General features: G+C 41.2%; 63 protein-coding genes, 3 pseudogenes, 1 riboswitch and 1 other annotated feature (2 of these 68 only partly in view). Of the genes and pseudogenes, 20 read left to right on the top strand and 46 right to left on the bottom strand.

What is annotated here, in order from left to right:
- The 4 genes and pseudogenes from MKY18_RS05880 to MKY18_RS05865 all read left to right on the top strand — a co-directional run.
- A pseudogene (locus MKY18_RS05880) lies at window positions 1-283 on the top strand (esterase family protein); it begins 457 nt to the left of the window's first position.
- 52 nt (window positions 284-335) lie between these two features.
- Window positions 336-851 (top strand): YjcG family protein, encoded by a 516-nt coding sequence (locus MKY18_RS05875; RefSeq protein WP_106030372.1) that lies wholly within the window; start codon window positions 336-338, stop codon window positions 849-851.
- A 6-nt stretch (window positions 852-857) separates the two neighbouring features.
- A pseudogene (locus tag MKY18_RS05870) lies at window positions 858-1291 on the top strand (GNAT family N-acetyltransferase).
- A gap of 123 nt (window positions 1292-1414) precedes the next feature.
- Window positions 1415-2564: pseudogene (locus MKY18_RS05865) on the top strand (IS3 family transposase).
- A gap of 97 nt (window positions 2565-2661) precedes the next feature.
- On the opposite strand, the gene MKY18_RS05860 reads toward MKY18_RS05865, so the two are convergent.
- The gene (locus MKY18_RS05860; RefSeq protein WP_003210759.1) at window positions 2662-2919 is read right to left on the bottom strand and encodes a hypothetical protein; all 258 of its coding nucleotides are present in this window, start codon (window positions 2917-2919) and stop codon (window positions 2662-2664) included.
- A gap of 126 nt (window positions 2920-3045) precedes the next feature.
- On the opposite strand from MKY18_RS05860, the gene MKY18_RS05855 reads away from it, so the two are divergent.
- Entirely contained in the window at window positions 3046-5358 is a 2313-nt protein-coding gene (locus MKY18_RS05855; protein ID WP_342497776.1) for an ATP-dependent helicase, read from the top strand.
- Between the two features lie 16 nt (window positions 5359-5374).
- Here the strand turns inward: MKY18_RS05855 and MKY18_RS05850 are convergent, their stop codons facing one another.
- The 5 genes from MKY18_RS05850 to MKY18_RS05830 all read right to left on the bottom strand — a co-directional run bounded on the left by MKY18_RS05850 (window position 5375) and on the right by MKY18_RS05830 (window position 6851).
- Entirely contained in the window at window positions 5375-5632 is a 258-nt protein-coding gene (locus MKY18_RS05850) for a stage VI sporulation protein F (RefSeq protein ID WP_003212292.1), read from the bottom strand.
- Between the two features lie 138 nt (window positions 5633-5770).
- Window positions 5771-5908: a YjcZ family sporulation protein gene (locus MKY18_RS05845; RefSeq protein WP_003212017.1), complete on the bottom strand. Its 138-nt coding sequence runs from the start codon at window positions 5906-5908 to the stop codon at window positions 5771-5773.
- Window positions 5909-5992: 84 nt separating this feature from the next.
- The gene (locus MKY18_RS05840) at window positions 5993-6214 is read right to left on the bottom strand and encodes a hypothetical protein (RefSeq protein WP_044140426.1); all 222 of its coding nucleotides are present in this window, start codon (window positions 6212-6214) and stop codon (window positions 5993-5995) included.
- An 86-nt stretch (window positions 6215-6300) separates the two neighbouring features.
- A complete protein-coding gene (locus tag MKY18_RS05835; protein ID WP_258395192.1) occupies window positions 6301-6429 on the bottom strand; it encodes a hypothetical protein in 129 nt (42 codons plus the stop codon).
- 71 nt (window positions 6430-6500) lie between these two features.
- Entirely contained in the window at window positions 6501-6851 is a 351-nt protein-coding gene (locus MKY18_RS05830) for a DUF1360 domain-containing protein (protein WP_126741363.1), read from the bottom strand.
- A gap of 177 nt (window positions 6852-7028) precedes the next feature.
- Between MKY18_RS05830 and MKY18_RS05825 the strand changes: the two genes are divergently transcribed.
- The 5 genes from MKY18_RS05825 to MKY18_RS05805 all read left to right on the top strand — a co-directional run bounded on the left by MKY18_RS05825 (window position 7029) and on the right by MKY18_RS05805 (window position 9653).
- Window positions 7029-7415: a spore coat protein gene (locus tag MKY18_RS05825; protein ID WP_044140425.1), complete on the top strand. Its 387-nt coding sequence runs from the start codon at window positions 7029-7031 to the stop codon at window positions 7413-7415.
- A gap of 44 nt (window positions 7416-7459) precedes the next feature.
- On the top strand, window positions 7460-7795 hold the full coding sequence (locus MKY18_RS05820) for a hypothetical protein (protein WP_044140424.1): 336 nt from the start codon (window positions 7460-7462) through the stop codon (window positions 7793-7795).
- Between the two features lie 88 nt (window positions 7796-7883).
- Window positions 7884-8366, top strand: coding sequence for a spore coat protein (locus MKY18_RS05815; RefSeq protein ID WP_044140423.1), 483 nt, complete (start codon window positions 7884-7886; stop codon window positions 8364-8366).
- 146 nt (window positions 8367-8512) lie between these two features.
- The gene (locus MKY18_RS05810; RefSeq protein ID WP_003211658.1) at window positions 8513-9004 is read left to right on the top strand and encodes a CotY/CotZ family spore coat protein; all 492 of its coding nucleotides are present in this window, start codon (window positions 8513-8515) and stop codon (window positions 9002-9004) included.
- Window positions 9005-9209: 205 nt separating this feature from the next.
- The gene (locus MKY18_RS05805; protein ID WP_044140422.1) at window positions 9210-9653 is read left to right on the top strand and encodes a CotY/CotZ family spore coat protein; all 444 of its coding nucleotides are present in this window, start codon (window positions 9210-9212) and stop codon (window positions 9651-9653) included.
- Window positions 9654-9688: 35 nt separating this feature from the next.
- Here MKY18_RS05805 and MKY18_RS05800 read toward each other — a convergent pair whose 3' ends face one another.
- The 10 genes from MKY18_RS05800 to MKY18_RS05755 form a co-directional block, all read right to left on the bottom strand.
- The gene (locus tag MKY18_RS05800) at window positions 9689-10303 is read right to left on the bottom strand and encodes a spore coat CotO family protein (RefSeq protein ID WP_185107539.1); all 615 of its coding nucleotides are present in this window, start codon (window positions 10301-10303) and stop codon (window positions 9689-9691) included.
- A 113-nt stretch (window positions 10304-10416) separates the two neighbouring features.
- Window positions 10417-11193 (bottom strand): enoyl-ACP reductase FabI, encoded by a 777-nt coding sequence (gene fabI, locus MKY18_RS05795; RefSeq protein ID WP_003211867.1) that lies wholly within the window; start codon window positions 11191-11193, stop codon window positions 10417-10419.
- Between the two features lie 150 nt (window positions 11194-11343).
- On the bottom strand, window positions 11344-12150 hold the full coding sequence (gene thiD / locus MKY18_RS05790) for a bifunctional hydroxymethylpyrimidine kinase/phosphomethylpyrimidine kinase (protein ID WP_185107541.1): 807 nt from the start codon (window positions 12148-12150) through the stop codon (window positions 11344-11346).
- A 16-nt stretch (window positions 12151-12166) separates the two neighbouring features.
- Window positions 12167-13180 (bottom strand): thiazole biosynthesis adenylyltransferase ThiF, encoded by a 1014-nt coding sequence (locus tag MKY18_RS05785; protein WP_106067211.1) that lies wholly within the window; start codon window positions 13178-13180, stop codon window positions 12167-12169.
- Window positions 13177-13944 carry a thiazole synthase gene (locus MKY18_RS05780; RefSeq protein ID WP_185107543.1) on the bottom strand — a complete coding sequence of 256 codons (768 nt, stop codon included), beginning with the start codon at window positions 13942-13944 and terminating at the stop codon, window positions 13177-13179. Before MKY18_RS05780 ends, MKY18_RS05785 begins: the two co-directional genes overlap by 4 nt.
- 4 nt (window positions 13945-13948) lie before the next feature.
- Complete coding sequence (thiS, locus tag MKY18_RS05775; protein WP_044139614.1) at window positions 13949-14152, bottom strand: sulfur carrier protein ThiS; 204 nt, start codon at window positions 14150-14152, stop codon at window positions 13949-13951.
- Window positions 14149-15261 (bottom strand): glycine oxidase ThiO, encoded by a 1113-nt coding sequence (gene thiO, locus MKY18_RS05770; RefSeq protein WP_185107545.1) that lies wholly within the window; start codon window positions 15259-15261, stop codon window positions 14149-14151. The genes thiS and thiO overlap by 4 nt, the downstream gene beginning before the upstream one ends.
- Window positions 15245-15862 (bottom strand): thiazole tautomerase TenI, encoded by a 618-nt coding sequence (gene tenI, locus MKY18_RS05765; RefSeq protein WP_044139616.1) that lies wholly within the window; start codon window positions 15860-15862, stop codon window positions 15245-15247. The genes thiO and tenI overlap by 17 nt, the downstream gene beginning before the upstream one ends.
- A complete protein-coding gene (gene tenA, locus MKY18_RS05760) occupies window positions 15837-16547 on the bottom strand; it encodes a thiaminase II (protein ID WP_044139617.1) in 711 nt (236 codons plus the stop codon). The genes tenI and tenA overlap by 26 nt, the downstream gene beginning before the upstream one ends.
- Window positions 16548-16625: 78 nt before the next feature.
- A riboswitch (TPP riboswitch) is annotated at window positions 16626-16735 on the bottom strand.
- 59 nt (window positions 16736-16794) lie between these two features.
- The gene (locus MKY18_RS05755; protein WP_113768424.1) at window positions 16795-18636 is read right to left on the bottom strand and encodes a monovalent cation:proton antiporter family protein; all 1842 of its coding nucleotides are present in this window, start codon (window positions 18634-18636) and stop codon (window positions 16795-16797) included.
- Window positions 18637-18798: 162 nt separating this feature from the next.
- Between MKY18_RS05755 and prpE the strand changes: the two genes are divergently transcribed.
- Entirely contained in the window at window positions 18799-19542 is a 744-nt protein-coding gene (prpE, locus tag MKY18_RS05750) for a bis(5'-nucleosyl)-tetraphosphatase PrpE (RefSeq protein ID WP_113768423.1), read from the top strand.
- Window positions 19543-19584: 42 nt separating this feature from the next.
- Here the strand turns inward: prpE and MKY18_RS05745 are convergent, their stop codons facing one another.
- The 4 genes from MKY18_RS05745 to MKY18_RS05730 all read right to left on the bottom strand — a co-directional run bounded on the left by MKY18_RS05745 (window position 19585) and on the right by MKY18_RS05730 (window position 22390).
- A complete protein-coding gene (locus MKY18_RS05745) occupies window positions 19585-20451 on the bottom strand; it encodes an RluA family pseudouridine synthase (RefSeq protein WP_044139620.1) in 867 nt (288 codons plus the stop codon).
- A 44-nt stretch (window positions 20452-20495) separates the two neighbouring features.
- Complete coding sequence (locus tag MKY18_RS05740; RefSeq protein ID WP_003211364.1) at window positions 20496-21296, bottom strand: NAD kinase; 801 nt, start codon at window positions 21294-21296, stop codon at window positions 20496-20498.
- A 65-nt stretch (window positions 21297-21361) separates the two neighbouring features.
- Window positions 21362-21991 carry a GTP pyrophosphokinase family protein gene (locus MKY18_RS05735; protein WP_044139621.1) on the bottom strand — a complete coding sequence of 210 codons (630 nt, stop codon included), beginning with the start codon at window positions 21989-21991 and terminating at the stop codon, window positions 21362-21364.
- Between the two features lie 33 nt (window positions 21992-22024).
- Window positions 22025-22390, bottom strand: coding sequence for a hypothetical protein (locus tag MKY18_RS05730; protein ID WP_044139623.1), 366 nt, complete (start codon window positions 22388-22390; stop codon window positions 22025-22027).
- A 236-nt stretch (window positions 22391-22626) separates the two neighbouring features.
- Here MKY18_RS05730 and MKY18_RS05725 point away from each other — a divergent pair, with 236 nt between their 5' ends.
- The 5 genes from MKY18_RS05725 (at window position 22627) to MKY18_RS05705 (ending at window position 26046) form a co-directional block, all read left to right on the top strand.
- Window positions 22627-23202, top strand: coding sequence for a CYTH domain-containing protein (locus MKY18_RS05725; RefSeq protein WP_044139624.1), 576 nt, complete (start codon window positions 22627-22629; stop codon window positions 23200-23202).
- 25 nt (window positions 23203-23227) lie between these two features.
- The gene (locus tag MKY18_RS05720; RefSeq protein WP_003212377.1) at window positions 23228-23995 is read left to right on the top strand and encodes a lytic transglycosylase domain-containing protein; all 768 of its coding nucleotides are present in this window, start codon (window positions 23228-23230) and stop codon (window positions 23993-23995) included.
- 274 nt (window positions 23996-24269) lie between these two features.
- Window positions 24270-24668, top strand: coding sequence for a thiol management oxidoreductase (locus MKY18_RS05715; protein WP_008355333.1), 399 nt, complete (start codon window positions 24270-24272; stop codon window positions 24666-24668).
- On the top strand, window positions 24665-25576 hold the full coding sequence (locus MKY18_RS05710; RefSeq protein ID WP_044139627.1) for a ClpXP adapter SpxH family protein: 912 nt from the start codon (window positions 24665-24667) through the stop codon (window positions 25574-25576). Before MKY18_RS05715 ends, MKY18_RS05710 begins: the two co-directional genes overlap by 4 nt.
- A gap of 296 nt (window positions 25577-25872) precedes the next feature.
- The gene (locus MKY18_RS05705; protein ID WP_044139629.1) at window positions 25873-26046 is read left to right on the top strand and encodes a hypothetical protein; all 174 of its coding nucleotides are present in this window, start codon (window positions 25873-25875) and stop codon (window positions 26044-26046) included.
- Between the two features lie 258 nt (window positions 26047-26304).
- On the opposite strand, the gene pepF is transcribed toward MKY18_RS05705, so the two are convergent.
- The 4 genes from pepF to mecA all read right to left on the bottom strand — a co-directional run bounded on the left by pepF (window position 26305) and on the right by mecA (window position 31940).
- Window positions 26305-28131, bottom strand: coding sequence for an oligoendopeptidase F (gene pepF, locus MKY18_RS05700; protein WP_282959899.1), 1827 nt, complete (start codon window positions 28129-28131; stop codon window positions 26305-26307).
- Between the two features lie 214 nt (window positions 28132-28345).
- Window positions 28346-29506 carry a competence protein CoiA family protein gene (locus MKY18_RS05695; RefSeq protein WP_283924321.1) on the bottom strand — a complete coding sequence of 387 codons (1161 nt, stop codon included), beginning with the start codon at window positions 29504-29506 and terminating at the stop codon, window positions 28346-28348.
- Window positions 29507-29668: 162 nt separating this feature from the next.
- Window positions 29669-31189: a cardiolipin synthase gene (gene cls, locus MKY18_RS05690; RefSeq protein ID WP_003212118.1), complete on the bottom strand. Its 1521-nt coding sequence runs from the start codon at window positions 31187-31189 to the stop codon at window positions 29669-29671.
- 85 nt (window positions 31190-31274) lie between these two features.
- The gene (gene mecA / locus MKY18_RS05685; protein WP_012009573.1) at window positions 31275-31940 is read right to left on the bottom strand and encodes an adaptor protein MecA; all 666 of its coding nucleotides are present in this window, start codon (window positions 31938-31940) and stop codon (window positions 31275-31277) included.
- Window positions 31941-32202: 262 nt separating this feature from the next.
- On the opposite strand from mecA, the gene MKY18_RS05680 reads away from it, so the two are divergent.
- Window positions 32203-32868, top strand: a complete 666-nt coding sequence (locus MKY18_RS05680; RefSeq protein ID WP_044139636.1) for a TerC family protein — start codon at window positions 32203-32205, stop codon at window positions 32866-32868.
- A gap of 40 nt (window positions 32869-32908) precedes the next feature.
- On the opposite strand, the gene spxA is transcribed toward MKY18_RS05680, so the two are convergent.
- From spxA to MKY18_RS05640, 8 genes are all read right to left on the bottom strand, one after another.
- Window positions 32909-33304: a transcriptional regulator SpxA gene (gene spxA, locus MKY18_RS05675; protein WP_003211421.1), complete on the bottom strand. Its 396-nt coding sequence runs from the start codon at window positions 33302-33304 to the stop codon at window positions 32909-32911.
- Window positions 33305-33497: 193 nt separating this feature from the next.
- A complete protein-coding gene (locus MKY18_RS05670) occupies window positions 33498-34076 on the bottom strand; it encodes a GNAT family N-acetyltransferase (RefSeq protein ID WP_065098855.1) in 579 nt (192 codons plus the stop codon).
- Between the two features lie 136 nt (window positions 34077-34212).
- Entirely contained in the window at window positions 34213-34500 is a 288-nt protein-coding gene (locus MKY18_RS05665) for a hypothetical protein (protein ID WP_341027504.1), read from the bottom strand.
- A gap of 105 nt (window positions 34501-34605) precedes the next feature.
- Window positions 34606-35526: an ATP-binding cassette domain-containing protein gene (locus MKY18_RS05660; protein WP_044139933.1), complete on the bottom strand. Its 921-nt coding sequence runs from the start codon at window positions 35524-35526 to the stop codon at window positions 34606-34608.
- Window position 35527: 1 nt separating this feature from the next.
- The gene (locus MKY18_RS05655) at window positions 35528-36616 is read right to left on the bottom strand and encodes an ABC transporter ATP-binding protein (protein ID WP_095117782.1); all 1089 of its coding nucleotides are present in this window, start codon (window positions 36614-36616) and stop codon (window positions 35528-35530) included.
- 3 nt (window positions 36617-36619) lie between these two features.
- Entirely contained in the window at window positions 36620-37537 is a 918-nt protein-coding gene (locus tag MKY18_RS05650; RefSeq protein ID WP_003211545.1) for an ABC transporter permease, read from the bottom strand.
- A gap of 3 nt (window positions 37538-37540) precedes the next feature.
- Entirely contained in the window at window positions 37541-38485 is a 945-nt protein-coding gene (locus MKY18_RS05645; protein ID WP_044139932.1) for an ABC transporter permease, read from the bottom strand.
- A gap of 116 nt (window positions 38486-38601) precedes the next feature.
- Window positions 38602-40239 (bottom strand): peptide ABC transporter substrate-binding protein, encoded by a 1638-nt coding sequence (locus tag MKY18_RS05640; RefSeq protein ID WP_003211080.1) that lies wholly within the window; start codon window positions 40237-40239, stop codon window positions 38602-38604.
- Window positions 40240-40720: 481 nt separating this feature from the next.
- Window positions 40721-40939, top strand: a binding site (T-box leader).
- A gap of 53 nt (window positions 40940-40992) precedes the next feature.
- Between MKY18_RS05640 and trpS the strand changes: the two genes are divergently transcribed.
- Window positions 40993-41988 carry a tryptophan--tRNA ligase gene (gene trpS, locus MKY18_RS05635; RefSeq protein ID WP_265208984.1) on the top strand — a complete coding sequence of 332 codons (996 nt, stop codon included), beginning with the start codon at window positions 40993-40995 and terminating at the stop codon, window positions 41986-41988.
- A 35-nt stretch (window positions 41989-42023) separates the two neighbouring features.
- Here trpS and MKY18_RS05630 read toward each other — a convergent pair whose 3' ends face one another.
- The 9 genes from MKY18_RS05630 to MKY18_RS05590 form a co-directional block, all read right to left on the bottom strand.
- Window positions 42024-42776: a YjbA family protein gene (locus tag MKY18_RS05630; RefSeq protein WP_044139930.1), complete on the bottom strand. Its 753-nt coding sequence runs from the start codon at window positions 42774-42776 to the stop codon at window positions 42024-42026.
- A 156-nt stretch (window positions 42777-42932) separates the two neighbouring features.
- Window positions 42933-43832, bottom strand: a complete 900-nt coding sequence (gene opp4C / locus MKY18_RS05625) for an oligopeptide ABC transporter permease (protein WP_106064987.1) — start codon at window positions 43830-43832, stop codon at window positions 42933-42935.
- A 33-nt stretch (window positions 43833-43865) separates the two neighbouring features.
- Window positions 43866-44816 carry an ABC transporter permease gene (locus tag MKY18_RS05620; RefSeq protein WP_044139928.1) on the bottom strand — a complete coding sequence of 317 codons (951 nt, stop codon included), beginning with the start codon at window positions 44814-44816 and terminating at the stop codon, window positions 43866-43868.
- A gap of 131 nt (window positions 44817-44947) precedes the next feature.
- Window positions 44948-46582, bottom strand: a complete 1635-nt coding sequence (locus MKY18_RS05615) for a peptide-binding protein (protein WP_065098858.1) — start codon at window positions 46580-46582, stop codon at window positions 44948-44950.
- Between the two features lie 83 nt (window positions 46583-46665).
- Window positions 46666-47688 (bottom strand): dipeptide ABC transporter ATP-binding protein, encoded by a 1023-nt coding sequence (locus tag MKY18_RS05610; protein WP_283924319.1) that lies wholly within the window; start codon window positions 47686-47688, stop codon window positions 46666-46668.
- On the bottom strand, window positions 47685-48665 hold the full coding sequence (locus MKY18_RS05605; RefSeq protein WP_268507255.1) for an ABC transporter ATP-binding protein: 981 nt from the start codon (window positions 48663-48665) through the stop codon (window positions 47685-47687). Before MKY18_RS05605 ends, MKY18_RS05610 begins: the two co-directional genes overlap by 4 nt.
- A gap of 170 nt (window positions 48666-48835) precedes the next feature.
- The gene (locus tag MKY18_RS05600; protein ID WP_342497775.1) at window positions 48836-49630 is read right to left on the bottom strand and encodes a DUF2268 domain-containing protein; all 795 of its coding nucleotides are present in this window, start codon (window positions 49628-49630) and stop codon (window positions 48836-48838) included.
- A gap of 77 nt (window positions 49631-49707) precedes the next feature.
- Window positions 49708-50949 (bottom strand): beta-ketoacyl-ACP synthase II, encoded by a 1242-nt coding sequence (gene fabF, locus MKY18_RS05595; RefSeq protein WP_003211631.1) that lies wholly within the window; start codon window positions 50947-50949, stop codon window positions 49708-49710.
- Between the two features lie 21 nt (window positions 50950-50970).
- Window positions 50971-51909, bottom strand: a complete 939-nt coding sequence (locus MKY18_RS05590; protein ID WP_003212296.1) for a beta-ketoacyl-ACP synthase III — start codon at window positions 51907-51909, stop codon at window positions 50971-50973.
- A 169-nt stretch (window positions 51910-52078) separates the two neighbouring features.
- Between MKY18_RS05590 and MKY18_RS05585 the strand changes: the two genes are divergently transcribed.
- Window positions 52079-52312, top strand: coding sequence for a hypothetical protein (locus MKY18_RS05585; protein ID WP_106064985.1), 234 nt, complete (start codon window positions 52079-52081; stop codon window positions 52310-52312).
- Between the two features lie 10 nt (window positions 52313-52322).
- Here the strand turns inward: MKY18_RS05585 and MKY18_RS05580 are convergent, their stop codons facing one another.
- The 4 genes from MKY18_RS05580 to MKY18_RS05565 form a co-directional block, all read right to left on the bottom strand.
- Entirely contained in the window at window positions 52323-52520 is a 198-nt protein-coding gene (locus tag MKY18_RS05580) for a ComZ family protein (protein WP_003211983.1), read from the bottom strand.
- Window positions 52521-52530: 10 nt separating this feature from the next.
- Complete coding sequence (locus MKY18_RS05575; protein WP_044139922.1) at window positions 52531-53493, bottom strand: BMP family ABC transporter substrate-binding protein; 963 nt, start codon at window positions 53491-53493, stop codon at window positions 52531-52533.
- A gap of 90 nt (window positions 53494-53583) precedes the next feature.
- Complete coding sequence (locus tag MKY18_RS05570; RefSeq protein WP_106064984.1) at window positions 53584-54159, bottom strand: nad binding enzyme; 576 nt, start codon at window positions 54157-54159, stop codon at window positions 53584-53586.
- Window positions 54160-54234: 75 nt separating this feature from the next.
- Window positions 54235-54975 carry a hypothetical protein gene (locus tag MKY18_RS05565; RefSeq protein WP_003211061.1) on the bottom strand — a complete coding sequence of 247 codons (741 nt, stop codon included), beginning with the start codon at window positions 54973-54975 and terminating at the stop codon, window positions 54235-54237.
- A gap of 211 nt (window positions 54976-55186) precedes the next feature.
- Here MKY18_RS05565 and MKY18_RS05560 point away from each other — a divergent pair, with 211 nt between their 5' ends.
- Window positions 55187-55381 carry a YjzD family protein gene (locus MKY18_RS05560; protein ID WP_044139919.1) on the top strand — a complete coding sequence of 65 codons (195 nt, stop codon included), beginning with the start codon at window positions 55187-55189 and terminating at the stop codon, window positions 55379-55381.
- 117 nt (window positions 55382-55498) lie between these two features.
- On the opposite strand, the gene MKY18_RS05555 is transcribed toward MKY18_RS05560, so the two are convergent.
- Window positions 55499-56595 carry the 3' portion of an MFS transporter gene (locus MKY18_RS05555; RefSeq protein WP_106064982.1) on the bottom strand. It continues 169 nt past the right edge of the window, so the window shows 1097 of its 1266 coding nt (coding positions 170-1266); the start codon falls outside the window, past its right edge; the stop codon is at window positions 55499-55501.

The raw sequence follows: 56595 nt of genomic DNA, 5'->3' as shown, positions 1-56595 counted from the left end.
TCCTTACGTTGATGATTCAGTCTTAGAAGCTGTTAAACAGTCGACAGCCCTTTCTCATTATGCGATTATCCATCAAATTGGACTGGAAGAAACGGCTGTGAAAACGACAGATGGCCAAGTGCTTGATTTTATTCAGCCGAACGACGATTTAAAGGCACTTCTTGAACAGTCAGGTGCGGATTATTTATTTGAGACATTCGAAGGGGATCATAAATGGACGTTTTGGCAGCCGCTCATTGCGCCTTCGTTAAAAAGAATGCTCCCATATTCGTTAATCAACTGAATTTTGTTATAATAAACAATAATAAATACTTTCTTAATCAGGAGGGAATAAGATGAAATACGGAGTTGTTATATTTCCATCAAAAAAATTGCAAGATATTGCGAACTCTTACCGGAAGCGTTATGATCCGAACTATGCACTCATACCGCCTCATTTAACACTTAGAACACCTTTTGAATTAACGGATCTAGAAGCGGCTGAGGTCGTCTCAACGTTAAGAGAGTATGCAAAAAATGTTTCTCCTATTACGTTACGTATTAAAAAATTCAGTTCATTCGCTCCTGTAAACAACGTCATTTATATGAAAGTAGAACCGAACGAGGAAATCATGGCGCTCAATGAAAGATTGTACGCAGATCCACTTGCTGGCACACCTGAATATGCCTTTGTTCCGCATGTGACAGTGGCTCAAAAACTATCAGATGATGAGCATTCAGACGTACTTGGCACATTAAAGCTGAGAAAGATTGACCATGAAGAAACAGTGGATCGCTTCCACCTTTTATATCAATTAGAGAACGGATCTTGGACCGTCTATGAAACATTTATTTTAGGAGAAGAGGGTTAAAGACATTTGAAAACAGTCATCGCAACAGCACAAACACAACGAGAAGATGCATATTACGTTCGAAAAGAAGTATTCGTCAAAGAACAAGAAGTCCCAATAGAGATTGAAATAGATGAACTAGAAGACGAGGCCATTCATTTTGTCATTTATAACGATGAAATGAAGCCTCAAGCAGCCGCTAGATTACGGATCATTGAAGGGCCAAAGGCAAAGCTAGAACGAATTTGTGTGTTAAAAGAGGCGCGCGCTTTCGGCCTTGGCCACAAACTATTAGAAGCGCTGGAAACAGAAGCCATTGCGAATGGAGCGAAGGAAGCGGTTATGCACGCACAAGTCCAAGCTCTTCCTTTCTACGAAAAAAAGGCTACAAAGCCGTATCTGAACCGTTTGAAGAAGCGGGGATCACACATGTCAAAATGACAAAAACACTGTCTGTTTGACCAAAAGAAAAGCCAGAGCATTCAAGATGGAACTGACCCCGTAAGATGAGACAAATAAAAAACACCTTCAAGTTTGAAAATGGATCGTTGTGATCCGAAATAAAACATGGAGGTGTTTTTTCTATGGGGACAAGAGTGAGTTATCCGGTTGAAGTCAAACAGAAGCTGTAGAAATGAGATTGGCAGGCGTACCTATGAAAGAGATCATGCAGAAATTGAATATCAAGAATAAGACGCAGGTTCAGACATAGGTGAGGTGGCATAAGGCTGGGGATACACACCGGTTCGAACAGCCTGTTGGAAAACAATATACCTATGGAAAGGGTCCCGAGTACTCTTCCGAATTAGAGAGACTGCAGGCAGAAAATCGCTTTCTGAGTCAACAGAATGAAGTTTTAAAAAAGTACAACGAATTGGAAAGGAAGTTGATAAGGAAACGTCAATCAAACTGGTAGAAGAATTGTGCAAAACGATGACAGTACAGGACATCTGTGTCCATTTAGGCATCTCACGCACTTCGTACTATAGATGGAAAAAGGATCTGACTCAGAATCATTCTAAAAGACAACTAGAGAAACAAATCGGCACGTTGTGCCGAAAGCACAAATATCGATATGGTTATCGAAAAATCACAGCCATACTAAAAAGGAGAATGCGTATTAACCATAAAACTGTTCAACGTATCATGCAGAAAAACCAGTGGCAATGCCGGGTTAAAATGAAAAAGCGTAAGAAGAATGGGCAGCCCTATGCCGTGGCCGGTAATATACTGGATCGGAACTTTCAGTCTGATCGCCCTCTTGAAAAACTAGTAACGGACATCACGTATTTGCCTTATGGACAGAAACAATTGTACCTTTCCAGTATATTGGATTTATATAATGGAGAAGTGATTGCTTTTACGATTGGTGATAAGCAGGACACAGACTTTATCTTAAACACACTTAATCAGCTCCCAGCACTGCCTGAGAATTGCGTGTTACATAGCGATCAAGGTTCTGTGTATACATCTTACGAGTATCAGAAAGCTGTTCATATAAAAGGCATTACCATGAGCATGTCCCGTAAAGGGACGCCCGCTGATAATGCCTCCATCGAATCGTTTCATTCCTCACTAAAGTCTGAAACGTTCTATCTTAACAGGATTGACCGCACTACGACCAGCATCGTAGAACGCACTGTCAAAGAATACATTTATTATTATAACAACATTCGTATTCAAACGAAACTAAACAACCAATCACCGATAAACTATCGGCAATTGGCTGTATAAAGGTGTTTTGATCCCTGTCTCAAAAACGGGGGTCAGTCCCCATGCCCTGGCTTTTCTTTCTTTATCATCGTTCGTCAATGGAAGAAAGCGCAATCATTTATATATACGTATTAATATGAACGCCTTTGCCTTCCTCCATAAACATATCTCGTACAAAGCGTTCCCGCTTTTTTTGTTGTACTTTCGTTTCCGCTTCTGTCACTAAGTCCTCTTTTTTCTCCAGCTCTCTGTATATCTTGTCATGAAAGGTGCGAGTAACCTTAGTTACTTTCGCGTAGTCTTCTTTATCCTGAGGAGCAGGACGATTGATATATTGAAAATACAGATCCGGCTGAATCGGGGCTATATATCCCATCAAGAACGCCTCCTTTGCTTCTCTTCTACTCTACTATTCCCTAATTAATACTGTTTGAAACACGTCTCATTTGATATGATTAGATGTGTTTCTTTTTAAGATTGATTAACTATTGGAGGACTAGCTTTGAAATGCGCACGACGACATGATCGAACGATCTCATTACATACGTATTCGAGAGAACATTATCAATTCCTCCATGACGAGGGAAAAAAAGGGCACTTATTCTGCCCATATTGCGGACAACCAGTCTTTTTCAGATTAAATATACATGAAGAACCTGCCTTTATTCATAAACATATGTCTCAGCAAGTGCTGTGTGAACAAGCAGAAGAACAAGAAGATCAGAAAAAACACGCAGATCGAGAGGAAAGTGCTTCTTATAAAGAACTTGGGGGCTTCCGTTTTCCAACAGGTAAACAAATCATCTCGCAAACGAATGAATCATATGACTGGCAGGAACCAAGGTCGATTCAATTTAGTGATGCGTTACATTTAGAAGAGAATGAACAAGCACATACCATCGATCTCTTTCCGCATATCACCTTTAGCACACCGCAGCTTCAAGCTGTCACACATAAAGACGGTCCAATGCTGGTGCTGGCTGGCGCTGGCAGCGGGAAAACAAGAGTCCTGACAGCAAGAGCGGCTTATCTCATGTCACATCATCATATTCCTGCTCACCATATCTTACTCGTGACTTTCACCACAAAAGCCAGCAGTGAAATGAAAGAAAGACTGCGCAAGCAATATCAGCTTCACCCATCACAAGCAAGCCAAGTGGTGACAGGCACCTTCCACAGTCTTTTTTATAAAATGCTGCTTCACGATGACGCAAACAAATGGAATGGGCAGCACCTGATTAAGTTTGATTGGCAGAAGGAACAGTACATTCGGAAAGCCATCATGAATGAAGGACTAGATGAAAAAAACTACCCTACCGATCAAGTCCTGCAATCGATCGGCTATTGGAAAAATGCTTTTTTACCAGGTGAGCTTCCTGATTTGAAGGATGAAAAGGAAAAGCACATGTGGACGATCTATCAATCTTATGAACATCAAAAACGAGACAATCAGCAATTTGACTTTGATGACATGGCCATTGCCTGCTTGCACATGCTGACTGAACAGCCTGAACTGCTGGAACGGTATCAAGAACGGTTCAAATATATATTGGTGGATGAATTTCAGGATATAAATCCAGTTCAATATCAATTGATTCAGCTGTTAGCTGGAGAATGTGAGCAGCTATTTTGTGTCGGTGATGATGATCAAGCCATTTATGCCTTTAGGGGCAGTAATCCTGCTTTCATTCTTGAATTCAAACGAGATTATCCTTCGGCTCAGATTGTCCATTTACATGCCAATTATCGGTCGCATCATACAATTGTCGCAAGTGCGGATGCCATTATTAAGAAAAATCAGCATCGTTATGAGAAAACGTTAAAAGCCGTCCGATCGGAGACAATCCCTCCTACGCTCTTTTATCCATATGACGAGGAAGAAGAAGCGACCATGATCGTGGCAGATATTCAGGAGAAAATTAAAAACGGCGCAAAGCCGAATGATATCTGCGTACTCTTTCGCACCAATACGGGAGGCCGCGCGATTTATGAGCGTCTGCATCAATCCGCGATTCCGTATGAGACGGAGGCTGGTGTCAAAGCCTTCTACAGCAGACGAATTGTTCGGGTTCTTCTCGCCTTTCTCTCTTTAAGTCAGGATGCCGATGATGTGGCAGCTATGAAACAGCTGCTTCCGGTTTTCTTTTTAAAGCAGCAGACCTTAAACACAATGAAGGCACTAACCATCACGGAAGATTGTTCAATGGTCGACGCACTCGGAAAACTAACAGATATTCAGCCGTTTCAACAGAAAAAACTGCAATCCATTGTTCCTCTGTTCCGCACGTTACGAAATTTAAAGCCGTCTGATGCTGTGGCGTTTATTGAACAAAAGATGGGACTTGGTGATTACTTAAAAAAACGAGTGAATGATACGAATGTGCTTGAAAAAGGGGCGGATGACGTACGAGATGTAAAAACCGCCGCCAAACGCTTTGAAACGATTGAAGCCTTTCTCGCACATGCCGAACACATGAAATCTGCCGAAAAGGAAAAAACAGACGAACCAGGTGTTCAGCTCATGACGATTCACCGTGCAAAGGGTCTGGAATTCCAAACGGTGTACATCACTTGCGTGGTCGACGGAGCACTGCCTCATGATTTCTCACTTGATGAACTCAGAAACGGTGATGAAGAAGCCTTGGAAGAAGAGCGCCGTTTATTATATGTGGCTATGACAAGAGCTGAACAATCTCTTTATCTATCGGTTCCATCATTTAGACGAGGAAAAACTGCTCATCGCTCGCGCTTTTTGTATCCCCTTCTAAAGAAAAAGCGAGAATTATTCACAGAAAAACAACAGGCCCCCCTTTAAGCGGAGAGCCTGTTGTTTATTTTTTGTTGTTCATCATTTTAGCGATGGTATTGAAATCAAGCTTTTCTTTTCCACTTGTAATCGATTGAACGATTTTGTCTTCCATTTCTTTCGGTACACGTTTATTCGCAAGCTGTGCTACTTTTTTAATGACGCCTCGAACTGTTGCTTCATCTTTAAAGTTGGCATTTTGCAAAGAACCTGCAAGTTTAAAAACGTCGTTCATATTCACACCTGTTTTATTTTCAACGCTTTTAAAGAATTTATTATCCATTCATTTGCCTCCTCTTTGTGGAGTAATCACCTTACTATATGAAAATAGGCGAGATATGTGCCTATCCTAAAGCCTTGTTTGCCCAAAGAGAAAGGAAAGCAAAAGGCTCCCCTATTGCTTCCCTCACCTTCTTACTGTTTAGTTAAAGAAAGAAGCACCAACGATGATTAAAAGGATGAAAAGCACAACGACAAGAACAAATGTTGATCCATATCCGCCGCCATAGCCTCCGCCGTAGCCGCCGCAAGAACCGCCACCGTAACCGTAACAACTCATATATAAGCACCTCCTCTTCTCCCTTACAAAATATGAAAAATACAACAAATGGTTTGGACGATCACATAAAAAAGTGCGGAATTTTTATTTTCGCTGTTTAAAGACGTAATCTGCCTCTCCATGACGTATCATGAATGCTTCTGTTTCTTTCGCAAAAGCATCCATCTTCACGCCAAATGCTTTTAAATGCTCCTCAAGATCCTTCGCTTTATCCGTTAGATCCATTTCAACCTTTTCATGCGCTTGCTCTTTCCCATCATGGGGTTTAGTGAACAAGGAACCGATTAATTGTTCGAATGCATCCATTCTGGTCACCCCTTCTCTCTTACATATGCATCACTCAAAAAAAGGGCAACAAAAAAACCGGATAAATCCGGCTTTTGTTTTCTCTTCTATTGAGGTTTCTTTTTCTTTCCACAGCCGCAGCCTGCTTTTTTAATTTTCTTCGTATAAACAGATTGTTGATTTGACTGCGCTGGATAACCTTGAAGCATGTGTGACGGTGTTTCATTTGGTTTCATCGCAACCCTTCCTTTCCTCTTCCATGATAGTATATGCATTTTTTAAAAGCGTGTCTGATCAGAATGCCTGTTTATTTCACCAGCTTTGAGACGATCGCTTCAATCATGCCTGCTGCTGCGGCAATTGCTAATAGTAAATTAAGCCACATGCTAATGACAGGAAATAATATGTATATCAGAAGTAAAGCAGCAGTGCACCACATGCCAGTACACCAATAACAGCTTAACAGCTCTCCTACCCAAGACCGCAGCCCTTTACCTTTAATGATAATATATGTCTCTATTTCACCTTGTTCATTGACCTCTTCTTGTTCTTCATGAAATAAACGGCGGAAAGGAGCAGTAATGGTATCAAACACTATGAGCCTCGTCAGTCTAAACGATGCGAGGGCAAACACGACAAATGACAAAGCACCGCTCAGAAGCCTCCACCTCCTTCTTTCTTCTTTTTTGCGTCCTTTCTTTATATATGCAAAAAGAATGAGCGCCATGATGAATCGAGCGGAAATAAAATTGGGTTGTACTTTTTCACACTTTCCGATTCCACCTTGAGCCTCTGCTGCATTAAATAATGTATAGATAAGAAAGGAGTGAAAGTATTGTCTATTGAAGAAAGTGCTGATTTATTATACACACAACTGTTAAACGAATTAATCAGCAATTATGATGATTTCATTGAGATCAAAGATTCCGAAAATGTCACAATTCATAAAACAGATGTAACAGCCGCACTCTCCCTTCAAGCGACCGTAACGACAATCATTACTCTTTTAATCCAACTTCTTGTACCAGACGATGAATTGGCTACAGACATCACAGATCAGCTTTTAGCCACACAACAAGTGACAGTCCAAAAGAAAACTGTGATCCAAATCATCAATTGCTATAACGTCACGATTACATTATCAGATGCATCTATTATGAACTCTGTCCAAATTCTCACTCAAACATTGAATGTACTATTAGTTGAAGCCGGCATTCTTTGACCCTTTCTTTTTCTAACATTATGTATGAAAGAGGTGAAATAATCGTGGCTGAAGAGAACGAAAAAAAGGAATTCCAAATCAACACCGATGTTGATCCATTAACGAGCCTTCTTGTAAGTGATATTTTAAACAAAAACAATATCACAGATGATCAGAAAGCAAATATTTCAGATGATCAAAGAAGAATGATTTTGAAATTAGTTGAGGACTTACAAAAGAAAGCAGATGACTTCGTACAGCAGCAGCAGGAGAAAAAAAGGCAGGCTGAGGCAGCAAAACATGTGGAAGAAGCAGAGCCTGAACCGCAAGTACGTCCAAAACGAAATTCACTTCGAGATCGTATTCAGCAGCGCCGTGATGCGCAGCGAAACAACGATTAAATAAAAATGGGTTGCCTGCTAGGGTAAATGCCCGAGACAAAACCATTCATTGCAGCATTTAATAAAGTAAACGGAAGGAGGAATAGAAATGGAATCTAAACCATACTCTTGGGTCGCTCTAGATCGTAACTGTACACACCACGGCGATTACAACAACTACGAAAGAAAAGCAGTTTGTGACGGCCACTTTTTTGATGATGAAGATGTCTTACAAGACTTTGATCAAGTGAGTTTTACAAAGCAGACGTCTGAGGAAGTCATTATCGTCAGAGACTCTTGTGACATTAACGTATCTTCTGTTGACGCACAGGTTGCAGCATCTATCCAAGTAGCTGTTCAAACAGCGATCATCACCATTACAAATATCTCAATCGCAGACGGTGATTTAGCAGACCGCGTCACACAGGATCTTTTACAAGCCGCTACTCACAAACAAACAAACCGCCAAAAACTTGTTATCGAAAATTCAAGAAACGTTACAGTATCGACAATCGATGCGGACATCTCGATCGCAATCCAAACACTTACTCAAACACTTGTTGCGACAATCGTTGCAATCGGTATCCTCTAATGTCCAAAAGCAGAGCGAAAAGCTCTGCTTTTCCTTTTATAAAAATACAACAAATATAAATAGTCATTTACCCACACCAACTAGAGGGCGCATACATATGTTGTTAAGGACTAAAGTCAAATACCTTGTTAAAGGAGCTGAAATCCATGAGCTGCGGAAAACACCATGGCCGACATGATGAAAACTGTGTATGCGATGCGGTTGATAAGATTTTAGCAGAGCAGGAAGCTGTAGAAGATAAATGTCCTACGAGCTGCTACAGTAATTTATTAAGCCCAACCGTTTCTGGAAAAGATACGATTCCGTTTTTACTTTTCGATAAAAAGGGCGGATTGTTTTCTACTTTCGGAAACATTGGAGGATTTGTTGACGATTGCCAATGCTTCGAATCCATTTTCTTCCGGGTTGAAAAATTACACGACTGCTGTGCTACGTTATCTGTATTAAGACCTGTTGATGTACACGGACATACGCTGAGCGTTTGTCACCCTTGTGACCCTGACTTCTTTGGTTTAGAGAAAACGGACTTTTGTATTGAGGTTGATCTAAACTGCTTCTGCGCGATCCAATGTTTAAACCCAGAGCTTGTCGACAGAGTCATGCCATCGAAAGATAAAAAGCATCATCACCACGGCTAAATCAATCGTCCGTTGACCTAACTTGTCATGAGTCAAAGCATCCCCTTCCTTACGAATGACAGCCAATCATGCGGAGCAGTCAGCATAAGAGCTGCCGCTTCCGCATTGATTGTAAGTAGAAGTATCAACCGGCAAAACAAAAAGCTTGTAGATGATGACAGTGCTCAAACACTCAAACAAATTTCCTAGTATAGGAGGGTTGAATATGAGCCGCAAACATTCATGGAATTGTGTAGCAGAGGCAGTTGAAAATATTAACGACTTACAAAATGCCGTCGAAGAAGAATGCCCGACCAGCTGTTACAGCAATCTCCTTTCTTCATCCCATTCATTAGGTGACACTGTCCCGTTTGTTCTCTTTACATCCAAATCAAAACCATTCGTCGCATTCGGAAACGTCGGAGAAGTAGATGCAGGTCCTTGCTTCAGCACTACATTTTTCAGAGTCGAACACATCTCTGACCACTGCGCAACACTCAGCTTGCTTATCGCATTTGACAAAGACCGTCATATTTTAGATTTTACAGACAAAGATTCCGTATGTGATGTGTTCCGATTAGAAAAATCGAAGTATTGCATTGAAGTAGATCTTGACTGCTTCTGCGCAATCGAGTGCTTAAATCCACGACTCATCAACCGTAACTGCTAACAAAAAAAGTCCCTCTATGGGACTTTTTTTATTCGTTAAAAGCCAAGTGGATGAATCGAGGAAATTTCATCTATTGCTAATTCAACTGGATTTCCCCCGCCCGCTGTTCGAATGACCACTGTATCTTCTTTTCGATCCATGATAATCCCTCTATATGTTTTACCATCAGCTTCAATCAGGCAAAGGGCTCTTGGCATATTATGAGGCAGGCTTGTGAGAAAATCGACTTTTTCGTCAATGCTCATCTGACTTAAAGGCTTTTTCACTCGTTTTCTTCTAGGTTCTTCTTTTGTTTCATGAAATACACCTTCTGGCGGCTTCTCCTCTTCTCGCTGAGGTTTTTGTTCTTGTATAAGCTCTGGTTCTTTTATGATGTCTTGTTCTTGGGTAAGCTCTGCTTCTTGCATCATGTCTTGCTCTTGCTGACGCTCAGGCGGCTTTGCTTCTTTTTTCTTCTCGATTTCTTGAGCCACGGGTTCCTCGTGTGTACTTTCTTCGACCTTGTCTTTTTTACTCTTAGAAATTTCTTGTGGTTTTTCTGATTTCTTTCGCTTTCTCACAATATTTTGCATGGCCGGCATTGATTCATCATAGCTCGGCTGAACAATATACATAAGCGGCTTCTGGTTCTCATCACCTTTATTTGACATACTAATCCCTCCCGATTGATTCATTCCTTATATATATGAGCGGACGACTCAAATCAGAAGAAAAATAAAAAACAGCATACCCTTATTCGGTATGCTGCAAATCATTTAGTTGTTTATCGAGCAATGATATGGAAGCCAGAATCAACATGCAGATTCTCACCTGTCATGCCGCGTGATAGATCACTGAATAAGAATAGAGCTGTATCGCCAACTTCTTCAGGAGTCGTTGTACGACGAAGCGGTGCACGCTCTTCAATATCCTTCAGAATGGTATTAAAGCCACTGATGCCTTTTGCAGACAGCGTACGAATTGGACCAGCAGAAATACTATTCACACGAATACCTTCTGCGCCTAAATCAGCTGCTAAGTATTTCACACTTGCTTCAAGTGCTGCTTTCGCTACACCCATTACGTTGTAGTTAGATACTACACGCTCTCCGCCTAGGTATGTAAGCGTGACAATGCTTCCACCTTCTGTCATTAATGGACGTGCTGCTTTTGCTACAGCTGTTAAAGAGTATGCACTAATGTTGTGCGCCAAAAGGAAACCTTCACGGTTCGTGTTTAAGTATTCACCGACAAGCTCTTCTTTGTTTGCAAATGCAATCGCATGCGCAACGCCATGAATGACTTGTACTTTTTCTTTAATTGTAGCGAAACATTTTTCGATTTCTTCGTCACTTGTCACGTCACATGGAAGAATGATTGAATCATCACGCTCAAGTGTGCTTGCAAGTTCTTTTACAGATTCAGCAAGACGATCTCCAACATAAGTAAAAATCAAACGAGCTCCAGCTTCGTGAAGTGAGCGGGCAATTCCCCAAGCGATGCTTCGTTTATTGGCAACACCCATTACCACGATATTACGGCCTTCTAAAGAAAAGTTCATATGTAATAAAGCCTCCTATTTTTTCAAGACATAGTATTAGTACCTGATCATAATATTATCACAGATCATGAGAGAATGACAATTTCCGCAGAAAGAAAGTTTCTTTTTCATCAAAAAACCGTCCTCGCAAATGAAGACGGTTCGATTTTCTTATCGTTTGAGCCGGTTTTGCTGATAAGCAAAATGGTTGGTAGGTCCGTGTCCAGCCCCAATATTCAAAGGGAACTTGATGGCTTCATGGACAAAGGTTTCTGCTGTGTCAAAAGCCTCCCTCATGGAGGATCCTTTCGCAATTTCAGCTGTTAATGCCGCTGCAAACGTGCAGCCTGTACCATGTGTATGGGGAGTATCAATGTGTTCGTTTGTGACTTCTATAAAGCCTTTTCCATCATACAATAGGTCTGTAATCATTCCGCCAGATGGACCGTGACCGCCTTTGATCACGACATGTTTCGTACCAAGCTCATATAAACGCTCCGCTGCTAGATAGCGATCTTCTTTTGTCTGAATGCGCACATCTGTCAGCACTTCTGCCTCAGGAAGATTCGGCGTTACGGCATAGCTGATAGGCAGCAAGTGTGTTTTCAACGCTGAGACCGCATCTTCATTTAATAAAGAAGCGCCTCCTTTTGCGATCATCACTGGATCGACAATGAGCTTCATGTCATATTGAACCGTTTTTTCAGCAACTATCTTGATCATGTCTGCGCTCCACAGCATTCCTGTTTTGACGGCATCTGGCAGTAAATCCTCTGCCACTGCATCAATTTGACTTTCTAACGCCTCGTTTGAAAGCGGATATACTCCGTGAACACCTAGTGTGTTTTGTGCTGTAATCGCTGTGATCGCAGACATTCCGAACACACCGAGCTCCTGAAAGGTTTTTAAATCAGCTTGAATGCCTGCTCCGCCGCCAGAATCAGAACCTGCAATTGTGAATGCTTTTTTGATCGTCATTTCATCACACCTCTCATTAGCCAATCCATTGATGATAAATGGTTCTTGCTTTTGCCATATCATTTGTGCCATGGACAAGAGCTCTGCCGTCTTTAAATAAGACAAGCTTATATTCATCCTTTTGACAGGAAAGCAAATACGGATTTTCAAGAACATCCATCCCTGCTTTCTTTAACTGAAGAGCCACTTCGTGTAACGACGGCGGGGTTTCGGCTGCACTGCGGATTTGGACCGTATTGCGGCCGCATAGTACATCTGCTTTCGCTCTCTTGTCATAGGAGAGAAAAGGATATGTCTTCAGTCCGCAGCTTGGACATTGTTTCTTCTTTAAGGAGCTGGTTGATCGGATGTCAGACCGCTCATTGGTCCATAAATCAAACGATCTTAAAATTGGCGTCACTTGATGACCTGTTAAATACTTCAGGGCATCTGCCACTTGATATGCTGCCACCTGCTGCACAACTGGACTAATGATACCGGCTGTATCACATGTCATGCCTTGTGCAGGTAAATGTTCAAGCAGGCAGTGTAAACACGGTGTTTCATCAGGAATGACAGTAAATTGAATACCATAGCTGGCGACGCAAGCTCCATAAAGGAATGGAATTTGATGTTTGACAGCTGCATCATTAGCGATCATTCTCACCTCGAAATTATCCGCTGCATCGACAATAATTGAAGCGCCGCTGACCAGTTCATCAATATGTTCAGCGGTCACATCGACGACGATTCCTTTGACCTGCACGTCACTATTTATCTGTTTGAGTCTATTTTCAGCCGCCACGGCCTTTGGCAGCCGATCCTGCACATCTTGCTCTGTGTAAAGCTGCTGACGCTGAAGGTTGCTCCACTCAATATAATCTCGATCTAAAATGGTGACAGAACCAACGCCAGCACGAACGAGCATTTCCGCACTAGCTGTTCCAAGCGCTCCCGCACCAATAATGACAGCCTTTGAGTCATTTAACCGCTTTTGCCCCTCTAGTCCAATTGGCTGAAAGAGCTCTTGTCGTGAATAGCGTGTGCTCAAAATGCCGGCATTCCTTCCTGCGGACTGCTTGCTGTCCCATAGTTTTTCAAAGAAATACGTCCCGCCTCGAAGCCTAGCCTTCCTGATTCAATCGCCAGCTTCATGGCTTTTGCCATTTTCACAGGGTCCTTTGCACCTGACACAGCGGTGTTCAGTAATACAGCGTCAGCCCCTAGCTCCATCGCATAAGCCGCATCCTTTGGAGAGCCTACACCAGCATCAATAATCACCGGTACCTTTGCCTGCTCGATAATAAATGAGAGATTCAGAGGGTTTAGTAAGCCTTGCCCTGAACCAATCGGCGAAGCACCTGGCATGATGGCATGGACACCAAGCTCTTCTAATTTTCTTGCCAGTACCACATCATCAGATGTATATGGAAGCACGATAAATCCTTCTTCGAGTAGCATTTCGGATGCTTTTAACGTTTCGACTGGATCTGGCAGAAGAGACCTTGAGCAGCCAATGACTTCTACCTTGATCATGTCACACAGTCCAGAAGCCTTCGCTAAACGAGCAATTCGAACTGCCTCTTCCGCTGTACTAGCACCAGCTGTATTCGGAAGCAGCGTATATTTTGATAAATCAAGCTGCTCCAAAAAGTTTGGCTGAGATGCTTCGAAAATGTTCATTCTTCTCACAGCAAAGGTTAATATTTCTGCTTCTGATACGTTCACGGCTTCTTTTTGAACTTCAAATGATGGGTACTTCCCTGTACCAAGTAATAATCTAGATGTGAATGTTTTCCCGCCAATGTGCAGCATGTTGTCATCCTCCTCCTACAAAGTGAACGATTTCGATCGTGTCATTAGGTTCAATTTTCACTTGTTGAAACGCTTCTTTATCAATAATTTCTTGGTTCTTTTCCACAATCACTACTCGATTTTCAAGCTGATAGTCTGATAGCAGGTCATAGATCGTTCCATTCTCTTGTTCGAAATCAACGATTCTGCCATTCAATTGAATTTTCATACAAACAGTGCCTCCTTTCGGCCAATACGAAATGCGTGAAGCCATTCCGTTTTGACCGGCTCACCTAATATCAGGTCGCGAATGATTTCTCCAGTAATCGGGGCAAGTAAAATGCCATTTCTGTAATGCCCTGCAGCAAAAAGAATACGCTGATCTTCTGGATGTCTACCAATGTAGGGATGCCGGTCGCTTGTCGCCGGACGAAGGCCAGCCCAGCACTGATCAATCGGCATCTCCTTGATCGAAGGCATCAGCTGTGACGCCTTTTGAATGACAGCTTCGATGCCGCCCAGCGTCGGAACAGTTTGCCACTCGTTTGGCTTCATCGTTGCGCCAATGACCAGTTTGCCGCTATCTCGTTGAACGATGTAACAATGATCATGATAAATGGTGTGTTGGAGTGCTGGACCATGATTCCATACAGACACACATTCCCCTTTTACTGGATAAAGAGAATGAGATAATCCAAGCTCTTCAAAAAAACGGCCAGACCATACACCACTTGCTACAGTGAGATCATCACATGTGAATGTTCCCTTCGTTGTTCTAATCGCTAACGCTTCTTTCTCCCGCTTCACTTCGATCACGGGTGTACACTCTTTCACTTCTGCCCCGTACCTGACCGCCGCCTGCCAAAATGCCCGGCATACCGCATAAGGTTCGACATGAACATCCTCTTTAATCAAACCTGCTCCTAAAATGTTCTCTGCTATTTGAGGCATGCATTTTTTTACGCTGTTTGCGTCAAGCCACTCAAATGTAGACAAATGCTGCATCCGGCAAAGTGCTTGTTTCTCCTCTTCTGAAAAGGCTACCTTCATGATACCGCCCGCTGATGTTCGAATATCAATGCCAGATTCATGCTGTAGATCGACTTTTAACTTTTCGTACAATGCCTGGCTTGCTCTGCCTACTTGAAAAAAAATATCCTCATGACCCTCTCCTTCAGCATGTGCACCGAGCATCCCAGCAGCCGCACTTGTTGTTTGCTTCCCTACCTCATTCGCCTCAAGTAAGACGACCTGCTTTCCTGCTTTTGCAAGGTGATAGGCAATGGACATCCCTATGATTCCACCACCAATGATTGCCACATCATAATGCTTCTTCATAAGGATGCTCCTTTACTTGTTTAGAAAATGCTTGTGCCATCTTGCGCGGCTGATGATGAGTAAAAATTCCAGACATGACAGCAATCCCTTTCACATTCGCGTGTCTCAATTCTGGAATGCGGTCAGGTGTCACACCACCGATCGCCACGACTGGAATAGATAGTAGAGATGTCAGTTCTTTCACAAGCTGTACGCCTCTTGCCTGAAGTCCTGGTTTACAAGTGGTGTCATATACGTGCCCAAATATGACATACTCTGCTCCATTTTTCTCAGCTGCTTTCCCTTCTTCTATCGAATGAACAGAGACGCCCGCATGAAGATGAGGGAATTTTTTCCGCAGCTCTTTTGGCGAAAAGCTATGGCCCGGGAGATGTACCCGGTGAATATTGGTGAGCAGCGCAACGTCTACTCTGTCGTTGATGATGAGCTTCTCTTTCGGTACACCTTCTAAAAGGAGACCTTTCACGAGATCAACAAGCTCACTTGCTGTTTTAGACCGTTCCCGGATATGAATAAAATCCACTTCAGGTGCAATGTTTTTTATTTGTTTGATCAGCTCACCCGCAGGAAGCGAATCATTTGTCACTGCGTGGAGTTCCATTTGCACCAACCCCATCTAAACATGCTGTTTGCCACAATTCTTTTTGATACGCCATCTCCCAGAAATGGTATTCATAATAGCTAGAAATCACAAAATTTTCTTTCATATTGGTCCGTACATGTTCTGGTGCTTTTTCGGCTAGTTCATCAAAGCGGTTGACCTGTTCAAAGACGAGTTCCTTAAACCAATCCCCTCCATATGTCAAAATCCATTCTTGATAAATCGGATGGTCAGGTGTGGTTTGTTTCAGCTTTTCACCCACCTCATAATAAAGCCAGTAGCACGGCAATAACGCAGCTAAAATCTCTTCGAATCGTCCACTTTTCACAGACCGGTACATATGTGAGGTATACGCGTAAGCAGTGGGAGAAGGCTTAAAGTTTTCGATGGCTTCATCTGAAATCTCTAAAAGCTCTGTAAACTTTCTATGCAGCGACAGCTCCGCTTCATACGTTCCCTGCGCATGATACGCCATTCTGCCCGTCGTATGTAAGTCCTCACTAATCGCCGCTCCATATGCTTGCACCTTTGCAAAATGAGTTAAATAATATGAATCCTGCATCACATAATACGTGAAACGATCGAGTGACAGTGTGCCATCTCCAATCCCTTTCACAAAGGGGTGTGTAAAGCTTCCATTCCACCATGTTGCTGCTGCTTCTTTACATTCAATTGAAAACGTCATGTTCCTCTCCTCCTGTTTTTCCATATAAAAAAGCCACTTTCCGCGTGGAAAGTGGCTTGGAATTTGTCAAAAACATAGTCAAAAACCGCACCACTTCCCTACGCAGGTATGAACCTGTTCAGGTAATGAGGGTCTAAAAGTCGATACTTTTATCTCAGCCCTTTTAAAGGACTCCCCTAGTGGATCAAATATATGATGTTGTACTTCTATCTTAATCAGGAATTGTTCATTGGTCAAGGGTTCATTCTCACTCTAATTGGGCTCTAAGTCCTGCTACATACTCACGAGAGCCCGACACAAGCACACGGTCACCGCTTCTAAGCGTCGTATCTCCATGTGGGACTAAACTGTCTACCCCTCTGAAAATACGGACAAAGACCAAATCGCCGGTAAACGGAAATTCCCTCAGCATGACATTGTGATAGCGATGATTATTCATTTGAATTTGATACAAGGAAGTATCCTCATTTGTTAATAATCGAATCGCATCCGGTGCTTCAATCAAGGCTCTTAGCACCGTTTTAGATGATAGGAAATTAGAAAACGTATCAATGCCCGCTTCCTTCAATGTCAGCTCTGCCTCAGCTTTGCTCACACTCGCAATGACTTGTTTCGCTCCTTCTTCCTTTGCAAATAAAGCAATTTTCTTATTTTTCGTCTCACTGCCTGTTGCGACGACGAGGACATCCTCCTGGCCGACGCCTGCCTTTCGCAGCGTCTCATCGTCGTACTCTTCAATCGATTCGACTTCAAAGATGGAGTCAGCAAGCATCGCTTCTTTATTTTCTTGAAAGACATGCAAAATTCGAATATCATATTCATCCTGATGTAAATCGAGTGTGACAGGTAAGGTCAGCTGATTTGCACCAATAAAGGTCACACGTTTTTTATGGCTCGCAGCTTGCTCTTTTTTAAACAGCGCTTTAAACCAGACAGGCGTTAATATACTCGTGAGTATCGCAACTAAAATCAGCGCGCCGGACATTTTATGATCAATGACTCCGAGCCGCTCCCCGATCGTCGCAGCTGCAATGACGAGTGATAATGTCGATGTTAATAAAAAGCCAGAACCGATCACTTTTTTCATGTCATACCATTTTTTCAAATAAAGAATCGGGATGAGCTTACTAATCAGTAATGCAATAAATAGCAGCGGGATCATGATCATAATGGTTGGGTCCTTGAACAGTGCCCATATATTCAAATCCACGCCGACCATCACAAAGAAGATGGGGATCAAAAACCCGTAGCCAAATGAATCCAGTTGCTGGACAAGCTCTTTATTCGGCGAAAGAAGGGACACAAGTACGCCTGCTAAAAACGCTCCAAGAATATTTTCAGCACCGAGTGATTCAGATAAGGCAACTAAGACTATAATGAGAGTAAAGATCGCCCTTGTCCCAATTTGCACGGTCCCTTTTGACATGGACTGAAAAATTGACTTTGTCTTAAATACGCGGCCAAATAAATAAAGAAGGATGCCCGCAGCAAATAATAAGAGCAGAAGCCACATATTCCCTGTACCATCGCCATAAATGGAAGAAAATACAGCAAGTAAAATCATCGTCACCAAATCAGCAATGACAGCGACAAGCAAGATGATTTGACCGATATTCGTCTGCATCAACTTTTCCTCTTTTAAGGTGGGAACCACTACCCCTAATGAGATCGTCGATATAATGAGCGTCATTAAAAAGGCATTTTGGATAAACCCTGCAAGGACAAACGCATAGGACAGAATAAAAGAAATACTAAATACGCCAAGAAAAACAATAGTGGCTGCTTTAAACGTATTCGGTTCTTTTAGACCATTTGGTAGTTCTCGTGCTTTCTTCTTTGACTCGAAAGAAGAAAAATCTATTTCAAGTCCACTTAAAAACATCAGAAAAATAAAACCGAGCATGGATAACGTATCTAACCATGCATCATGTTCAACAACCAGCTGAAGACCGCTTTTTCCAATGATGAGCCCCATGATGATTTCAGCAACAACGACCGGAATGGTCAGCTTAAATCGGTGCAATAAAAGTGGGGTGAAAAAGGCGACAATAATAACGACAACGAGTGATGAAACAGATGTATGCTCCATTGGCTAAAGCCTCCTAACATTGATGTTTAATCTTCTAAGGTTTACGTTAAAGCATTGATTCTAACAATTGCCTAAACGAAAAGAAAGCCATTCGTTATATGTTCTAAAATTCAAACTTCTTTAGCCCCGATGAATGGATGAGAAAAATCAGGAGGAAATCTTATGGAATTTGATATCATTGGTGATATCCACGGCTGCTACGAAGAGCTGCTTACCCTCATACACAAACTAGGATACGAACTCAAACATGGATTACCCGTCCATCCTGATAAGAGAACGCTAGCCCTTGTCGGTGATTTAACAGATCGAGGACCTCAGTCAGTAGATGTGATGCGATTTGTCATTCATGCCTACTCACACGGCGCGATCCGCTACGTACCTGGCAACCATTGCTTTAAGCTTTATCGTTATTTAAAAGGAAATCCGGTGAAATTACTTCATGGCATCGAAACCACAGTGAACGAAATAAAAAAGCTGCCCCTTCATGAACAAACCAAATTGTCACATGAATTTAAACAGCTATTTGAGAAGGCTCCGCTTTACGATGTACTTATTCCTGATGAACTGATGATTGCTCACGCAGCGATGAAGGAAAAGGACATTGGTAGAAAGCCGAACAAACAGATGCGATCCTATCTATTATTTGGCGCAGTCACAGGAGAGACGTGGCCGGATGGACGACCTGTGCGGAAGGATTGGGCAAAGGAATATCGCGGAAAACCATGGATTGTCTACGGACATACACCAGTGAAAGAACCACGATTTGTTGGCAGAACTGTCAACATTGATACAGGCTGCGTATTTGGCCACCGGCTGTCTGCCCTCAAATATCCTGAGCTTGAAACGGTTTCTGTTCCTTCCTCTATGCCTTATGACGATTCAAGGTTTCAGCATTTCACATCATAAAAAAACCCGGCCCTGCGCTTGCAGGTAGCCGGGTTTCTCTATTTAAAGCAGCAATGATTTCATGTCTTCAGGAAGCGGAGCCGAAAATGTCATTACCTCTCCAGTCATCGGATGAGGAAAGACAAGAGTCTCACTATGCAGTGCCTGCCGGTTCATCCGCTCACTCGTTCCGCCATATAACGTATCTCCGATGAGTGGGTAACCAAGATACTGCATATGAACACGAATTTGATGGGTTCTCCCCGTTTCAAGTGCTAGCGTCACATCTGACATGTTCAACTCAGCGTCCACCGCTCGCACTGTAAAATGCGTCACAGCTTCCTGTCCAGTATCATCGACCATTCGCTCAATGATACTATCTCCTTTTCGGGCAATTTTTGCACGAATGGTTCCATGCTTTTCTTTGATCATGCCATGTGTAAACGCTCTGTATGTTCGTTTGACCGCTCCACTTTTCTGCGCTTTTGATAAAAGGCTGTGGGCAAAACGATGCTTGGCCACAAGCATGACGCCAGATGTATCACGATCAAGACGATTCACTAAATGAACTGTCAGCCGAACAGACTGCTCTGCATAATGGTGCAGCAACCCATTTGCAATACTGTGCTCTGGGTGCTCCCTAGAAGGAATGGACGGGATATATGGCTTTTTATTTAGCACAAGGACATGCTCGTCCTCAAATAAAATATCAAGCGGAATCGAAGCAGGCTTTAGCCCTTCACTCACTTTTTCCTGTGGGAATAAAATGGTGAGCCTGTCTCCGTTATGCAGCTTGTATCTCACAGTCACATGCTCTCCATTAATGAGAAGATCACCGCCATCAAATTTAATATCCGTCAGCATTCTTTTCGAAATGCCAATATCTATTAAATAATCCTTTAAAAGCAACCCTTCTTCTTTGGCTGTCATGGTTTTGTTTAGTGTAAAGTATTCCAGCGAGAACGACCTCTTTCTTATTCTCCTTTTCCGATAAAGGAATCTTGCACCCTTTTCCAAAACGGAAATGGTCTAAATCGGGCAAAGCGGACATTCTCGTCTGCTACCCGGCATTGAATGGATTTGACATCCTTATGAAGCAGCGTCAAATGATCAATGGTTACCTGAAAATCGACATCATTCCTCGGTTTTATGACACAAGTATGGTGGTCTGGTAAAATAAGCGGCGAACCGACCGTTCTAAACACTCTGTTATTGATTGAAGCCATTTCTGCCAGTTGAATGGCTCTAATGGAAGGATGAATAATGGCGCCCCCAAGTGCTTTATTATAGGCTGTACTGCCAGACGGTGTAGACAGACAAAGACCGTCACCTCTGAATGTTTCAAACAGCTGACCCCTAATTTCAACATCTGCCACAAGTGTCCCTTCCATACTTTTAATCGTACATTCATTCATGGCTAAATATTTCTCTTCTCTGCCACCGTCGTTGTATCTGACAATGACTTCTAAGATCGGATATTCCACAATGTGATAAGGGGTTTTCGCAATAGCTAAGACGAGTTTTTCAATTTCACTTGGCACCCAGTCAGCATAAAAACCAAGATGACCTGTATGAACACCGACAAAAGCTGTTTCATTCAGACGGTCGCTATAACGGTGAAACGCATAAAGAAGGGTGCCGTCTCCACCAACCGTAATGACAAGATCTGGTTCCTCTTCATTGAGTTCCATCCCGAAATCCAATAAGTAGGTCTGAATTTTACTTTTGAGTGTGTCAGATACAGAATTCCCTTTCGAAGAAACTGCAAATTTCATGAATTCTTCTCCTTTTCCACCTTGCTGCTATGAGAGGGCAGCATCATATTTGATCAAGCACAGGCTCAGCTATCGTTTTTCTTTTTCCGGGAAAATGCCACTTGTGCTTCTTGAATTTCCCCTCTAATTTCAGACATCTCATCATCAAGAAGAGATGCTGCCTCAGAAGCTCTTTGAAGGCGCAGCTTGACTTTTTCCGGGATATTCCCGCTATATTTATAATTCAAAGAATGCTCAATGGTCGCCCAAAAGTTCATCGCAAGTGTACGTATTTGGATTTCGACGAGGAGCTGCTTCTCTCCGTTGATCGTTTGCATCGGATATAACACAACAAGGTGGTACGAACGGTATCCGCTTTCTTTATGCTCTGCAATATAGTCGCGTTTATCAACAACCACAAAGTCTTTTCGTGACTGGAGCATTTTTTTCACGACTTGTATGTCTTCTACAAACTGGCACATAATGCGAAGCCCAGCAATATCCTGCATCGTTTCGATTTCATGCATTGGGATGTTTTTACGCTTTGCCTTTTCTAATATGCTGGCAACAGGTTTCACTCGGCCTGTAACAAATTCTACTGGTGAATGGTCATCCTCGAATTCATATAGCTTTCGAATGCCTTTTAGTTTCACTTTTAATTCTTCGACTGCTTGTTTATACGGTGCGAGGAATTGATCCCATTGTTTTTTGTCCATGAAACTTCCCCCAATTCCATATACCTAATTATTTCAGAGGAATGTGCTCTTCACTTTCTCTTCCATATCTCCGTAATTGGCATTGTCTTTAATATTGTCGATTAAATAATGTAATTCTTGATGAAGCTGAATGAGTTCTAACGAATGTCCTCCCGCTGTCAAATAGACAGGGATGTCAAGATTCATTGCTTCTTTTAATGGAGCCCATGTATGTTCCCCTAAGATAAGATATGAAAAGGACTGCTCGTTTTCAAGTATGTAAACGAACGCAAAGTGATCAGAATCAACAAGCATTTGTCCTGATGCTTTTGCTTTTTGGATTTGCTCTTCTGACTTGGTCGTCAAAATCAGCCTGTCTTCTTTTAAAGTTGCTTCTGCGATTTCAATTCGGTTTTGCATCATGATCTCCTTTACAACAAAGTACAGCTTTATTTTATCATATCAAGTTCAATATTGATAAACCGAACTTATTGAGAAAATCCTATTTTCTTCTTATAAATGATCCTTTCACGTAATTATCCATTGATTTTGGCACATGTGGAAAGAGAAATAATAGATAAAAACAGTCTTTTACATGATGAACATACTTCATGTACAATAATCATATTTCCTCTAAATGAAAGGTTGATGTCAAAATGGCACAGGAAATTGAAATAGAACTAAAGCAATTGTTAATGAAAGAAGAATTTGAACAGTTGAAACAACATTTTCAATTGAAGGATTCGGATTTTCACACGCAAACCAACCATTACTTTGATACACCTCAATTTGATATAAAATCTCAATTCGCTGCATTAAGAATGAGAGAAAAAAACGGCCAGTGGGTTCTCACGTTAAAGGAACCACACGAAATAGGCTTGCTCGAAACCCACCAAACAATCGCTCCTCCTTCAAGCCTTGACGATTTTCAGCTACCAAAAGGTGAAGTGGCTGATAGGCTAGACCATCTGAACATTCAAAAGGATCAAATTGTGTATTTTGGTTCACTTGAAACGTCAAGAGCTGAAAAAATGATCAAAGAAGGCTTAATTGTTTTGGATCACAGCCGATATTTAACAGTAGAGGACTATGAACTTGAATTTGAAGTGAGCGACCTGGAAATCGGACAAGCCGCATTCTCCGCATTGCTCCAAAAATTCCAAATCCCTGTACGAAACACGAAAAACAAAGTCGTACGTTTTTATGAAGAGAAAATGAAAACACAGAAATAGATGAATTCCTTGAAGGAGGAACATGATGAACGTCAATCAACTTCAATCCTTTATGCAGCTCCAAGCGCTTAAAACATTACAATCAGACCCTGGACAAACGCAAATGCCGGGCGGCCAAGAATCGAATGCTCAAGCTTCCTTTCAGTCGCTGCTGCAAGATTTTTTAGGCGGATCAGAATTATCACGTCTGCCGCTTTCAATTTCTGCATTTATGGGAACGGACCCATCAACGGCTCCGAACACGCAATACGCGCGTACAAACCCATACTTATCTGCTATCGCTGGCGGTGAGCAGCTTCAAGCTCAACCTTCATATGCGAATGACGCTCAATTGAATACAGCGAATGGTATTGGAAATGTCTTAAACAACAGCTACACGCCGCCGCTTCAAAAGGCTGTTTCAAGCGGCTCATCATCAAAAGAAATTAATCAAATTGTGTCACAAATGGCTCAAAAACATGGTGTTCCAGAAAAGCTGATTCATGCGGTCATCAAGCAAGAATCCGGCTATCGTACGAATGCGGTCAGCCATGCAGGCGCGCTTGGCCTTATGCAGCTTATGCCATCTACAGCTAAATCACTTGGCGTGAATAATGCCTTTGATGCGGCCCAGAACATCGAAGGCGGCACGAAGTATATCAAACAAATGCTTCAGAAATATAATGGAAATGTCTCACTCGCCTTAGCTGCTTATAATGCAGGCTCAGGAAATGTTGATAAATACGGCGGCATTCCACCATTTAAAGAAACACAAAATTATGTAAAGAAAATTACAGCACAATATTTCGCTTAAACCGAAGAGAATAACCTCTTCGGTTTTTTGTATGTCGCTTTTCACCCTTTTTTGACTGAATGTGTTATGATATGGTCAATTGATCACGGAACCCGCCTCTCCCCTTATTTCCAATAGACCAAAGCGGTTTGTTTGTGGAATTGAGATGAGGTTGTTAAAATAAGTACAAGAATAGAAACATTAAAATAGAACAAACTGAAAATCACTTTTGAAATAAATGAATTCACAATAGGGCGCTTCATCCTATTAACTACGAGTAAAAGGAGTAGTCAACATGGTACAATCGTTTAACGCACCTTACGAAGCGGTTGGAGAGGAACTTCTATCGCAACTTGTTGATACTTTTTATGAAAATGTAAAGTGTCATCCTTTGCTTCATCCTATTTTCCCGGATGACTTAAAAGAAACAGCAAGAAAACAAAAACAGTTTTTAACGCAATATTTAGGCGGACCCCCGCTTTATACAGAGGAGCATGGCCACCCCATGCTACGGGCGAGACATCTCCCTTTTCCGATTACTGAGGAGCGGGCTGACGCATGGCTTGAATGCATGGAGGATGCAATGGATCAAGTAGGATTAACCGGCGATATTCGTGACTTTTTATTTGAGCGGCTTTCTTTAACGGCTCGTCATATGGTCAACCAAACACCTGAAAAGGATGGACGATCTTGAGCTGCAATACGCACGATCAATATTTCTCACACTGTCACGGACATCCTCAAAAGCCGATTGAAATTTATGTATTCATTGACCCTCTAAGTCCAGACTGCTGGTTATTAGAGCCATCCATTAAAAAATTGAAAATGAAGTACGGCCGTTTTTTCACTTTGCGAACGGTGACAAGCTCTAGTATTAATGCATTGAATCGAAAACGAAAAAAGCATTTACTGACCGAAGCGTGGGGGAAATTTGCGACCAAAACTCAGACAAAAAAAGAACAAATGCTGTCTGAACAAATTGTGACTTCACCTTATCTCGCCTCGCTTGCATTAAAAGCGGCTGAACTTCAAGGCAGAAAATGCGGAATGAAATTTCTACGTCTCATTCAAGAATCACTTTTTTGCCATCAGCAAGATGTTACAAGTGAACATGTACTGCTAGAAAATGCAAAAAGCGCTGGACTAGACATCGAGGAATTCCAGCGCGATATTCATTCTCAAAGTGCTGTCAAAGCACTAAAATGTGATATGAAAATTGCCGCTGAAATGGACGTGTCTGAGCTTCCGACCTTTGCCTTTTTTAATACAGTAAACGGAGATGAAGGATTAAAAATTTCAGGTGCGTACTCTTATGATATATACGAGGAAATCCTTTTTGAAATGATTGGTGAAAAACCAACACCTTCAGAACGGCCTCCAATTGAATGGTTTATTGCTTACTTTCAATTTGCATCTGCCAAAGAGATTGCGGTTGTTTATGACCTGACACTTGAAGAAGTTGAACGAGAAATGAAAAAGCTAGCTTTCGCTAAAAAAGTCGAACGTGTACAAGTGCATCAAGAAATGTTTTGGCGCTATAAAGAAGATGATCATCATTCAGATCTTGATGTCTATCGCTGTGAGAATGAACATGGGTGCTGACCCATGTTTTTTCTTTACCTCAAAAGGGAACATTTGTTCTTTTTTAAACCACGAAGAAACCGCGCCGGGATAAGCGCGGTTTCACTATGTCTTAACGACAACAAAGGGGATGGGAGAAATTTTTCACGGTCAAACAAAGGGGTAATGTTTGTATGTGATTAATTTCACATCTGTAGTATATCAAATTTTGTCGACTTATGACAACAGATATACTATATGTTCATATTTTTGTCACAAAACATAAGAGGGTTGTCACTTTCATATAGTGAAAGTAACGAAAAAATGGAGGGATCTGCATGCGCAGCACAACCATTGGACTTGTTTCCATTGGCTTATGTTTCTTTTTAAACATATTAGGCTTAATGAAAATGCTTCCTCTTTATCTCACATCGCCACTCTTATTTGCTGCAATACTTTTTACACTTTATCGAATGAACCACCGGAAGACCTTTAAGGGATTTAAAGGTTGATGTTAAGGATCGGCCTCTTCATGCGAAGAGGTCTCAGCATGTAGACAAACCCTCGCATTCGTTGTCAGTCCTGCGTGCTGGTGCTCACGGCTCCGCGCCAGTACTCGTCCTTCCTTGACTGCAAAGGTTTTCTATCACGCTGAAAAGAAGACAAAGGGCTAAAATCTGCGGCCTCTTCATGCGAAGAGGTCTTTTTTGTGAAAAAAACTCCTGTCAAAAGATGAGTATGCACTCACACGTCTGACAGAAGTCTTTTCATTACTCACCCGTTGTGGAGATGAGTTCTTCCATTTCTTTTAATTTTTCTTCGAACAATTGACATGCTGCTTCGATTGGTTCTTTGGAAGCCATATCAACACCCGCTTTTTTCAGCACATTGATTGGATAATCAGAGCTGCCTGCTTTAAGGAAGTCTGTGTAGCGCTCCACCGCAGGTTTTCCTTCTTCTAAGATTTGCTTGCTTAATGCCTGTGCAGCACTATAGCCTGTTGCATATTGATAGACATAATAGTTGTAATAGAAGTGAGGGATTCTCGTCCATTCTAATCCGATTTCTTTATCCACAACCATGCCGTCTCCAAAATACTTCTTGTTCAGGTCGTAATAAAGGTTCGTCATGAATTCTGGCGTTAAAGCCTCTCCTTCTTGTGCTTTCACATGAATCAGATGCTCAAACTCAGCAAACATCGTCTGTCTGAATACCGTTCCTCTAAATCCTTCTAGCAAGTGATTTAACACATACAAACGCTGTTTTTTATCATCCAGATGATTCAGCAGGTATTCGCCTAGTAACGCTTCATTTGTCGTGGAAGCTACTTCAGCTACAAAGATGCTATAGTTTCCATACGGATATGGCTGGTGCTTTCTTGTATAGTAGCTATGAACAGAGTGCCCAAATTCATGAGCCAGTGTAAATAAATTATCAATATTATTTTGCCAGTTCATGAGGATATAAGGATTTGTGCCATAGCTTCCAGATGAATACGCACCGCTACGTTTCCCTTTATTCTCATAAACGTCTACCCAGCGATTATTGAGTCCCTCTTTTAACACGGACACATATTCTTCTCCTAATGGCGCTAACCCTTTTAGCATATAATCCTTTGCTTCATCGTAGGTTAGCTTCATGCCAGCATCTTTTACAAGTGGTGTATACAAGTCATAATTGTGCACTTCATCAAGCTTTAACACCTTTTTACGCAATTCAATATAACGGTGTAATAACGGTAAATATTGATGAACTGTATCAATTAGATTGTCATATACTTCTTCTGGAATACTGTTTCGAGATAGTGCTGATTCTCTTGCCGATTTATAATTTCGTACTTTTGCATAAAAATTATCCTTTTTAATCGAACCGCTCAGTGTCGAAGCAAGCGTGTTTTTATACTGATCATACGTTTTATACACAGCTTTAAAGGCATTCTTTCTCACTTCACGGTCATCACTGTTTAAAAATGTGATAAAGTTGCCGTGGGTAATTTTCTTTTCTTCCCCATTTTCATCCTTTACAGAAGGGAACGAAATATCAGCATTGTTAAACATACTAAAAGTAGTAGATGAAGTTGAGAGAGGTTCAGATGCCTCAGCTAATAAGGCCTCTTGCTCCTCACTTAAAATATGTGGACGTTCTTTATTAATTTCTTCAAGAGCATGGGAATACAGTTTTAATTCTTCTTTTTCCAGAATAAACTGCTGCAATTTATCTTCTTGAATCGATAAAATCTCTGGAACAATATAAGCAGAAGTACTAGAGAGTTGTGTAAATAAATTCGATGCTTTATCATTCAGCGCTTGAAATGATGAGTTAGTTGTATCCTCATCGTATTTCATGTGCGCATATGTATAAAGCTTGCCAAGCTTTTCAGAAAGCTGATCCTGAAAGGTTAGGGCTTCATACAGTACATCAGCAGAATGGGCGAGCTTGCCTTTAAATTGAGCGAGCTTAGGAATTTCTTTTTTGACCGCTTCGAATTCCTTGTTCCATGCATCGACGCTTTCAAAAATATCTTCAAGTCGCCATTTGTTTTCTTCTTTTACTTCGCTTCTGTCTGGTAAATGGTTGTTTTTGCTTTGTGAAGTCATATGAATCCCCCTTGCATAAGTTGTGTTGAACCAACCTTTCGGAAAGTGAAAGAAATTGGTGTTGTATTTATCTTCTTTGTTTTGAACTATATTTGTCAAATCATATGCAGAAATAAATACCAAACAGACTAAAAAAATGAGAAAAAAGCGTTTCTTTCTATTCAATCGCAGCACCACCTTTTTCTTATCATGATCAAAGTGGGCATGAAACATGCTAATGAAATAAGAAAGTATCTCGTTTGAACGCTTCATCTACTGTTTGTATTGGCATTTGATTTGACGCTACTTCATAATTACCCTCTTTTGTCATGTGTAAAAACCCTTGTCTAACAAGCGCATGAACATATGCAGTGATGACCTCTTTTATTTCTTCTATTGAAATATCGCCATATCGGAGCTTTACTTCTTTCATCTGGACACACCGCTTGATTTCTTTCATCAGCAGTTGAATCGTTACTGGCCTGTTTCCCTTTTTCCTCATTATCCAATCATACAGACACCCCTGCCAGACGTAAACGGGACTTGTGAAGATATACGCTTCTTTCAGCGGGATAAATAATTCAGTTGGCAGAAAAGGAAAAGCTGTTTGATGATGCTCATAAAAAACGTCTCTCAACCGTTTGCTTTCATTTGATAAAATGCGAGGAGGATGCTGCCTAAATTGCTGTATACATTTTAGCCATTGTTTGTAGACTTGACGCTTGCTTGAGGGCGGCGATAGAATATCCGAAAGTTTGCGGTATGCTGTTGGCGGTCTGACAGTCATGGCAGCACATATTTTCGTTGGTTGAAATACAAGGAGTTGAGCAAGATGGATGAATCGGTTCTGGAGCGGACAATAAAAAATCAGACTTCCTTTCTGTGATTCCCTTAACATTTCCCAATGAATGGAGGAGAAGGAAAAGAGCTGGGCAGATTTTCGCTTTAAACGATTTGCTCCTATAACCCATATAGGGAAGAGCCCTGCTTCGCGGAGTCCTGCTGTCCTTTTACGGAGCTCTTGCCGTGAAATATTTGAGCATTGATATTCGATTGCATAGCTTGTTCCTCCAATAGAGACAGCCACGTCAGGACGCTGATGAATCTTTGACACATACTTTTCAAGCACCGGTTTATGTCCAAGCCGCAGAAGCCAATTCATAATGGCTTCTTTCCCCGCCTGATGATATGCCGTTTCGCCTGAGGCTAGTGGACATGTTGTCAGCTGTTTATGTGCAAAATGATAAACACGTTGTTCACCAAGCTTTAATTGCACTTCTTCCCTGCATTCAGGGCAGTAAAATTTGCACGTCGTCCTGACATGCTCCAACCTGTTTTTAGATAAGTGATGAGTAATTCGAATAAGTTTTCCATTATCCATGATCGCTGTATTCATTCAGTTCGCCCCTTAGTCTTTGTTGACCGTATTATAGCTTTTTCATCTATAAGAGAGCGACTAGGTAAAATGAACTTTTATTGTGTGAAAACAAGATTTTACTGTTGTTTTCCTGAGGAAAATGAAAAAACCCCCTCATAAAAAAGGGGGAAAATACAATCTTTATAGTAATGGCGATAATAATCTTGCTGTTGATTCAAAGAGTCTTACCCTTAACGGTCTCTTTGCAAATTCTTCTGGGACAATCTCGTGCGACTGCTCTAAATCACCTAAGAAGTCGTTCACGAGCTTCTCAGTGCTTTTCGTTTTATAGAGGAAGGCATTCACTTCAAAATTCAAATGAAAGCTTCTCATATCCATGTTGGCCGTTCCTATCGAAGCCAGCTCACTATCCACAATGATAAATTTACTATGCATAAAGCCTTGATCATATTCATACACCTTTGCCCCTGCTTCTAAAAGCTCCGGGAAGTATGAACGGGACGCATGGAAGACGATCCGTTTATCTGGATTCTTCGGTGCAATAATCCGTACGTCTACTCCGCTTAATGCAGCAATTTTCAGTGCAGACAAAATATCATCATCTGGCACAAAATATGGTGAAGCGATCCAAATAGACTTTTTGGCAGAGATAATCATGGAGAAAAAGAGATTTTTAATGACCTCCCACTGTTTATCAGGTCCGCCAGCGATCATTTGTACGCCTTGTGTTGTGCTTTCAAGGTGGCTGAAATCTTTAAAGTAGTCCACACCTGCGCATCTTTCATTCGTCATATAGTACCAATCCTGCATGAAAATCTGCTGCAGGTCACGAACAGCTTCACCCTTAATCATCAAATGGGTGTCACGCCAAAATCCATATTGTCTACTTCTACCCATATATTCGTCTCCAATGTTCAGCCCGCCAACAAATCCAACTTCTCCATCAATCACGACAATTTTTCGGTGATTTCGGAAATTGATTTTATTATTTAACAGAGGCAGCCTCACGGGTAAAAATGGAACGATCTGAACGCCAGCCTTTTCGAGGTCAGCAATATATTGACGAGAGAGCTTTAAACTCCCTACATCGTCATATAAAAAGCGGACAATCACGCCATTTTTCGCTTTATCAATGAGAATATCTTTTAATTCTTGTCCAAGGTCATCGTGGCGGAGAATATAATATTCTAAATGAATGTGATGTGTCGCCTTTTTGATTTCTTCAAAAATATGAGAGAATGTTTCTTCTCCATTCGTCAGGACTTTAGAGGACGTGCGATACGTAATAGGGGTATGTCCAAGTCTGTGGGCCAGCTTAAATAAGAGCTGCTGATGATCACCCATATGCGTCATTTTCTCAATCGCTTCTCTATGAATATGTTCATCTTCCTGGATTAACTGTTCGTCCAGGATGGCTTTCTTTTCAAACAACCGGCGCTTTTTGATATTGCGTCCAAAGAAAATATAGAACAAAAAGCCGAATAACGGAAAGCTGCCAAGCAGGACAAGCCACGTTATCGTTTGAGATGGATTCCGGTTCTCCAAGAATATGACAAACCCGATGAAGATAATCGATAAAGTGAATAGAACACTGACAGAACTTAATACACTTACCGCTAAATCACCGGCAATTAATTGAATGACTAAATAAGCACCTATCGTAATGATAAGAAAAAATAGAACTTTGACTAAATTTCTCATTTCATTTTCTCCTTGCCGATCTCTTTATTTACCTATTCATTCAGATAAAAAAGCCGATTCCTCTATAGAAATCGACTTTTGTTGGTTACGAGAAGTGCTGTTGAATCGTTTCAAGGGCATTACCTTCGATAATCAGCTGACCATATTCTTTCAGTCTGTAAATGCTGACCACTGATTCATGAGCATATTCAAGCAAAATGCTGAGCTTATTCTCCACTTGCTCATCTGACAAATCCTCGTGGAAGTCAACATATAGATAATAACGGTTTTCAAACGAATATAAACTTGTGGTAAAATCCTGCATATTTAATTGAGAAAGTGCAATCAAATCTTCAAAGTCATCCATTTTCAACACAAATTGAAGTTGAAGTTTTTTGTCCTTCTCATTATGGTCTTCTTGATCCTGCTCTTCTTTTTGAAAATCATCAAGCAGTGCGTCTAGACTTTCTTCATCTGTTTGATCTTTTTTATCTTCTGGAATCGGCAATTCGAGCTTTTGTCCATCTTTAGAAAGTTGGGCTTTCGTCACGACAATTTCAAGACCTTTGTCAAGTGCCTGCACTTGAATCCAAAGCGGTCCCTCAACTGCAAATTCTTCTTCTTCGTGCACTTCGTCCATTACTTCCCAAAACAGCTCTTCACTGCGTTCACGATTATACCAAATCTCTTCACGGTCAAATCCGCGGTCTTCAATATCACCGTAGGAAATATAAAATTTCACTGTATGTTCATTAATTCTTTCAATTTCCATTTTGCCAACCTTCCCTTCTATATAAGATGTTGAAGGGACATACAAGCTCCCAATTAATAGTACTTTACTACACTTTACCCGTTCCGTCTACATGTTAACCTTTTAAAGAATTGAGGTATTGCTTTGTACTGTCTATTTTATGATAAAACATGAATAAAAGAAATAAAAACGCATTTTTTGCAGAGAAAACTTACAGAAACATATATTTGAATTGTCTTCATATATTGGTTGTACGAGCTCTATTAGACATGAGGTGAAATGGATGGAAACAGAGTGGATCATATCCTTACTGATGATTATTGGCATCGATCTGATTTTAGGCGGAGATAATGCGTTGATCATTGCGATGGCTAGCCGCAGCTTGTCAAATGACAAACGCAATAAAGCCATATGGATCGGCACACTTTTGGCAGTGCTGATGAGAATAACAATGACAGGTGCCGCAGTTTATTTATTGACCATCCCTTATTTGCAATTTATCGGCGGACTTTTTCTCCTTTATATAGGATACAATTTGTTAATTGAACAAAAGAAAGAATCGATTCGCATTAAAAGCAGCGGCTCCCTTTGGCGTGCGGTTCAGACCATTGTGATTGCCGACCTCTTTATGTCACTTGATAATGTGATTGCAGTTGCAGGAGCGGCAAAAGGCAACATGCTGCTGACCGCTTTTGGCCTTATGATTTCAGTACCGATTATTATTTGGGGAAGTAAGCTGATTCATGCCGCTTTCACCAAATTTCCGTATCTATTATACGGAGGAAGTGCTCTTTTGGCTTTTACTGGCGGTGAAATGATTGTTCATGATGTGAAATTGAATGAATTTATGGCTCAGCATGCGACTCTTGAATTGATGCTTCCGTTTTTAACAGTCGTAATGGTCATTTTAGCCAGCCTGTTTTACGAACAAACGGCTGAAAACAAATAAAAAAAGCTGCCAAATGATCGGCAGCTTTTCGTTTTTTCTATTAGTTAGCAAGTCGCTGAGCTTCTCTTAGTTGGAATGTACGAACCGTTCTTGGAAGGAAACGTCTAATTTCATCTTCATTGTAGCCAACTTGTAGTCTTTTTTCATCCAAGATAATTGGACGTCTTAAAAGACCTGGATGCTCATTGATCAGTTTATACAATTGTTGAAGAGGCATTGTCTCAACATTCACATTTAGCTTTTGAAATACTTTTGAACGTGTTGAGATAATTTCATCTGTACCGTCTTCAGTCATTCGAAGAATTTCTTTAATTTCATCGATTGAAAGAGGCTCTGAAAAGATGTTTCTCTCTTGATACGGAATATTGTGCTCTTCTAACCACGCTCTTGCTTTTCTACATGATGTACAGCTTGGTGATGTGTATAATGTTACCATAAATCTTCACTCCTCAATTTGTAGAATGAATATTGATCTGTATTCTTAAATTAAAATTGTTCTAAATAAGTAATCTTTATAGTGATTATACTATAAAAAAGTAAGTGTGAACAGATATTCTTGCAATTTTTGTGACAAAAACTAGACAATTTCATTCATTTTGTGGTGTTGCTTGATGTCTGAACATTCTCATTTAGTCGAGATGATCGAAAATATTTTTTTGTTTTCTATTTTCAATGACCTTCAACACATCATCAACATCCTCATACGACTGCCCATACCATTCTTCATCTTTATACGTATGGATTCGTTCATAGGTCTTCCTCATAGCCTCCATCATTTCTTCCTCATTATCTGTAAGAGGCGACCAATAAAGGATTTCCATGCGGTTCACTTCATTTGTTGCAAGTGACCTGCGTTTATAACCGATTGATTCGGCATGCTTGAAGTGCTCTCTTTGGTAAAACTTTAGGCGTTTTGCAGTATCTGCATCATCTTCATCTACAGGCTCGACCTCAAGCAAGATCGGTTTCTTTTTTTCCTTCAGCTTATGAATGAGCTTTGATCCGAGGCCTTCACCTCTTGCATCTCTGGAAACAAATAAATAATCAATAAAGATGAAAGAATCAAATTCGGCGTACATCATCACATGATGAGGCCCTTCTTCCTTATGATAAATTTCACTTCTTTCCTTTAATAAAGCTTCCATATGCTCTTTTGACTTCATTTCTTCTATCGGGAAGTATTCACTGAGCTTTTCATACCAATTCATGGATCCGCTCCTTATGATATAGTGAAGAACCACTTCCTTATATATTCCCGATTTCCTGCTATTTAAACGCCTGTACTAGTAAGACGCAGCAAAGTCTCCTCTAGTTTCACTTTTTTTCAAACAACAGAAAAAAGTTTTATATCGAACGATTCATGAGTAATTGAAAACAGACAAACAGGATGAGTGTCATCCCAGTTTGGAACATGATGAAATAAAGATACTTCATGCGCCTTGCTTCCTCTTTCTGATTGCTTGTTTTCCGGTGAAGCATATATTCCACGGAAAAAGACAAGATGCCAATGAGCACCATAAATATGAGCATCCACTGCCCTCCATTTGGCTTTCTCAAAAAAGACGTTGAAAAAAGCATGAATACAATGAGAAAGTGAAAGAATGAATAGCGAAACGTCTTCCATATCGACATTTGATTTCCTCCTAGAACCCGCTTGTTGTTAACTAGAAATTACCATCATCTTGTTTTTTTGTAAAATAAAAAAAGAAGCACTGACATAGCAGTGCTTCTTCCTTCTTATGATTGTTTTGCCTGAAGCTCTTTGAATTCTTCCTCTGTGCAGCTCACAAAGTGACCTGGCTTCACTTCACGGAAATCAGTGTTTGTTCCTTTGTGAACGGAAGGATCATACTTGATTCGCTTGCGGTTACGCTCATAATCTGGATCTGGAAGCGGAATCGCAGATAGTAATGATTTTGTATATGGATGAAGCGGGTTTTCGTATAATTCATTCGCTGGTGCCAGCTCTACCAATTTCCCGAAATACATCACGCCAATACGATCGCTGATGTATTTTACCATGGACAGGTCATGGGCAATGAATAAATACGTTAAGCCTTTTTCTTCTTGCAGTTCTTTCATTAAGTTAACGACCTGCGCTTGAATCGACACATCTAATGCAGAGATTGGTTCATCGGCAATGATGAAATCTGGCTCAACTGCTAATGCACGGGCAATTCCGATACGCTGCCTTTGACCACCAGAGAATTCATGCGGATATCTGTTTGCATGCCCTTTGTTCAAGCCAACGGTTTCAAGCAACTGGTACACACGCTCTTTACGCGCTTGCTTTGATTTCGCAAGGCCATGAATGTCAATGCCCTCTGCAATGATATCAAGCACTGTCATTCTAGGGTTCAGTGAGGCATATGGATCTTGGAAGATCATCTGCATTTGACGGTTGAACTCAAGCATTTTTTGTCTTGATTTCTTCCCGTGTACATTTTCCCCTTTATAAAGAACCTCGCCATCTGTCGCATCATAAAGTCTAATGATAGATCGGCCCGTAGTCGATTTACCACATCCAGACTCACCTACAAGACCTAGTGTTTCACCTTTGTAAATATCAAATGAAACGCCGTCAACTGCTTTCACCGTTCCTCTTGCTGTATGGAAATGCTGCTTTAAATTTTTGATTTCTAACAATTTTTCTGCCATGCTATTCACCCTCTTTTACTAATACAGGTTTTTCGTAGCTACCTTCTAGTTCACGCATTCTCGCCTTTACAGCAGCAGGCGGTTCAACTTTAGGTGCATTTGGATGAAGTAGCCATGATTTCACATAATGCGTATCTGATACTTTGAACATTGGCGGTTCTTGTTCAAAGTCAATTTTCATTGCATAATCGCTTCGGAGTGCAAATGCATCTCCTTTCGGCGGGTTTGTCAGATCTGGCGGTGTTCCTGGGATTGCAGTCAGCTTTCCTTCAGCTCCGCCATCTGTGTCTAGGCTTGGCATTGATGCCAATAGTCCCCACGTATACGGATGTTGTGGATTGTAGAAAATTTCATCAACAGTTCCTGTCTCCACAATTTGACCTGCATACATAACAGCTACACGATCAGCGACGTTGGCGACAACACCTAGATCATGCGTAATAAAGATAATTGACGTTTCAACCTTTTGCTGAATTTCTTTCATTAATTCTAAAATTTGCGCCTGAATTGTTACATCTAGAGCTGTTGTCGGCTCATCGGCAATCAATAGCTTTGGATCTGCTGCAAGTGCCATCGCAATAACAACCCTTTGTCTCATCCCGCCACTAAATTCGTGTGGGTATTGTTTGATTCTTTTTTCAGGCATTGCAATTCCAACAAGCTCAAGTAATTCAATGGCTCTTTTTTCAGCCGCTTCTTTTGAAATTTGTTCGTGCTTGAACAGCACTTCTGTAATTTGTTTCCCGACCTTCATCGTTGGGTTCAAGGAAGTCATCGGATCTTGGAAGATCATTGAGATGTCTTTTCCTCGAATGTTTTGCATTTGTTTTTCAGTTTTCTTGACAATATCTTGCCCATCAAACAGGATCTGTCCGCGCTTGAAATAACCCGGCGGCATCGGAATTAATCTCATGATGGCCTGTGATGTCACACTTTTACCAGAGCCAGATTCACCTACAATAGCAAGTGTCTCGCCTTTATTTAAGTGGAAGTTCACACCACGAATGGCTTGAACCTCTCCACCATATGTTTTAAATGAGATTGCAAGGTCTTTCACCTCTAGAATACGTTCACGTTCCATCCTAATCACTCCTTATTTACGCAACTTCGGATCTAAAGCGTCTCTTAGTCCGTCTCCAACCACGTTAAAACCAAACATTGTAATACAGATAAATGCGGCTGGGAACCATAATCTCCACGGGTAGTACGTCATGGCTGGAATTCCGTCAGACGCCATTGTTCCCCAGCTCGCTAATGGCTGAGGTACACCAAGCCCTAGATAGCTTAAGAATGCCTCTGTGAAAATAGCAGAAGGAATGGTTAATGTCATGGTCACAAGAATTGGTCCCATTGAGTTTGGAATCAAGTGTTTAAATAAAAGTCTAGATGTTTTCGCACCTAATGTTTGTGCGGCAAGAACGTACTCTTGACTCTTCAATTGTAAAACCTGTCCCCGAACGATACGTGCCATGTTTATCCAGCCTACGACTGTCATGGCTAGGATAATCGTTAATAAGCCTTTTGGCAGAACAACCATCATTAAAATAACCATTAATAGTGTTGGGATTGCCCATAAAACGTCTGCGATACGCATCATCACTTCGTCCGTACGTCCGCCTTTGAATGCAGCAATACTTCCCCAGATAATACCGATGATCACATCAAGAACAGCTGCTGCAAGACCGATAAAGATCGAAATTCTTGCCCCAACCCATGTACGAACAAACATGTCTCGGCCTAAATCATCCGTACCAAACCAGTGCTCTTTTGAAGGCGGCTGATCTGCATTAAGCAAATCTGTCGTAGAGTAATCATATTTAGAAAACACCGGAACGAAGATCGCCAGCATCACAACAATAAAAATAATTGTAAGTCCTACCATCGCAAGTTTATTTGCACGGAAGCGAAGCATAGCATCCTTCCATAAAGATAGACTAGGTTTAGAAATTTTTTCGGATTCTGCTGCGTCAGCTGTCGCAGGAACAAATAAATCTTTTCTCATCTCTTCCATGTGTTAGACCCCTTTCTTCGCCTTCGTCAGTTTAATTCTAGGATCGATAATACCGTAAAGGACGTCAACGACTAGAATACTGATTAATAGAATAATACTGTAGAAGACTGTGACACCCATGATGACGGTGTAATCACGGTTTGTAATACTTGTGACAAAGTGAGAGCCTAATCCAGGAATACCGAAAATCTTCTCCACGACAAAACTACCTGTTAAAACTGAAGCAGCCATTGGTCCCATGTAAGTAATGACAGGTAACAATGCGTTTCGAATCGCGTGTTTGATCGTCACAGCTGATTTCGTTAATCCTTTCGCTCTAGCCGTTCTAATGTAGTCACTGTTTAGCACTTCAAGCATACTTGACCGTGCAAGTCTAGCGATAAATGCCATAGGCATGAAGGAAAGTGCAATAGAAGGTAGTACGGTGCTGGCCCAAGACTCCCATCCTGCAACTGGGAAAATCGCTATAACGCTTGCCTCAGATGCAAATACATATTGTAGTAGCGCAGCTAAAATGAAACTTGGAACTGAAATTCCAAAGATCGTTAAAATGGCAATCGTATAGTCTTGCCACTTGTTATGATAGAGCGCTGCAAGGACCCCAAACAATACACCAAATGCTAATGCGAGGAGAATTGCCTCAATTCCGAGGGTAAAGGAAACGGGGAATCCAGAACTGATTAAGTCATTTACAGTTTGTCCTTTATATTTAAATGAGGGACCAAAATCTAATTTTGCAACTGAACCTAAGTAGCTTACATATTGAACAAATAAGGGCTTGTCCAACCCGTAGTGCTCGTTTAGGTTTGCTTCAATTTCAGCAGGAAGTTTCTTCTCACCAGAGAATGGACCACCCGGTGCTGCCTGCATGAGAAAGAAAGTTGCAGTTACAATAACAAACAGTGTGATTAAAATATATATTAATCGCTTACCGATATATTTAAGCAACGGAATTGCACCTCCATGATTTTACAACATTTTCTCTAATCAGCAAGAAAGGTATATGGAGAGACATCCTCCATATACCTTAAGATCCTTGCCGTAGATCTCTTACATTATAACTCTTACTTTTCGAAATGTGCCCATTTGTATTGAACATCACCTAGTCCAGATACGACGACACCTTTAAGTTTTGGATCTTGTACCCAAAGCTGAGTGTAGAAGTAAATTGGTGCTATAGGCATATCGTTGATGATGATTTCTTCTGCTTTTTTCAGCATTTCTTCACGCTTCGTTTTATCTGTTTCTTTCGCAGAATCATTCAACAATTGTTTGTACTCTTTGCTTTCCCATCCAGTGTCGTTGTTTCCACCGTCTTTATCTTTGTAAAGCTCAAGGAAGTTCACTGGATCGTTGAAGTCACCTAACCAGCCCATACGTCCGATTTGGTAATCTCCGCTGTGGATTTTGTCGATGTATACGTTCCACTCAGAGTTATCAAGTTCAACTTTCACACCTAAATCTTTTTTCCACATTTCTTGAATTGCTTGTGCAATCTTTTGGTGGCCTTCATCTGTGTTGTAAGAAAGTTTCAATGCTGGAAGATCAGAAACAGACTTATAACCTAATTCTTTCGCACCTTTTTCAAGAAGTTTTTTAGCAGTATCTACATCGTGATCTTTAAAGTAGCCAGTTTTGTTATCCGTGAATCCTTCCATTGTTGGTGGAACGATTGCCATAGCTGGAACTTGTTCACCTTGCGTAATTTTGTCAACGATCGCTTGACGGTTGATTGAGTATGCAAGGGCCTTACGGATGTTAGCATTGTTTAAAGGTTTTACTTCTGTGTTGAATTTGTAGTTATAAATACCAGCGATCGTTTGGATTTTAAGACCGCCTTCTTTTTTCAATGTTTTTAAAGACTCAGTTGGAAGGCTTCCAGTTGGTGAACCAGCCCAGTCAAGCTCGCCTTTTTTGAACATGCTAAGCTCAGTGTTTGTGTCTTTGATCATAGACATGTTAATCTTTTTCAATTTCACAGTATCTTTATCCCAGTATTCATTGTTCTTTTCAAGCGTGATAGAACCGCCATGTTTCCATTGAGAAAGAACAAATGGTCCGTTAGATACGTAGTTTTCACCAGCATTTGTGAACCAGTTTTTATTCTTTTCAGCCACTTTTTTGTTGACTGGCATATACGTATAGAATGCAGTTAGTTCAGTAAAGAATGGTGTTGGGTTCTCTAGCTCAACTACAAGCGTTTTGTCATCTTTTGCTTTAATACCAACATCAGCAACTTTCGCTTTCCCTTTGTTCGCTGCTTCAGCACCTTTAATATAGTAAAGCTGGTAAGCATATTGAGATTCATTTTTAGGATCTAATGCCCATTTCCAAGCATATTCGAAATCTTTAGCTGTGACAGGGTCACCATTAGACCATTTCGCATCACGAAGTGTGAATGTGTATGTTTTACCATCAGCACTTGTTTTGATATCAGAAGCCATTGCATTTTCTGGCTTTCCTTCAGCGTTAATTCTTGTTAATCCTTCAAAAGTCTGACGGATGACACTTCCTGAAGTTGAATCATTTGCCAATCCCGGATGTAGAGAAAAAGGCTCAGTGGAGATATTCACATTTAGTGTTGTTTTAGCCTCTCCAGAACTGCTCGTGCTGTCGCCTGATTTGTTTCCGCTGAAACCACAAGCGCTTAATACAAGTGTGAAAATAAGCATTAAAGTAACTACAGACCAACGCTTTTTCAACTGTATTCCCCCTTATAATATGTTTTAGTTCAAAGGTCTCGATAGAAGATGAGATTCAGATTTAAGAAATAGCGTAAAAAAGTCCCTAAATAGCTTACTTTCTATTTCTTTTGTTTTTTCTGAATTTTCACTATGTAAAGAGCCTAGCACAAACGTGTGAACAAATTAATTATAATGAATAGAATAATTTATTGCAATATCAATTTCATATATTTTTAAAAAACGTAAATGGGGATAAAGAGGGATTTTTATAAACTAAAGTCTCAATCACTTCAACAAATTAAAGCGGAAATTGATTAAAATAATTTAACAAATTCAGCAGGAATAATGTTTTATACATATAATTAATCATCCTTTTTTAAAAAATTCTGACAGATAGTTGGTATTTTATCTAAAATTTTAAGTGTCAAACGACATGCTGAGAAGGTCACATGAGGGCTTCGTGACTTTTTTATGGTCATCCTTTATAATAGATAGACATACTGTTGCGATGAAAAAGAAGAGTACATATATTCACCATTTACAGAGAGTCTGCGGCCGGTGCGAGCAGATAATGGCATGTATGGAATGGGCTTTGGAGCAGCTAACCGAACACTTTTGAAAGTAAGTAGGCTTAGACGGAGCAGTCTCCGATATCAACGTCTTGAGTGATTTCCATGTGAAATAACAAGGGTGGTACCACGGTTCATTCGTCCCTTTTCTGTTGAAAAGTGACGGGTGGGCCTTTTTATATTGAAGAAAAGAGGTTTTAGTATGACAAAGAAGACAATTTTTTCAGGCATTCAGCCGAGCGGTTCTGTGACATTGGGGAACTATATTGGAGCGATGAAGCAATTTGTCGATTTGCAGCATGATTATCACGGCTATTTTTGTGTAGTCGATCAGCATGCGATTACAGTGAATCAGGACCGGCTAGCCCTACGCCAAAATATTAGAAGCTTAGCAGCTCTTTATTTAGCAGTTGGACTTGATCCAGAGAAGGCGACATTGTTTATCCAATCAGAGGTACCTGCTCACGCCCAGGCAGGATGGATGCTGCAATGTGTTGCTTATATTGGGGAATTAGAAAGAATGACCCAATTTAAGGACAAATCCGCTGGTAAGGAAGCGGTTGTTTCAGGCCTATTAACGTATCCCCCATTAATGGCTGGCGATATCTTATTATATGGTACTGATTTAGTCCCTGTCGGAGAAGACCAAAAGCAGCATCTTGAATTGACTAGAACGCTTGCTGAACGTTTTAACCGCAAATACAATGACATCTTCACTGTACCTGAAGTGAAGATTCCAAAAGAAGGCGCTCGGATTATGTCTTTAGCAGATCCAACGAAAAAGATGAGCAAATCCGATCCGAACCAAAAATCCTTCATTACCTTATTAGATGAACCAAAGCAGCTTGAAAAGAAAATCAAAAGTGCTGTGACGGATTCAGAAGGTATCGTTAAGTACGACAAAGAAAACAAGCCTGGGATCGCCAACTTGCTGACGATTTACTCTGTCTTAGGTAACATATCGATTGCAGAACTTGAGCAAAAGTATGAAGGCAAAGGGTATGGCGAGTTTAAGGGAGATCTTGCGAACGTCGTTGTTGATGCTTTAAAACCAATTCAAGATCGATACTATGAACTCATTGAGTCAGACGAGCTTGACCGCATTCTTGACGAAGGTGCTGAAAAAGCAAACCGCGCAGCAAACAAAATGCTGAAAAAAATGGAGAATGCAATGGGTCTAGGTAGAAAGCGCAAATAAAAAAAGCTTGCAGCACATCACGCTGCAAGCTTTTTCTAATTCACCTTTGATTCGTTTTCCATTTCCCAAAGCTTTTCAAAAAACGGCTGTCCCTTAATCATTTTTTCACAAAATGCTAAATGATTCTCTGACCATCCATCAATGGTTTCATTGTAAAGCATATTCCAAATCTCTTCGAATGACATTCGTTTGATTTGATTGTACATGCGCGGATTCCATTCCGTATACCAATACGCAATCTCCGCCCTGTTTTGAAGACCTTTTAATTGATCGAGCGCCATAAACATTAGCTGCTTCAGCTGTCTTTCTTTTCTCGTTAATCCGCTGATGTGCTGCGGAGGCAAAGACAAAATATGATACTCCTTCGCCGACTCAAGACTGTCCTGCGAGAATTCATATTCCTCAGCCTTCACATCCTTCACCATTTCATACACCAATTGCTCCTGCCTTGGAATTAAGCGGCTTTTCCTCACAGGAATGGAATACCCAATCGTATCCACAGCAATGATACGAATGCCGTCCGTGACCACAAAGCAATACTCTAATTTACGCCGTTCATGATTTTTTCGAATATATGATTTCTCAAATACAGACTCTAGCAGCGTCTTCGGCAGCTCTGAAAGATCATTCTCTATGTAATCAAACAAAGGACTCTGCACCTTGAGTAAAGGTACTTGATCTAACAGCTCCACACTGTCCTCCTTACGCCACTCATGAAAATGACACACATTGTAGCCATTTTCTTCCCCTTCAAACCAATTCACCCATACGTCATGAAGAAATAACATAACCAATCCCTCACTTTATAAAAACTGTTGTCCACAGTATGGGCAAGGGATAGAGAAATTATTCCAACTTTATTAAACTTCAAGCGGAGCGAATGCTGGCATGCTTTTCTTGATGACATAAAGAAAAGAAAGGGTGTCGCAGAGTCCCTTTCATCTTTACTTTAACTTTTTAGGATCAAGCGCATCTCTCAGTCCATCTCCTAAGAAATTAAAGCATAAAACGGTCAGCAATATCAGTAAACCTGGGAAGAGCGGATACCACCACGCCTGCACCATAATCGAGAAGTTTTGTGCATCTTGCAGCATGTTGCCCCAGCTCGCTGTTGGCGGCTGTATGCCAAACCCTAGATAGCTCAGCGTTGATTCGGCTAAAATGACGGAACCTACTTTTAGTGTAGCTGACACAATAATAGGACCGATACAGTTCGGTAAAATATGTGAAAAGATGATGACATGGTTTTTCGTTCCAATGGTTCTTGCTGCGAGTACGAATTCTCTTGTTCGTAGTGATAAAAATTCACTGCGGATCAGTCTCGCGGTTGTGGTCCAGCCGGTCAAAGCAAAGATTAAAATCAATTTATCAATGCCCGGTTTGAAAATGGTAACGAGCGTGATCAAGAGAAAAATATCGGGAATCGACAACACGACATCCACAAGTCTCATTAACAAGGAATCAACAAATCCTTTGAAATACCCCGCTACCGCTCCGACCACCGTGCCAATGGTAATCGCACCGACCACCGAGACGAAACCGACTAATAAAGAGACCCTCGCGCCATAAAGCACCCTTGAGAAAATATCTCTGCCAAACTTGTCAGTTCCCATCAAATGCTCAGCACTTGGCGGCTGGAGTCGTTTTAATAAATCTTGCTGCTCTGGTGCGTAAGGGGCAATTACTGGAGCGAAAATGGCTGAAAAGATAATCACCAATAAGATCACGGAGCCGGCAACCGCCAATTTATTTTTGAAAAATTTCTCGCAAAATAAACGCAGCATCGTCTCTGGCTTTGGCGGAAGACCTTCCTTTAATTTGATATCTACAGGAGGTGTTCCCATATTAGGCTGTGCCAATTGTGCTTCAGCTCCCTTCTAATATTCAATACGCGGATCAACGATCGCATAGAGAATATCCGCTATTAAATTTCCAACCACCACGAGCACTGCGGAAATAACAGTCATCGCCATAATGACCGGATAATCTCTCGAAAAGGCAGAATCAATGAACAGCTTTCCAAGCCCTGGCCAAGTGAAAATTTGTTCCACCACGACTGCACCACCAATAAAGGATGGAATCATCAATCCGAAAATCGTAATGACAGGCATAAGACCGTTTCTTAACCCGTGCTTGAAAATGACTTTGTTTTCTCGAAAGCCTTTCGCTCTTGCGGTACGAATGTAATCCTGCCTCATGACATCAAGCATACTCGACCTTGTGTATCGGGTGAGCCCTGCCATATCAGCGGTTGCTAAAACAAAGGCTGGTAAAATGATGTGATGAAGCCGGTCAAATACATTAAAATCGGCATTTAAGGTAGAGACGCCGCCTGTTGGGAACCATCCTAAATTCACAGATAACACCATTATTAGAATGAGTCCAAACCAAAAATTCGGAATAGCCAGTCCGATAAAAGATGTAACCGTAATGCCATAGTCTAGCTTTGTATATGGACGTTTTGCTGAAAGAACACCGAATGGGATGGCGATAATCAGGGCGACTAATGTAGAAAAGATCATGAGGATGAGGGTATTTGGCAGCCGGGCAAAAATCAAATCAGCCACAGGCGTTCCCTTTTTAACAATAGAGGTGCCAAAGTCACCTTGAAGCATATTGCCAAGCCATTTCATATACTGCACATATTCAGGGTCGTTCAAGCCGTACTTATCAATAAAAGCTTCCCGGTCTGCCGCACTAATGGTTGGGTCCATCATAAGTGACATCGGATCGCCTGGTGCTGCTTTCATAATGGCGAAGGACAAAATGGTAATCCCAAATAAGATGGGAATGGAAAGCAGTGTCCTTCTAATGATATATGTAACCATATGCACAACTCCTTTTTCATCGGATCGCCATACTGTGATGAAAAAGGGCTAAAATGGTCTTTATTTTAGCCCTCTGTCTTTTTTGGTGTCTTCACGCTGAAAGGGGAGAACTCCCCTTTTTCACTAGCAGCCTACTGTTCAATCCACCATTTCTCGATTTTGTAATACTCATCTTTCGGGTGGTAAGAGTAGCCTTGGAGATTAGATGGCATCGCGCGATGTGAGTTGGCATAATAAAGGAACGTATATGGCTGATCTTCTGCGATCAATTCATAAATTTTTTCATATGCCTTTGAATATTCTTTTCGATCGCTTAAGTTCTTAGCATCCACTAACAGCTTATCGACCTCCTCATTTTTATACCAGATGTTATTCAAGCCTTTTTCTGACTGGCTTGAGTGGAAGATGCTGAATTGATCAGGGAATGTGGCAAGGCTCCAGCCGAGCAGCAGCGCATCATAATCCCACTTAGGCGGTGTCGTCTGCTCAATGAGTGCACTGAATTCCACAATTTGCGGCTTCGCTTCCACACCAATTTCTTTGAGCTGCTGCTGGACAACGACAGCAATATCTTCACGGACTTTGTTTCCTTGGTTGGTCTTTATGACAAAGGAGAATTTTTTGCCGTCCTTATCAAGATAGCCATCTCCATCTGTATCCTCCCAGCCCTCTTCTTTCAGCATCTTTTTCGCTTTTTCTTGATCAAACTCAAATACTGGAACACTTTCATTCTTCGGATAGTTCCATGACAGCGGACTTTCTGGAATGTTGGCTACTTTGCCGTCTCCATCTAACACTTGATCAACAATCGTTTGACGATCAATGGCATGTGTCAGCGCTTGACGGACCTTTTTACTTTTAAACAGATCATTTTTCTGGTTCCAGCCAATGTATGAATAATTGAGCCCTAGATCAGATTCAATTTTAATGTTGCTGACTTTTTCAGCCGTTTGCAGCTCTGCTCCCGGTACAGCAAAGAAATCAATATCACCTGCTGACAGCTGGGCAATCGCTGCGTTCTGATCAGGAATGGTTTTAATCGTGACGGTATCAAGATATGGACGTCCATCCCAATAATCGTCAAAGGCTTCTAGTTTCACGTAGTCGCCTTCTTTCCACTCGGCAAATTTAAATGGACCTGAACCAATTGGTTTTTTTCGGTTAAATTCATTTTCACCGAGATCCTTTACAGGCACATCACCTAAAATATGCTTAGGCAAAATGCCATAGCTTCCTAGTGTGACATTATAGAAATAAGGATCTTTTTTATTGAGCTTGAATTCGATTGAGTAATCTCCTGTCTTTTTAACAGAATCTAATACTTCAAAGCCTGATCCGCGCTCCCCGTTGTAGTCCTTATTGATCGGAATGCTGTATGTAAACACAACATCATCAGCTGTCAATTCTTCTCCATCATGAAACTTTACGCCTTTTTTAATGGTCACATCAAACTGCTTCCCGTCATCAGATTCTTTAATATCTTCTGCGAGTGATAGCTGAGGGTTCAACTTTCCGTCCGTTTGAAGTAAAAAGCTGTAGATTCTTTCTTCAATATCAGAGCTAGCCACATCTGTTGAATACAACGAGTTAAATAATGTTGGTTCTGCAATGGAACCGATGACAAGATCTCCGCCCTGTACAGGTTTACTGGTGGATTTCTTTTCACTGTCTCCAGAGGTTTTATTTCCACTAGAGCAAGCCGCAAGCATGAGCGTGAAAATCAGCAGTAAACTGATCAAAATGGATTTTCTATTTCTACCTTTCATATACAATTCCCCCTATCCTTTTTTAGAAATGACGACAGATGCCGCTTCATCCCCCCTCTCAAAGATGAAATCATCCAAGCTGATTAAGCGTCGTAGAGGTGGCAGGCAACGAAGTGATTTGGTTTTAATTCTTGAAATGCTGGTATTTTTTCTTTACAGATTTGTTTCGCATGCGGGCATCTTGTGTGAAATACGCACCCTTTTGGCGGATTCGCAGGACTTGGCAGATCGCCTTGAAGCATGATCCGTTCTCTTTTGATCTGACCCTTTTTACGGGTAACAGGTACAGAAGAAAGCAGTGCCTGTGTATATGGATGGAGCGGTTCATCGTACAGGCTGTACTTATCGGCAAGCTCCATCATTTTGCCGAGATACATCACGCCGACTCGATCACTAATGTGCCTGACCACACTTAAGTCGTGAGAGATAAATAGATAGGTCAGGTCAAATTCCTCCTGAAGCTCCTCCATCAAATTAATCACCTGCGCCTGAATGGATACATCCAGTGCTGATACTGGCTCATCTGCGATGATCATTTCGGGATTCATGGCAAGCGCACGAGCGATGCCGATTCGCTGCCTCTGTCCGCCAGAAAATTCGTGGGGATAGCGATTAGCAAAGCTTGGATGAAGGCCCACCTTTGATAAAAGCTGTTCTACTTTTTCATTTCTTTCTTTTAAGGAATATAAGTGGTGTGTTTTGTAGGGTTCTTTGATGATGCTTCGAAGTGTTTTTCTAGGGTTGAGTGATGCAAAGGGATCTTGAAAAACCATTTGGATGTTTTTTCGTGTTGATTGTCTTAGCTTTGATTCTGATACACGGGAGATATCTTGCCCTTTAAAAAGGATTTGACCGTCAGTTGGTTCATATAAACGAATCATGGTCCGGCCTAATGTCGATTTACCGCATCCTGATTCCCCCACTATCCCTAACGTTTCACCTTTATAAATCTTCAAATCTATGCCGTCAACAGCTTTGACTGCACCGACTTTCTTCTGAAAGACGCCTGCTTTAATCGGAAAATGTTTTTTGATTTGTTTCAGTTCAAGAATGGTTTCTTTCTCTATTAGATCTGTTGCATGTGGTTGATTTTGAGCAAGAGTCATGTTTGGTCTGCCTCCTCATATAAGAAGCATCTGACGCTTCTGCCATTTTCAAAAGTCCTCAGCTTAGGCAGTTCACCTAGGCAGCGCTCCTTCACTTGCGGGCATCTAGGAGCAAAGCGGCAGCCGGCTGGAAGCTGATCTGGCGCAGGGACATTCCCTTTTATCGCTGTTAGCGGCTGTATGTCTCCGTCAATGACAGGAATCGATTCAAGCAGCCCTTCTGTGTAAGGATGCAGCGGCTGATCAAATAATTCTTCGACGGTCCCATTTTCAACAACCTGTCCGCAGTACATGACAATGACTCGATCTGCCACTTCAGACACGACACCTAGATCATGAGTAATGAGGAGAATCGATGTACCAAATGTCGTGCATAAATCTTTCATCAATGTGAGCACCTGGGATTGAATGGTCACATCTAGTGCCGTTGTCGGTTCATCTGCAATGAGAAGCTTTGGATCACAGCTTAGCGCAATGGCAATCATCACTCTTTGCCGCATACCGCCGGATAAACGGTGCGGATAATCTTTGATGATTTGTTCCGGTCTGGAAAAACCAACAAACTTCAGCAGATCAATCGCTTTTTTCGTCGCTTCTTTTTTTGAAAGTTTTTTGTGATAGATGAGGATTTCTGTTATTTGTTCCCCGATGGTTAAGACGGGATTGAGTGAGGTCATGGGCTCCTGAAAGATCATCGACACGTCATTACCACGAATGCTGCATAATTCCTTTTCACCATATGTAACGAGATCCTTACCATCTAGCTTGATGGAACCGTCCATAATTTTTCCACCAGTGCCGTTAATCAAGCCCATAATGGATAAGGACGTAATGCTTTTGCCAGATCCAGACTCACCGACTAATGCGACAGTTTCTCCTCTGTTGATGCTGAAATCAACGCCATCTACAGCAGGTATCGCTTCTTTTTTTCGAAAAAAATAGGTTTTTAAGTTCTGCACTTCAAGCAGCGTGGTCATGTATTCGCCCCTTTCACCATCAATCAATCGAACTAAATCTAAAAATTCCGTCTTTTTTGAATAAAAATAATTATCAAAATTTATATTTGTATATTATTACATTGTTATGACGAAATCAAGAAGAATTTAGTAAATTTGTAATATGTCTCTTTTTATGTGAATCATTCACTTTATGAGTCTATCGCCTTTAAAAAAGTTTCGGACGGCTCTGCAATCATAGACTCCTCGCTGATTCTGTGTTCACTGAAATACTTTTTCACAATATAATACCCAGTGGCGTAACCAAGCATTTTGGGGTAGTTCCCTTTTCCATAAAGGAGGTTCTGTATCAGTCTTTCGTCGTCCTGCACTTTTTGATCAAGATGACTGGATACCCATTTCTGATACATACGCTGAAGCTGCGTTTCGTCATAGAGAGTGGTCCATTTGGCTGTATAGCTTTCTCCGTATCTATGATACACAGCATATTCAGCGAGCCCCTCCATCATGATTGTATCAAGGAATGTAAAATCTTTTTCTTCTTTCGTGAGAAAATGCAACCTGCATACATGGTGATATTCATGAGTCAGCAATGTGCCGATACGTTCTTTCGGGGTATTTGGCGACAAAAAGAGAAAGACCTTGTCGTCAAATGCCATGCCGGATTGATAATAAAATTGCTCTCTAATTTCTTTACTGCTCTCATTGACTGGCAAAATAAAGACTGGAATGTCAGGGCCTTTCCACTGCTTTTGGAGCGCCTTGTATTCTTTCATGACGAGCTGGAAGTACCCTTTTTCTTTGAGCTTTTCGATCATGTCTTTGCATGATCGAAAAGACCGAATCATGCCGTGATGTTGCAGGTGGGAGAGAATAGAGGACCATTCTTTTTCCTCCGCCCCTTTAAAATAAGGAACAAAGCGCGACGCAAGCTCCTGAAATGATGAAGATTGATGAATGAGATATTGTGTATTGACTAGACCCATACCGCTAAACACCTCCATTTTCATCATATGCAAAAAAGCGGCGATCTGTTTATAGATCGCCGCTTTCCTAGGAAATATTACGCTTCGTATTTTTTAAAGATAATTGTCGCATTGTGTCCGCCAAAGCCAAGTGAGTTACTTAGAGCCACTTGTACTTCTTTTGAACGTGCTTCATTTGCCACATAATCAAGATCACATTCTTCATCCGGTGTTACAAGGTTAATGGTTGGAGGAATAACACTGTCTTTAATCGCAAGCACAGAGAAAATAGCTTCTACTCCACCTGCTGCACCAAGTAAGTGACCTGTCATCGATTTTGTCGAACTGATCGCAAGCTGATTCGCATGCTCTCCGAACACTTCTTTAATCGCCATTGTTTCAAATTTATCATTGTACGGTGTGCTTGTTCCGTGGGCATTGATATAATCAATTTCTTCCACAGACAAACCAGCATCTCGAATCGCTTCTTTCATTGCGCGTACGCCGCCTTCTCCGTTTGGAGCCGGTGCTGTAATATGATACGCATCTCCAGTTGATCCATATCCAACAATTTCTGCATAAATCGTCGCGCCACGTTTTAATGCATGCTCAAGTTCTTCAAGAACGACAATCCCTGCGCCCTCTCCCATAACAAATCCGTCACGGTTTTTGTCAAATGGACGGCTTGCTGTCTCTGGATCAGGATTTGTCGAAAGAGCTTTGTTCGCACAGAAGCCAGCAAACGACATTTTTGTTAACGGCGCTTCTGTTCCGCCTGTGATCATCGCATCTGCATCTCCGCGCTGAATGACTTTAAATGCATCACCAATTGAGTTTGTACCTGTTGCACATGCTGTTACAGTACAAGAGTTAACCCCTTTTGCGCCAAGTGCAATTGAAATTTGGCCTGTTGCCATATCTGGAATCATCATTGGAACGAAAAACGGGCTTACCCGTCTTGCCCCTTTATTTGAATACACTTCAAACTGCTCTTCAAATGTTTCAAGTCCGCCAATACCAGACCCAACCCATACACCGACACGCGGTGCGATTTCATCTGTGATTTCAAGACGTGAATCTTCTAGCGCCTTTTGAGCAGCAACGACTGCATATTGCGTGAAGCGTGCCATTTTTCGTGCTTCTTTTTTCTCCATGTAATCTTCAATGTTAAAATCTTTTAATTCTGCAGCCACTTTTGCTGTATATTCACTTGAGTCGACACGTGTGATCGGTCCAACTCCTGATACACCTGCTAAAGCATTTTTCCATGTTGATTCTACATCGTTGCCAAGAGGTGTCAAAGCACCTAATCCTGTAACAACTACTCGTTTTTTATCCATTAATTTGTGCACCTCACTCTTTTATCGGCCCCATCGCATAGCGATTGCGCCCCACGTTAATCCGCCACCAAAACCTACCATTACAATCACATCGCCGTCATGAATTTTTCCGGCTTCGATTTCTTCACATAGTGAAATTGGAATGGATGCTGCTGATGTGTTTCCATATTTATGGACTGTCTTCGACATTTTTTCAACTGGCAGCTCTAGGCGTTCGCGGGCTGCTTCCATAATGCGAATGTTTGCTTGATGCGGGATCAAGAAGTCAACGTCTTCTTTTGATAGTCCAGCTTTTTCGATGACGTTTACGCTTGATTCGCCCATTTGTCTTACAGCAAATTTAAATACTTCTCGTCCATTCATGATTGTATGATCTTTTTCATCTAAGTACAAGTGCTTACCGCCTCTTCCATCGGCTCCAAGCTCAAATGAGAGAATTCCTTTCCCTTCGCTGACCTCTCCTAACACAGCAGCACCTGCTCCATCTCCAAACAGAACAGCAGTATTGCGGTCATCCCAGTCGGTAATGCGAGAAAGTTTTTCAACGCCAACGACGAGTACGTGCTTGAACGTACCTGATTCGATAAATTGTTTTCCAGTAACAAGCCCGTACATAAAGCCAGCACACGCAGCGCTAATATCCATTGCACATGCTTTATGTGCACCGAGCTGCTCTTGAATCATACAAGCGACTGTCGGAAATGATTGATCTGGCGTGACTGTCGCCACAAGAATCATATCGATATCTTCTGCAGCTACATTTGCGTCAGCTAATGCTTTTTTTGCAGCAGCAAGCGCCATATGTGATGTATTGACATCATCAGAAGCAATTCTTCTTTCTTCTATACCTGTTCTAGTACGAATCCATTCGTCAGAAGTTTCAACCATTTTTTCTAAATCAAGATTTGTTAACACTTTTTCAGGTATATAGCGGCCAAGGCCAATAATTCCAGCATTCATTGAATAAGACTCCTTTTACTCATACGAGCATGTGATATTGTGATCTTATATTAGTATCTGGTACTAATTTTAACTTATTTTTTTCTCCTTGGCAATACAAACGTCTAACCTTTCCTCTCACTTTTTTCATAGATTATTGATATACCAATAGGAGAAAGGAGCATTTGATATGGCGCAAAAAGATATTTTTTCAGCTATGATGTTTGGACAGCCGCTTGAAAAGGAGAAAAGCAAGACAGAAGCTAAGGAGGAACGCGTGGAGACAACTTCAAGTGAAGACTCCATTGACTACATGCATGTCATGAATCAAATTGGGAACATTATGAACTCCATCGATGAGCTGAAGCCTGTGTTTAAAGATGTTGGCCCTATGATTAGTGCCTTCAAAAAAAAATTATCATAAAAAAAAGCCACTATTCTGTGGCTTTTTCTGATTCTGCATCTGCTTTTCCAAGCTCATATGCCTCTTGCATAACAGATGTAAACAATGATAAAAGCGGCTGAAGAGCTTCGGGCTCAAGCTGAATACCTGCTTTATCTAATTCTTCTTTTGCCTGCGGAAAATACTTCATGGCAATTTGTAAAAACTCCATCGATTTTTCGTGTTGCATCGCCTTATCCTCACTTTTCATTTGGCAGTTTGCCAGTTTTTTTGTAAGACGCAATATCACTTTCAATGTCTTTCAAAAAAGCACGGTCAATGGTGGAACTAAATTTCCCCATTTCGATCACTCCTTCTTTAAAGTCAAAGGAGTACTCACCTTGTGCATTTAGCTTGCCTTCATTAAATTTCTTCGCAATAATACTATACGCTTTATCCACATGCTGGACTGTGCTTGTTAAGACAGTATGGCTGCCGAGGTTAGATTGATCGGTGACATATCCGATCGCTGATAAATTATCGGCTTTGATTTGTTCAATGACAGGGATATTATAACCATCACCTGCTGGATACACAACATCTACGCCCTGTTTTTTCAATTTTTGATAGAGCTCCACGGCTTTGTCCGCATCATCCCAGTTTTCGACAAACTCGGCAAGCACTTGTACATGTTCATCTTGATACTTTGCACCTTTGATAAAGCCGTCTACTTCGCTTTGCCAATCATATGTAGCAAGAATACCAATCTTTTTTGTTTTTGACATATGGGCTGCTGTCATGCCTCCAAAAAAGCCCATCGCTTCACCTTTAAACGTCACATTCGCAACATTATCCGCCTGAGGCTTGTTTCCATTTACCGTGATAAATTGTGTTTTCGGATAATCTTCACTAATGATGTTGAAAATTTCGCTGTATTCATTGCCATGGCCAATAATCAAATTGACTCCTTTTTTGTGAAATTCTTCAATGGCATCAACGATTTTCTCTTTGTCGACCATTCCTTCCTTATAATAAACATCTACACCAAATGTTGATTGAATATTTAATAAGCCTTTATAACCTTTCGTTCCCCACACTTGATCATTAATTGTATCGGGGACGAGTAAACCCACCTTCTCAATCTGTCCTTTTAAAGGTGCCTGTGAGCAGGCAGATAATAGGAGAAGGAACGAAAAGATCATGACAAGCCGCTGATACTTCATGCCATGTTCAACTCCCTTTGCCACATGCAGGCATGAACCTGTATGTTAAATATAGGTTTATTTTATACTGAAAAAAGATAAGATGGAAGATCATTCTTGCTTTTTGTCGAAAAATGTTGAGTTTTGTCTTTTCCATTCTGCCATCATTTCTTCTGCTTGTTTGTCATCTGTTTGTCTTTCTACCTTCAATTCATGTGTTATTTCCTGTCTTTGTTCAGAGCCTGATGCCCACTTGAACAAATCCCTTGCTACATCTTCTACAAAAAATGCCTCATCATGCTTCGTTCTTTCTTTATCAAGTGTCCATGGTCCAAACATGCGAGGAAGAATAATAGCCGGCACTTTCTGATTGGATGATTCGTCTTCGTTTTTTTCGTAAAGTACTCGGTACATGCCATGCGCCGCTTTCAAGCCTTCGTATCTTTTATCTGGTTCTTCTGATTGAATAAAGATCAGATCATACGTGTCTTTTCCATCCTGAAAGTCAATGACACGGAAAAGATCATTTCTGCCAAGCCACATCATTCGTTCTTCTAATAACCTCTTTTTCTCTTCTGTTTGATTATGAGGGCATGTGATATCCACATGAATGCCCTCTTTCATCATATATTCACACAGTGCTAGGCCAAAAAATTCATCTGCCCCTATGATCAGTCCTGTCTCCATGTTCATGTCCCCTTTTTTAGCTTATCAAATAAAAAGAAGAGCCCTTTCCATGAAGGGCTGTTATCATCCTATTCATCACAATTCTCTTTCATGCGATTTATAAAACTTGTGAATGGATTGAAAGATTCTTCTCGGATGATCAAACATATGCAAGGTGAGATCGATCTGACAATGCTCTGGATTCTTCATGTGCTGATCAATAAAAGGCTTTGCATGCAGTTCATATGCATAGGGTGCACCGTTTAGTCTTTGCCATATGTGAATCGGTACATGAGCAGAATGAACAGGGCAAGCTGGGAGCGGATACGTTTCCGCTTCCTTTTCAGAGCAGCCGTAGCTCTTCGCTAATTCTTTGATTAGCTGTTTATAAAAGAATTTGTGTTCCTTTTCTCTTTCTCGTTGTGCATAGAGATGCAGACATGGATTCACCATCGCAATGGATCTTAGCACTTCTGGCATCTCTTCAGCAAGGCTCATAGCAACGAGTGCACCCATCCCCTCTGCCAGCACATGAATTTCCCGGTTTAATATTTCTTGTTTTAATGTGTGATGAACGAGCTGCTTTGTACTAAAAACAGCATCTTCGCATCCCCAGTGATTCCCATGAAGATGACTATTAAACAATGTATATCCTTCATCCTTTAAGGCAGTTAAAAGCTGGTTTCTTCCATAGTGCTGAAGCCAGAATGATGTATTTTCCTGCACAAAGTGATTTCGGTCACCGAGGATAAGAATGCCAAAGCCATTTGGTTTTTGAGGAAGATGAATGACGTTCCACTGGGAACCAAGCTGGAAAAACCGTTCGCTTACACCCATATGGCCAGCCTCCTTTCAGTGATTCTGCTTTCTATGATATGAACAACAACTCTTGTAGGAATAAGGAAATCCCCTAATGACAGAAGAATTCTTTTTATTTTTATAGAAGAAGGTCTAAAAATGGTCACATAAAGGCTAAAACAGTCTTTTCCCCTCACTCGTATCTATGGTATGATAATCAATAGATTGTTACATAAAGGACGGTGGGATTATGCGTTATATTATCACCCTCATTTGGACTTTTCTGCTGACACATATGGCTGGTTACATCGTTGCTTCGATGAATGGCGCTGCTTATGACTTTACTTTGACTTCTATTCTTGCAGTGGTGTTTACGGTTATTTTATTCATCTTTGCTGAAGTAAGTCCAATGAAAGAAACGGAAAGTTCAACAAAACACTCTTAATACGTAAGAGATGAATGTGAGAAAGAGCTAAAATGATCTTGATTTTAGCTCTTTTTCTTTTTGCTTGAAAAGCGGTACGCTAAAACCCCCTGCAGCCACAGGGGGTTTTTTTATTGATTACACCTCGACGGTTTCGGACTTCTGTTTGTCTGCTGTCAAATGGCTTTTCGCAAGCCCTGTAAACAGGAAGATCGCGATACCTGATAAAATTTCAAGGACCCCGCCGCCAGCAATGACAGGTCCCGCTCCAAATCTTTCTGCCAGAACGCCTGATACGACAGCTGCAAACGGGAGGAAAACATTTGATGAAGCATTGATCACCGCGTACACTTGCGGCTGATCATCTTGGTCGACAGACGTTTGAATAATGACCATTTCCGGTACATTGATCGCACTAACGGCTGCACCGAATATAAAGGAAGCTAGTAGAACGACTGGCAGCCATGTACTCATCCCTGTGATAAAGAACGCAGCTCCTTCAATCATACCAGCGACAATAAAGAACAAACCAAATCTCTTAATTTTCACCTTCGCCAAAGCAAAGCCCATCATAAACGCGCCGACTGCAGCAACTCCTCTTAAAATGGAATACACCATGGAATCACTTTGCAGCGCTTCTGCTACGTATACAGCAGATAGTGCCTGCCACGGAGCTGCGGCGACATTCATTAAAATACAATACAACGTCAGCGCAAATAAAATGTGATGATTTTTGACGATGAGAAACCCTCTTTTTAAGTTATACAAATATGTATTCTTTGCTTGTTTTATACCTGCTGCTTTGTCTTCATCGGTTTTCTTTAATTTAACACCGATAATAAACAGGCCGGAGATGATGAATAAGGCAGTGGTGATGAGCAGAGTATCTGCAGGTCCGATTAATTTGACTAAGAGACCAGCGACCATGACTGCTGCAAGTGCAACAATTTCAAAAGAAGATTGCAGGATGGCATTTGCTTTTTGAATCAGATGCTTCGGTACAATCTGCGGTAAAATCGCCACCGAGGCTGGGTTATACGCTGCACCTGTTGCCGATTGAATAACCATTAATGAGATCAATAACCATAATGGCAATAGATGCGAAAAATGCAGTAGCGGAATAATGAGTACAATGGTTGCTCGAACGACGTCTGAAGCGAACATCCATTTAGACAAATGGTGCTTTTTCATAAGAGGTCCTAGTATTGGGGCTAGCAAAGATGAAGGAAGTACGG

Source organism: Bacillus sp. FSL R7-0672 (assembly GCF_038601465.1).
Lineage (GTDB): Bacteria > Bacillota > Bacilli > Bacillales > Bacillaceae > Bacillus > Bacillus pumilus.
Note: the sequence above shows the minus strand (reverse complement) of the source record. Positions and strands in the feature narration are given on the sequence as shown.

What these genes read in the sequence shown, in the direction of transcription:
- tenI (WP_044139616.1), bottom strand. Translation starts at nt 15,862, where the DNA reads ATGGAACTCCACGCAGTGACAAATGATTCGCTTCCTGCGGGTGAGCTG.
- MKY18_RS05745 (WP_044139620.1), bottom strand. Translation starts at nt 20,451, where the DNA reads ATGACAGCCAAAGAAGAAGGGTTGCTTTTAAAGGATTATTTAATAGAT.
- MKY18_RS05735 (WP_044139621.1), bottom strand. Translation starts at nt 21,991, where the DNA reads ATGGACAAAAAACAATGGGATCAATTCCTCGCACCGTATAAACAAGCA.
- MKY18_RS05860 (WP_003210759.1), bottom strand. Translation starts at nt 2,919, where the DNA reads ATGGGATATATAGCCCCGATTCAGCCGGATCTGTATTTTCAATATATC.
- MKY18_RS05695 (WP_283924321.1), bottom strand. Translation starts at nt 29,506, where the DNA reads ATGAATACAGCGATCATGGATAATGGAAAACTTATTCGAATTACTCAT.
- prpE (WP_113768423.1), top strand. Translation starts at nt 18,799, where the DNA reads ATGGAATTTGATATCATTGGTGATATCCACGGCTGCTACGAAGAGCTG.
- MKY18_RS05580 (WP_003211983.1), bottom strand. Translation starts at nt 52,520, where the DNA reads ATGCAACACGAAAAATCGATGGAGTTTTTACAAATTGCCATGAAGTAT.
- MKY18_RS05755 (WP_113768424.1), bottom strand. Translation starts at nt 18,636, where the DNA reads ATGGAGCATACATCTGTTTCATCACTCGTTGTCGTTATTATTGTCGCC.
- MKY18_RS05615 (WP_065098858.1), bottom strand. Translation starts at nt 46,582, where the DNA reads ATGAAAGGTAGAAATAGAAAATCCATTTTGATCAGTTTACTGCTGATT.
- fabI (WP_003211867.1), bottom strand. Translation starts at nt 11,193, where the DNA reads ATGAACTTTTCTTTAGAAGGCCGTAATATCGTGGTAATGGGTGTTGCC.
- MKY18_RS05875 (WP_106030372.1), top strand. Translation starts at nt 336, where the DNA reads ATGAAATACGGAGTTGTTATATTTCCATCAAAAAAATTGCAAGATATT.
- spxA (WP_003211421.1), bottom strand. Translation starts at nt 33,304, where the DNA reads ATGGTAACATTATACACATCACCAAGCTGTACATCATGTAGAAAAGCA.
- MKY18_RS05590 (WP_003212296.1), bottom strand. Translation starts at nt 51,909, where the DNA reads ATGAATGCTGGAATTATTGGCCTTGGCCGCTATATACCTGAAAAAGTG.
- MKY18_RS05560 (WP_044139919.1), top strand. Translation starts at nt 55,187, where the DNA reads ATGCGTTATATTATCACCCTCATTTGGACTTTTCTGCTGACACATATG.
- MKY18_RS05570 (WP_106064984.1), bottom strand. Translation starts at nt 54,159, where the DNA reads ATGGAGACAGGACTGATCATAGGGGCAGATGAATTTTTTGGCCTAGCA.
- MKY18_RS05725 (WP_044139624.1), top strand. Translation starts at nt 22,627, where the DNA reads ATGGCACAGGAAATTGAAATAGAACTAAAGCAATTGTTAATGAAAGAA.
- MKY18_RS05610 (WP_283924319.1), bottom strand. Translation starts at nt 47,688, where the DNA reads ATGACTCTTGCTCAAAATCAACCACATGCAACAGATCTAATAGAGAAA.
- pepF (WP_282959899.1), bottom strand. Translation starts at nt 28,131, where the DNA reads ATGACTTCACAAAGCAAAAACAACCATTTACCAGACAGAAGCGAAGTA.
- MKY18_RS05630 (WP_044139930.1), bottom strand. Translation starts at nt 42,776, where the DNA reads ATGTTATTTCTTCATGACGTATGGGTGAATTGGTTTGAAGGGGAAGAA.
- thiO (WP_185107545.1), bottom strand. Translation starts at nt 15,261, where the DNA reads ATGAAGAAGCATTATGATGTGGCAATCATTGGTGGTGGAATCATAGGG.
- thiS (WP_044139614.1), bottom strand. Translation starts at nt 14,152, where the DNA reads ATGAAAATTCAATTGAATGGCAGAATCGTTGATTTCGAACAAGAGAAT.
- MKY18_RS05605 (WP_268507255.1), bottom strand. Translation starts at nt 48,665, where the DNA reads ATGACCACGCTGCTTGAAGTGCAGAACTTAAAAACCTATTTTTTTCGA.
- MKY18_RS05705 (WP_044139629.1), top strand. Translation starts at nt 25,873, where the DNA reads ATGCGCAGCACAACCATTGGACTTGTTTCCATTGGCTTATGTTTCTTT.
- MKY18_RS05680 (WP_044139636.1), top strand. Translation starts at nt 32,203, where the DNA reads ATGGAAACAGAGTGGATCATATCCTTACTGATGATTATTGGCATCGAT.
- MKY18_RS05805 (WP_044140422.1), top strand. Translation starts at nt 9,210, where the DNA reads ATGAGCCGCAAACATTCATGGAATTGTGTAGCAGAGGCAGTTGAAAAT.
- MKY18_RS05665 (WP_341027504.1), bottom strand. Translation starts at nt 34,500, where the DNA reads ATGTCGATATGGAAGACGTTTCGCTATTCATTCTTTCACTTTCTCATT.
- mecA (WP_012009573.1), bottom strand. Translation starts at nt 31,940, where the DNA reads ATGGAAATTGAAAGAATTAATGAACATACAGTGAAATTTTATATTTCC.
- MKY18_RS05810 (WP_003211658.1), top strand. Translation starts at nt 8,513, where the DNA reads ATGAGCTGCGGAAAACACCATGGCCGACATGATGAAAACTGTGTATGC.
- MKY18_RS05835 (WP_258395192.1), bottom strand. Translation starts at nt 6,429, where the DNA reads ATGAAACCAAATGAAACACCGTCACACATGCTTCAAGGTTATCCAGCG.
- MKY18_RS05720 (WP_003212377.1), top strand. Translation starts at nt 23,228, where the DNA reads ATGAACGTCAATCAACTTCAATCCTTTATGCAGCTCCAAGCGCTTAAA.
- MKY18_RS05780 (WP_185107543.1), bottom strand. Translation starts at nt 13,944, where the DNA reads ATGCTGCACATTGGCGGGAAAACATTCACATCTAGATTATTACTTGGT.
- trpS (WP_265208984.1), top strand. Translation starts at nt 40,993, where the DNA reads ATGACAAAGAAGACAATTTTTTCAGGCATTCAGCCGAGCGGTTCTGTG.
- MKY18_RS05600 (WP_342497775.1), bottom strand. Translation starts at nt 49,630, where the DNA reads ATGGGTCTAGTCAATACACAATATCTCATTCATCAATCTTCATCATTT.
- MKY18_RS05715 (WP_008355333.1), top strand. Translation starts at nt 24,270, where the DNA reads ATGGTACAATCGTTTAACGCACCTTACGAAGCGGTTGGAGAGGAACTT.
- MKY18_RS05670 (WP_065098855.1), bottom strand. Translation starts at nt 34,076, where the DNA reads ATGAATTGGTATGAAAAGCTCAGTGAATACTTCCCGATAGAAGAAATG.
- MKY18_RS05620 (WP_044139928.1), bottom strand. Translation starts at nt 44,816, where the DNA reads ATGGTTACATATATCATTAGAAGGACACTGCTTTCCATTCCCATCTTA.
- MKY18_RS05740 (WP_003211364.1), bottom strand. Translation starts at nt 21,296, where the DNA reads ATGAAATTTGCAGTTTCTTCGAAAGGGAATTCTGTATCTGACACACTC.
- MKY18_RS05650 (WP_003211545.1), bottom strand. Translation starts at nt 37,537, where the DNA reads ATGGAAGAGATGAGAAAAGATTTATTTGTTCCTGCGACAGCTGACGCA.
- MKY18_RS05575 (WP_044139922.1), bottom strand. Translation starts at nt 53,493, where the DNA reads ATGAAGTATCAGCGGCTTGTCATGATCTTTTCGTTCCTTCTCCTATTA.
- MKY18_RS05840 (WP_044140426.1), bottom strand. Translation starts at nt 6,214, where the DNA reads ATGGATGCATTCGAACAATTAATCGGTTCCTTGTTCACTAAACCCCAT.
- MKY18_RS05815 (WP_044140423.1), top strand. Translation starts at nt 7,884, where the DNA reads ATGGAATCTAAACCATACTCTTGGGTCGCTCTAGATCGTAACTGTACA.
- opp4C (WP_106064987.1), bottom strand. Translation starts at nt 43,832, where the DNA reads ATGGGAACACCTCCTGTAGATATCAAATTAAAGGAAGGTCTTCCGCCA.
- tenA (WP_044139617.1), bottom strand. Translation starts at nt 16,547, where the DNA reads ATGACGTTTTCAATTGAATGTAAAGAAGCAGCAGCAACATGGTGGAAT.
- fabF (WP_003211631.1), bottom strand. Translation starts at nt 50,949, where the DNA reads ATGGATAAAAAACGAGTAGTTGTTACAGGATTAGGTGCTTTGACACCT.
- cls (WP_003212118.1), bottom strand. Translation starts at nt 31,189, where the DNA reads ATGAGAAATTTAGTCAAAGTTCTATTTTTTCTTATCATTACGATAGGT.
- MKY18_RS05565 (WP_003211061.1), bottom strand. Translation starts at nt 54,975, where the DNA reads ATGGGTGTAAGCGAACGGTTTTTCCAGCTTGGTTCCCAGTGGAACGTC.
- MKY18_RS05845 (WP_003212017.1), bottom strand. Translation starts at nt 5,908, where the DNA reads ATGAGTTGTTACGGTTACGGTGGCGGTTCTTGCGGCGGCTACGGCGGA.
- MKY18_RS05850 (WP_003212292.1), bottom strand. Translation starts at nt 5,632, where the DNA reads ATGGATAATAAATTCTTTAAAAGCGTTGAAAATAAAACAGGTGTGAAT.
- MKY18_RS05730 (WP_044139623.1), bottom strand. Translation starts at nt 22,390, where the DNA reads ATGCAAAACCGAATTGAAATCGCAGAAGCAACTTTAAAAGAAGACAGG.
- MKY18_RS05585 (WP_106064985.1), top strand. Translation starts at nt 52,079, where the DNA reads ATGGCGCAAAAAGATATTTTTTCAGCTATGATGTTTGGACAGCCGCTT.
- MKY18_RS05660 (WP_044139933.1), bottom strand. Translation starts at nt 35,526, where the DNA reads ATGGCAGAAAAATTGTTAGAAATCAAAAATTTAAAGCAGCATTTCCAT.
- MKY18_RS05800 (WP_185107539.1), bottom strand. Translation starts at nt 10,303, where the DNA reads ATGTCAAATAAAGGTGATGAGAACCAGAAGCCGCTTATGTATATTGTT.
- thiD (WP_185107541.1), bottom strand. Translation starts at nt 12,150, where the DNA reads ATGACGATCAAAAAAGCATTCACAATTGCAGGTTCTGATTCTGGCGGC.